Source organism: Pseudomonas sp. BE134 (assembly GCF_031456105.1).
Taxonomy (GTDB): domain Bacteria; phylum Pseudomonadota; class Gammaproteobacteria; order Pseudomonadales; family Pseudomonadaceae; genus Aquipseudomonas.
On the sequence record NZ_JAVDUA010000012.1, the window covers coordinates 1 to 56764 of the forward strand.

At 59.8% G+C, this 56764-nt stretch carries 49 protein-coding genes and 2 pseudogenes; 30 read left to right on the top strand and 21 right to left on the bottom strand.

The features are described 5' to 3' along the window. Window positions 1–196 precede the first annotated feature (196 nt). From rluB to J2Y56_RS11910, 5 genes are all read right to left on the bottom strand, one after another. Entirely contained in the window at window positions 197–1480 is a 1284-nt protein-coding gene (rluB, locus tag J2Y56_RS11890; protein WP_007944402.1) for a 23S rRNA pseudouridine(2605) synthase RluB, read from the bottom strand. A gap of 249 nt (window positions 1481–1729) precedes the next feature. Next, complete coding sequence (gene scpB, locus J2Y56_RS11895; protein ID WP_310350322.1) at window positions 1730–2707, bottom strand: SMC-Scp complex subunit ScpB; 978 nt, start codon at window positions 2705–2707, stop codon at window positions 1730–1732. Between the two features lie 11 nt (window positions 2708–2718). After that, window positions 2719–3540, bottom strand: coding sequence for a ScpA family protein (locus J2Y56_RS11900; protein WP_310350325.1), 822 nt, complete (start codon window positions 3538–3540; stop codon window positions 2719–2721). Further along, window positions 3541–4170: an L-threonylcarbamoyladenylate synthase gene (locus J2Y56_RS11905; RefSeq protein ID WP_033049013.1), complete on the bottom strand. Its 630-nt coding sequence runs from the start codon at window positions 4168–4170 to the stop codon at window positions 3541–3543. A gap of 13 nt (window positions 4171–4183) precedes the next feature. Further along, entirely contained in the window at window positions 4184–5047 is an 864-nt protein-coding gene (locus J2Y56_RS11910; protein WP_310350328.1) for a PHP domain-containing protein, read from the bottom strand. A gap of 87 nt (window positions 5048–5134) precedes the next feature. Here J2Y56_RS11910 and J2Y56_RS11915 point away from each other — a divergent pair, with 87 nt between their 5' ends. From J2Y56_RS11915 to J2Y56_RS11940, 6 genes are all read left to right on the top strand, one after another. Then, window positions 5135–5731, top strand: coding sequence for a septation protein A (locus J2Y56_RS11915; RefSeq protein WP_033049005.1), 597 nt, complete (start codon window positions 5135–5137; stop codon window positions 5729–5731). A 1-nt stretch (window position 5732) separates the two neighbouring features. Then, a complete protein-coding gene (locus J2Y56_RS11920) occupies window positions 5733–6032 on the top strand; it encodes a YciI family protein (protein ID WP_007944409.1) in 300 nt (99 codons plus the stop codon). A gap of 122 nt (window positions 6033–6154) precedes the next feature. After that, complete coding sequence (locus tag J2Y56_RS11925; protein WP_310350332.1) at window positions 6155–6568, top strand: translation initiation factor 2; 414 nt, start codon at window positions 6155–6157, stop codon at window positions 6566–6568. A gap of 7 nt (window positions 6569–6575) precedes the next feature. Continuing rightward, complete coding sequence (locus J2Y56_RS11930; protein WP_007944411.1) at window positions 6576–7253, top strand: response regulator transcription factor; 678 nt, start codon at window positions 6576–6578, stop codon at window positions 7251–7253. A 317-nt stretch (window positions 7254–7570) separates the two neighbouring features. Next, entirely contained in the window at window positions 7571–8008 is a 438-nt protein-coding gene (locus tag J2Y56_RS11935) for a Spy/CpxP family protein refolding chaperone (protein WP_007948561.1), read from the top strand. Window positions 8009–8185: 177 nt separating this feature from the next. Next, complete coding sequence (locus tag J2Y56_RS11940; RefSeq protein WP_310350335.1) at window positions 8186–9526, top strand: HAMP domain-containing sensor histidine kinase; 1341 nt, start codon at window positions 8186–8188, stop codon at window positions 9524–9526. A gap of 43 nt (window positions 9527–9569) precedes the next feature. On the opposite strand, the gene J2Y56_RS11945 is transcribed toward J2Y56_RS11940, so the two are convergent. Then, window positions 9570–10133 carry a nitroreductase family protein gene (locus J2Y56_RS11945; RefSeq protein ID WP_310350337.1) on the bottom strand — a complete coding sequence of 188 codons (564 nt, stop codon included), beginning with the start codon at window positions 10131–10133 and terminating at the stop codon, window positions 9570–9572. Between the two features lie 120 nt (window positions 10134–10253). Between J2Y56_RS11945 and J2Y56_RS11950 the strand changes: the two genes are divergently transcribed. After that, entirely contained in the window at window positions 10254–11708 is a 1455-nt protein-coding gene (locus tag J2Y56_RS11950; RefSeq protein ID WP_007948564.1) for a TrkH family potassium uptake protein, read from the top strand. On the opposite strand, the gene J2Y56_RS11955 is transcribed toward J2Y56_RS11950, so the two are convergent. Beyond that, window positions 11665–12726 carry an AraC family transcriptional regulator gene (locus J2Y56_RS11955; protein WP_081502831.1) on the bottom strand — a complete coding sequence of 354 codons (1062 nt, stop codon included), beginning with the start codon at window positions 12724–12726 and terminating at the stop codon, window positions 11665–11667. The two genes, J2Y56_RS11950 and J2Y56_RS11955, sit on opposite strands and share 44 nt — an antisense overlap. Before the next feature lie 165 nt (window positions 12727–12891). Here J2Y56_RS11955 and J2Y56_RS11960 point away from each other — a divergent pair, with 165 nt between their 5' ends. Both J2Y56_RS11960 and J2Y56_RS11965 read left to right on the top strand, forming a co-directional pair. Beyond that, window positions 12892–13203 (top strand): DUF962 domain-containing protein, encoded by a 312-nt coding sequence (locus J2Y56_RS11960; RefSeq protein WP_007948566.1) that lies wholly within the window; start codon window positions 12892–12894, stop codon window positions 13201–13203. A gap of 27 nt (window positions 13204–13230) precedes the next feature. Beyond that, window positions 13231–13821 (top strand): HD domain-containing protein, encoded by a 591-nt coding sequence (locus tag J2Y56_RS11965; protein ID WP_007948567.1) that lies wholly within the window; start codon window positions 13231–13233, stop codon window positions 13819–13821. 133 nt (window positions 13822–13954) lie between these two features. Here J2Y56_RS11965 and J2Y56_RS11970 read toward each other — a convergent pair whose 3' ends face one another. Continuing rightward, entirely contained in the window at window positions 13955–14770 is an 816-nt protein-coding gene (locus J2Y56_RS11970) for a UDP-2,3-diacylglucosamine diphosphatase (RefSeq protein WP_310350343.1), read from the bottom strand. 129 nt (window positions 14771–14899) lie between these two features. Between J2Y56_RS11970 and J2Y56_RS11975 the strand changes: the two genes are divergently transcribed. Together J2Y56_RS11975 and J2Y56_RS11980 are read left to right on the top strand one after the other, a co-directional pair. Further along, the gene (locus tag J2Y56_RS11975) at window positions 14900–15658 is read left to right on the top strand and encodes an AraC family transcriptional regulator (protein WP_007948569.1); all 759 of its coding nucleotides are present in this window, start codon (window positions 14900–14902) and stop codon (window positions 15656–15658) included. Between the two features lie 224 nt (window positions 15659–15882). Next, the gene (locus tag J2Y56_RS11980) at window positions 15883–16776 is read left to right on the top strand and encodes a DMT family transporter (protein WP_310350345.1); all 894 of its coding nucleotides are present in this window, start codon (window positions 15883–15885) and stop codon (window positions 16774–16776) included. On the opposite strand, the gene J2Y56_RS11985 is transcribed toward J2Y56_RS11980, so the two are convergent. From J2Y56_RS11985 to recQ, 4 genes are all read right to left on the bottom strand, one after another. Next, a complete protein-coding gene (locus tag J2Y56_RS11985) occupies window positions 16770–17057 on the bottom strand; it encodes a SelT/SelW/SelH family protein (protein ID WP_007948573.1) in 288 nt (95 codons plus the stop codon). The two genes, J2Y56_RS11980 and J2Y56_RS11985, sit on opposite strands and share 7 nt — an antisense overlap. Continuing rightward, a complete protein-coding gene (locus J2Y56_RS11990) occupies window positions 17054–18295 on the bottom strand; it encodes a hypothetical protein (RefSeq protein WP_310350348.1) in 1242 nt (413 codons plus the stop codon). The genes J2Y56_RS11985 and J2Y56_RS11990 overlap by 4 nt, the downstream gene beginning before the upstream one ends. A gap of 126 nt (window positions 18296–18421) precedes the next feature. Continuing rightward, entirely contained in the window at window positions 18422–18856 is a 435-nt protein-coding gene (locus tag J2Y56_RS11995) for a MarR family transcriptional regulator (RefSeq protein ID WP_150781148.1), read from the bottom strand. A 119-nt stretch (window positions 18857–18975) separates the two neighbouring features. Then, complete coding sequence (gene recQ, locus J2Y56_RS12000; protein WP_007948577.1) at window positions 18976–21102, bottom strand: DNA helicase RecQ; 2127 nt, start codon at window positions 21100–21102, stop codon at window positions 18976–18978. 346 nt (window positions 21103–21448) lie between these two features. Between recQ and J2Y56_RS12005 the strand changes: the two genes are divergently transcribed. The 5 genes from J2Y56_RS12005 to J2Y56_RS12025 all read left to right on the top strand — a co-directional run bounded on the left by J2Y56_RS12005 (window position 21449) and on the right by J2Y56_RS12025 (window position 25784). After that, a complete protein-coding gene (locus tag J2Y56_RS12005; protein ID WP_007948578.1) occupies window positions 21449–22036 on the top strand; it encodes a YecA family protein in 588 nt (195 codons plus the stop codon). 10 nt (window positions 22037–22046) lie between these two features. Then, window positions 22047–22442, top strand: a complete 396-nt coding sequence (locus tag J2Y56_RS12010) for a YbaN family protein (protein WP_310350353.1) — start codon at window positions 22047–22049, stop codon at window positions 22440–22442. A gap of 68 nt (window positions 22443–22510) precedes the next feature. After that, window positions 22511–23218 (top strand): cysteine protease LapG, encoded by a 708-nt coding sequence (gene lapG, locus J2Y56_RS12015; RefSeq protein ID WP_310350356.1) that lies wholly within the window; start codon window positions 22511–22513, stop codon window positions 23216–23218. Between the two features lie 22 nt (window positions 23219–23240). Further along, entirely contained in the window at window positions 23241–25181 is a 1941-nt protein-coding gene (gene lapD / locus J2Y56_RS12020) for a cyclic di-GMP receptor LapD (RefSeq protein ID WP_310350357.1), read from the top strand. A 387-nt stretch (window positions 25182–25568) separates the two neighbouring features. Continuing rightward, window positions 25569–25784, top strand: coding sequence for a DUF6124 family protein (locus J2Y56_RS12025; protein ID WP_310350360.1), 216 nt, complete (start codon window positions 25569–25571; stop codon window positions 25782–25784). 583 nt (window positions 25785–26367) lie between these two features. Here the strand turns inward: J2Y56_RS12025 and J2Y56_RS12030 are convergent. Then, the gene (locus J2Y56_RS12030; protein WP_310350362.1) at window positions 26368–35004 is read right to left on the bottom strand and encodes a retention module-containing protein; all 8637 of its coding nucleotides are present in this window, start codon (window positions 35002–35004) and stop codon (window positions 26368–26370) included. Window positions 35005–35597: 593 nt separating this feature from the next. Here J2Y56_RS12030 and J2Y56_RS12035 point away from each other — a divergent pair. Genes J2Y56_RS12035 through J2Y56_RS12045 form a run of 3 tightly spaced genes read left to right on the top strand, consistent with a single transcriptional unit; the run spans window position 35598 to window position 40510 of the window. After that, a complete protein-coding gene (locus J2Y56_RS12035) occupies window positions 35598–36956 on the top strand; it encodes a TolC family outer membrane protein (protein WP_310350365.1) in 1359 nt (452 codons plus the stop codon). Window positions 36957–36974: 18 nt separating this feature from the next. Beyond that, the gene (locus J2Y56_RS12040) at window positions 36975–39134 is read left to right on the top strand and encodes a type I secretion system permease/ATPase (RefSeq protein ID WP_310350368.1); all 2160 of its coding nucleotides are present in this window, start codon (window positions 36975–36977) and stop codon (window positions 39132–39134) included. 8 nt (window positions 39135–39142) lie between these two features. After that, the gene (locus J2Y56_RS12045; protein WP_007945993.1) at window positions 39143–40510 is read left to right on the top strand and encodes an HlyD family type I secretion periplasmic adaptor subunit; all 1368 of its coding nucleotides are present in this window, start codon (window positions 39143–39145) and stop codon (window positions 40508–40510) included. A gap of 113 nt (window positions 40511–40623) precedes the next feature. Here J2Y56_RS12045 and J2Y56_RS12050 read toward each other — a convergent pair whose 3' ends face one another. Further along, window positions 40624–41217 carry a DTW domain-containing protein gene (locus J2Y56_RS12050; RefSeq protein WP_310335983.1) on the bottom strand — a complete coding sequence of 198 codons (594 nt, stop codon included), beginning with the start codon at window positions 41215–41217 and terminating at the stop codon, window positions 40624–40626. Between the two features lie 3 nt (window positions 41218–41220). After that, complete coding sequence (locus tag J2Y56_RS12055; RefSeq protein WP_007945995.1) at window positions 41221–42114, bottom strand: LysR family transcriptional regulator; 894 nt, start codon at window positions 42112–42114, stop codon at window positions 41221–41223. A 324-nt stretch (window positions 42115–42438) separates the two neighbouring features. On the opposite strand from J2Y56_RS12055, the gene speB reads away from it, so the two are divergent. The 4 genes from speB (at window position 42439) to J2Y56_RS12075 (ending at window position 46149) form a co-directional block, all read left to right on the top strand. Next, a complete protein-coding gene (gene speB, locus J2Y56_RS12060; protein WP_150778981.1) occupies window positions 42439–43389 on the top strand; it encodes an agmatinase in 951 nt (316 codons plus the stop codon). Window positions 43390–43604: 215 nt separating this feature from the next. After that, window positions 43605–44984, top strand: coding sequence for a sodium:solute symporter (locus tag J2Y56_RS12065; RefSeq protein ID WP_310350371.1), 1380 nt, complete (start codon window positions 43605–43607; stop codon window positions 44982–44984). Between the two features lie 136 nt (window positions 44985–45120). Further along, a complete protein-coding gene (locus J2Y56_RS12070; protein WP_310350374.1) occupies window positions 45121–45846 on the top strand; it encodes an MBL fold metallo-hydrolase in 726 nt (241 codons plus the stop codon). A gap of 51 nt (window positions 45847–45897) precedes the next feature. Beyond that, the gene (locus J2Y56_RS12075) at window positions 45898–46149 is read left to right on the top strand and encodes an acyl carrier protein (RefSeq protein WP_150778984.1); all 252 of its coding nucleotides are present in this window, start codon (window positions 45898–45900) and stop codon (window positions 46147–46149) included. Window positions 46150–46366: 217 nt separating this feature from the next. Here the strand turns inward: J2Y56_RS12075 and J2Y56_RS12080 are convergent, their stop codons facing one another. Then, a complete protein-coding gene (locus J2Y56_RS12080; RefSeq protein ID WP_310350378.1) occupies window positions 46367–46495 on the bottom strand; it encodes a PA1414 family protein in 129 nt (42 codons plus the stop codon). A 139-nt stretch (window positions 46496–46634) separates the two neighbouring features. Beyond that, window positions 46635–47198, bottom strand: a pseudogene (locus J2Y56_RS12085) (LysR substrate-binding domain-containing protein); the annotation flags it as partial. Between J2Y56_RS12085 and J2Y56_RS12090 the strand changes: the two are divergent. Further along, window positions 47174–47494 (top strand): annotated as a pseudogene (locus tag J2Y56_RS12090) (YbfB/YjiJ family MFS transporter); the annotation flags it as partial. The pseudogenes J2Y56_RS12085 and J2Y56_RS12090 overlap by 25 nt on opposite strands. Here the strand turns inward: J2Y56_RS12090 and J2Y56_RS12095 are convergent. Both J2Y56_RS12095 and J2Y56_RS12100 read right to left on the bottom strand, forming a co-directional pair. Continuing rightward, on the bottom strand, window positions 47439–48371 hold the full coding sequence (locus tag J2Y56_RS12095) for a DMT family transporter (RefSeq protein WP_150778985.1): 933 nt from the start codon (window positions 48369–48371) through the stop codon (window positions 47439–47441). The pseudogene J2Y56_RS12090 and the gene J2Y56_RS12095 overlap by 56 nt on opposite strands. A 279-nt stretch (window positions 48372–48650) precedes the next feature. Continuing rightward, a complete protein-coding gene (locus J2Y56_RS12100) occupies window positions 48651–49487 on the bottom strand; it encodes a S1 RNA-binding domain-containing protein (protein WP_007946006.1) in 837 nt (278 codons plus the stop codon). Window positions 49488–49838: 351 nt separating this feature from the next. Between J2Y56_RS12100 and J2Y56_RS12105 the strand changes: the two genes are divergently transcribed. The 3 genes from J2Y56_RS12105 to J2Y56_RS12115 all read left to right on the top strand — a co-directional run bounded on the left by J2Y56_RS12105 (window position 49839) and on the right by J2Y56_RS12115 (window position 51893). Then, entirely contained in the window at window positions 49839–50027 is a 189-nt protein-coding gene (locus J2Y56_RS12105) for a hypothetical protein (protein ID WP_017337097.1), read from the top strand. Between the two features lie 221 nt (window positions 50028–50248). Then, a complete protein-coding gene (locus J2Y56_RS12110) occupies window positions 50249–50965 on the top strand; it encodes a TorF family putative porin (RefSeq protein ID WP_310335991.1) in 717 nt (238 codons plus the stop codon). Between the two features lie 64 nt (window positions 50966–51029). Then, on the top strand, window positions 51030–51893 hold the full coding sequence (locus J2Y56_RS12115; protein WP_310350380.1) for a DUF6279 family lipoprotein: 864 nt from the start codon (window positions 51030–51032) through the stop codon (window positions 51891–51893). A 130-nt stretch (window positions 51894–52023) separates the two neighbouring features. Here the strand turns inward: J2Y56_RS12115 and J2Y56_RS12120 are convergent, their stop codons facing one another. Next, window positions 52024–52413, bottom strand: a complete 390-nt coding sequence (locus J2Y56_RS12120) for a hypothetical protein (protein WP_007946010.1) — start codon at window positions 52411–52413, stop codon at window positions 52024–52026. 178 nt (window positions 52414–52591) lie between these two features. Here J2Y56_RS12120 and J2Y56_RS12125 point away from each other — a divergent pair, with 178 nt between their 5' ends. Together J2Y56_RS12125 and J2Y56_RS12130 are read left to right on the top strand one after the other, a co-directional pair. Next, window positions 52592–53326, top strand: a complete 735-nt coding sequence (locus J2Y56_RS12125) for a thioredoxin family protein (protein WP_150778990.1) — start codon at window positions 52592–52594, stop codon at window positions 53324–53326. Window positions 53327–53515: 189 nt separating this feature from the next. After that, window positions 53516–53791 (top strand): hypothetical protein, encoded by a 276-nt coding sequence (locus J2Y56_RS12130; protein WP_310335995.1) that lies wholly within the window; start codon window positions 53516–53518, stop codon window positions 53789–53791. Between the two features lie 64 nt (window positions 53792–53855). On the opposite strand, the gene J2Y56_RS12135 is transcribed toward J2Y56_RS12130, so the two are convergent. Beyond that, window positions 53856–55202, bottom strand: a complete 1347-nt coding sequence (locus J2Y56_RS12135; protein ID WP_310350384.1) for a DEAD/DEAH box helicase — start codon at window positions 55200–55202, stop codon at window positions 53856–53858. Between the two features lie 192 nt (window positions 55203–55394). On the opposite strand from J2Y56_RS12135, the gene J2Y56_RS12140 reads away from it, so the two are divergent. After that, complete coding sequence (locus J2Y56_RS12140) at window positions 55395–56687, top strand: mechanosensitive ion channel family protein (protein WP_310350386.1); 1293 nt, start codon at window positions 55395–55397, stop codon at window positions 56685–56687. Window positions 56688–56764: the final 77 nt, after the last annotated feature.

Below are 56764 nucleotides of genomic sequence, written 5' to 3' on the forward strand. Positions count from 1 at the left end.
ACAACCCCACTCAGACGCCGGATAGATGAAAGCAAGCCAAACACGGCATCAAAAACAGTATTGCAGAAAAGGGGGTAACCATAGATGTGGGAGCGAGCCTGCTCGCGATGACGCCCGACCATTCACCACAACACTTAAAGCCAGACAAAAAAAAAGCCACCCCGAAGGATGGCGTTTTTTATGCAGCGCCTACCGATTACTCAGGCTTGCGACGACCAAAGCCCGGACGCTGGCCCGAACCGGCTGGTGCACCACGGCGCTTGCCCGATGGCGCGTCCTTGTCGACCAGGACGATGCCTGGGCGTTTCTTCGGCGCTGGCTTGGCCGGGCGCTTGGTGTCGGCAGGACGGTCTGCTACTGGCGTACCGCGACCCGACTCACCACGACCCGCCGGAGCGCGATCGCTGCGACCGCCGCTTGGCGCACCACGGCCTTCGCCGCGCTCGGTGCGACCATTGGCTGGACGTGGCGTGCGTGGACCGCGCTCGCCATCAGCACGAGGTGCTGCTGGTTTGCGGGCTGGACGCTCGCCTTCGATATGCGGTTCACGGGAATCACGCGGAGCAACAGATGGCTGGCCACCGGCTGCTGGACGCAACGTACGCACACGCTCGGTCTTGCCCATCGGACGCGACGATTTACGCTGCATGCGATCGAGCTTGTCTTTGCTCTTGGCGTTCATCTGCGGCATCGCTACCGGCGTCAGGCCAACTTCAGCACTCAGAATGTCTACTTCGTACTGGCTCATTTCGCGCCAGCGGCCCATCGGCAGGTCGGAGTTGAGGAATACCGGACCGAAACGCACGCGCTTCAAACGGCTGACCACCAGGCCCTGGGATTCCCACAGACGACGAACTTCGCGGTTACGACCTTCCATCACCACGCAGTGGTACCAGTGGTTGAAACCTTCGCCGCCTGGCGCCTGCTTGATGTCGGTGAACTTGGCCGGGCCGTCTTCAAGGACGACGCCTGCTTTCAGACGCTCGATCATCTCGTCGTCCACTTCGCCACGTACACGTACCGCGTATTCACGGTCCATTTCGTAGGAAGGGTGCATCAGGCGGTTGGCCAGTTCACCGTCGGTGGTGAACATCAGCAGACCAGTGGTGTTGATGTCCAGACGGCCGATATTGATCCAGCGACCTTCTTTCGGGCGCGGCATCTTGTCGAAAACGGTCGGACGGCCTTCCGGGTCGACACGGGTGCAGATTTCACCGTCGGGCTTGTTGTACATGATCACGCGGCGTACCGACTCGGCGGCTTCTTCGCGCTTGATCACCTTGCCATCAATGGTGATGGCGTCGTGCATGTCGACACGCTGACCGAGCGTGGCGTCTTTGCCATTGACCTTGATGCGGCCGTGGCTGATCCAGGCTTCTACGTCACGGCGCGAGCCGACGCCGATACGGGCGAGGACTTTCTGCAGTTTTTCGCCTGCCGGGCCGATTTCCTGGTCGTCTTTCTGGTCGTTGATACTCATCTGGGCACCTCCCGGTGTGGTCTGTTCAGGCTGCCCTGAATTGAGCGTCCTGAAGCGATGTAAAACTGTGCGCTAGGGCGAAGGGATCGCCAAAGGGTCGCGAATCATACGCTCATGCGGGCGATTTCGCATCAGAGACTAGTTGATGAATGCAGAGTTACCTGTTTTTCCGCCGACCGGTGGCGTTCGGCTTGATTCAAAACATCACCCCCCGCTCCCACAGGGATCTCTATTGTTTGAGGGACTGCGTCAGTCATCGAACTCGCGGCGTTCGGCTTCAATGGCTTCAGCGAGCGCCCGGGCTTCGGCTTCTTCGTCGCTTAACTCGGGCTCGGGCTCGGGCTCGGGTTTCGGTTGTTCAAGCGCCGCGACGGCGGCCAGGAGTTTTTCGCGAGCCTCGGCGACACCCAGCACGTCGTCTTCCAGCTCTGGCTCCGGCTCTGCTTCGACGGTGGCTTCGGGCTCGACCTGAAGTTCGCTGTCGATCTCAGGCTCAACCGCAGGTATGTCGCCATCGCGCAGCAAATCATCGAAGTCAGTCTTGAGCCCCTCCTCCATGGTGTCCAGCTCCAGCAACAGCGTGTGGAAACTGGTTTCTTCCTTCGGCTCTTCCGGTTCGGCGCTGGCGTCTGCCAATGCCTGCAGGCTGGCCGGCACGGGGGCGTCGTCGAAGTCGAGCACCGGGTCCGGTTCCAGCTCGCGCAGCTCGGCCAGCGGCGGCAGATCGTCGAGGTTCTTCAGGTTGAAGTGATCGAGAAACGCCTTGGTGGTCGCGAACATCGCCGGTTTGCCGGGCACATCGCGGTAGCCCACGATGCGGATCCACTCACGTTCCATCAGCGTCTTGACGATCTGACTGTTGACCGCCACGCCCCGCACATCTTCGATCTCGCCCCGGGTGATCGGCTGGCGATAGGCGATCAGCGCAATGGTTTCGAGCATGGCGCGGGAATAGCGCTGCGGCCGCTCTTCCCACAAACGCCCGACCCACGGCGAGAACTTTTCGCGGATTTGCAGACGGTAGCCGGAGGCCACTTCCTTCAGCTCAAAAGCTCGACCGTCACAGGACTTGGCCAAAATCGTCAGCGCTTTCTTGAAGACCGGCGGCTCCGGCCGCTCCCCTTCTTCGAACAGTTCGAACAGGCGTTCAAGCGATTGCGGTTTTCCCGAGGCCAACAGAAAGGCTTCAAGCAGTGGCGCCAGCTCGCGGGGTTCAGTCAGGTTCATGATTCAACTCGTTATTCGGCTCGGGCCCGCACGTGGATCGCTGCGAACGGCTCATTCTGCACCAGCTCGACCAAGGATTCCTTGACCAGTTCGAGGATCGCCATAAAGGTCACCACCACCCCGAGTCGTCCTTCTTCAGCGGTGAACAGCTCGACAAAGGGCACGAAACCGCCACCCTTGAGCCGCTCCAGCACACCGCTCATGCGTTCACGGGTGGACAGCGCCTCGCGGCTGACCTGGTGGCTTTCGAACATGTCGCCCCGGCGCAGGACCTCGGCCATGGACAACAGCAATTCCGATAGACGCACGTCCGGCAACAGTTTGCGCGCCCGGGCTTCCGGCGCATCCAGCTTGGGCACCACCACGTCGCGACCGACGCGGCTCAAACCATCGATGCCTTCGGCAGCCGCCTTGAAGCGCTCGTATTCCTGCAAGCGGCGGATCAGCTCGGCGCGGGGGTCGTCTTCTTCATCTTCAATGGTTTCGGCACGCGGCAGCAGCATCCGCGATTTGATCTCGGCCAGCATCGCGGCCATCACCAGGTACTCGGCGGCCAGTTCCAGGCGCACCGACTGCATCAACTCGACATAGCCCATGTACTGGCGAGTGATTTCCGCCACCGGGATGTCGAGGATGTTGATGTTCTGTTTGCGGATCAGGTACAGCAACAGGTCGAGCGGGCCTTCGAAAGCTTCGAGAAACACCTCAAGTGCATCCGGCGGGATGTACAGGTCCAGCGGCATTTCGAGGACCGCCTGGCCATACACCATCGCGAAGGGCAGCTCTTGCTGGGCTCCGGCCTGACTGTCGACAACGGGTTCTACTGCTGACATCTACGCCTCGGCCATGAACGGCGAAGGATCGCCGCAACCGACACGGATCACTTCCGGCTCGCCGTCGGCGAGGTTGATCACAGTCGACGCCTTGATCCCGCCGAAACCGCCGTCAATGATCAGGTCGACCTGATGTTCAAGCAATTGACGCATTTCGTAAGGGTCGGTCAACGGGTCGATGTCGCCGGGCATGATCAGGGTCACGCTCATCAGCGGTTCGCCCAGCTGTTCCAGCAGCGCCAGCGCAATCGGATGGCTCGGGACACGCAGGCCGATGGTGCGTTTTTTCGGGTGCAGCAACAGCCGCGGGACTTCGCGGGTGGCGTTGAGAATGAAGGTGTACGGCCCCGGCAGGTGCGCCTTGAGCAAGCGGAACGTGCCGGTATCGATCTTGGCGAACAGCCCCAGTTGCGACAGGTCGCTGCAAATCAGTGTGAAGTTGTGTTTGTCATCCAGCCCGCGCAAACGGCGCACGCGATCCACGGCATTCTTGTCGCCGATCTGGCAACCAATGGCATAGGACGAGTCTGTGGGATACACCACCACTCCGCCGCTGCGAATGATCTCGACGGCCTGTTTGATCAGGCGTGCTTGTGGGTTTTCCGGATGAATCTGGAAAAATTGACTCACATTTTCTACCTGTTCAGACGGCGGCAATAATTGGGTCATGTTTGAAACGACACCACAGTGGTGGCAGATCCTCCGGGAGCGGGCGGTATTCACCGATCTCAGACCAGCCTCCAGGGCCATGAAAATCACTGCCGGCGCTGACCAGCAGACCGAACTCACGAGCAAGAATAGCCAGGCTGCCCACTTGTTCGGCAGGCTGATGGCCATTGACCACCTCAATCGCGTGGCCTCCGGCTTGAATATAGTCAGAAATCAGGCGACGACGCTTGCTGCGAGTGAAATCGTAGTGCCAGGGATGCGCCAGGCTGACCCAGGCCTTGGCGGCACGCAAGGTTTCGACGGTCTCTTCCAGAGTCGGCCAGTGTTGCTTGACGTCGCCCAGCTTGCCGGCGCCCAACCATTTGCGGAACGCTTCGGCGCGGTCCTTTACATGCCCTTCCCGCACCATCCAGTCGGCGAAGTGCGGGCGGGCCGGTGCGTTGCCGCTGTCACCCAGTTGCTGCTGCATGGCCCGGGCACCGTCCAGCGCGCCCGGCATGCCCTTCAATGCCAGCTTGCGGCTTATTTCTTCGGATCGTAGCCAACGGCCATCGTGCAGTTTGGCGATCGCCTCGACCAACGGCGGCGCCGTTACATCAAACCCGTATCCCAATACATGAATGGTCGCGCCGCCCCAGGTGCAGGACAATTCGACGCCATTGACCAGTTGCATCCCCAGCGCGGTCGCGGCTGTGCGGGCCTCATCAAGGCCCTCAAGGGTGTCGTGGTCGGTCAAGGCCAGGACTCGCACGCCTTTCTCGAACGCACGCGCAACCAGAACCGCAGGCGCCAGGGCGCCATCGGAGGCCGTGCTATGGCAGTGCAAATCAACATTCACAGGACTTTGTTACCTCAAATCAGCTGGCGCTATCGCGCGCCCATATGTTTGTTATTATGCCGCCACATCCTGCTTCTGGCTGCCACTGTGAAACAATTCATCGATTTCATCCCGCTTTTGCTGTTTTTCATCGTCTTCAAACTCGATCCACGGGTCGTTGACATCGCCGGTCACGAGGTGACTGTAGGCGGAATCTACAGCGCCACCGCAATGTTGATCATCAGTTCCCTGGTGGTTTACGGCACGCTGTTCATCAAGCAGCGCAAGCTGGAGAAGAGCCAGTGGCTGACCCTCATCGCCTGCCTGGTCTTCGGTAGCCTGACGCTGGCGTTCCACAGCGAAACCTTCCTGAAGTGGAAAGCGCCCGTGGTGAACTGGTTGTTTGCCCTGGCATTCATTGGCAGCCATTTCATCGGTGACAGCCTGTTGATCAAGCGCATCATGGGCCACGCGCTGACCCTGCCGGAGCCGGTCTGGACGCGCCTGAACATCGCCTGGATCGCGTTTTTCCTGTTTTGCGGTGCCGCCAACCTGTTCGTCGCGTTCACCTACCAGGAATACTGGGTCGACTTCAAAGTCTTCGGCAGCCTGGGCATGACGCTGCTGTTCCTGATTGCTCAGGGCATTTACTTGTCCCGCCACATGCACGACGCCGATACCACTACGCCAAAAACCGAGGACTGACATGCTTTACGCAATCATTGCCACAGACGTCGCCAACTCCCTGGAAGCCCGACTGGCCGCGCGCCCTGCCCATCTTGAGCGCCTGCAAGTGCTCAAGGGCGAAGGCCGCATTGTTTTGGCCGGTCCACACCCGGCAGTCGACAGCAATGATCCGGGCGCCGCGGGTTTCACCGGCAGCCTGATCGTCGCCGAATTCGATTCCCTGAACGCTGCACAAGCCTGGGCCGACGCTGATCCGTACATCGCCGCAGGCGTCTACGCCAACGTTCTGGTCAAGCCCTTCAAGCAAGTCCTGCCGTAACTTCCCCCCAAAAATGCCCCCGCGCGGTGAACCTTGTCGGTTCATCGCGCTCTCAATCGCTCATTATTCTCGTTTGCCTGCCGACAACCTGCCCAATTACTCGATTGGAATCAGGAGTCGCGATGCGCAAGGGTCCGTTGTGTCTGTTGTTGGTGACGTTGTCGATGGTGGCCCCGGCTCACGGTGAAGATAACGCCGAGGGCGGTAATTCGACGCCGCTGTCGCTGAGCGCCGGCACCCAGATTGCCGAGTTGCAGCAGCGCTTGAGGGTAAGCGAACAGCAACGAGAAGAACTGAACAAACAATTGCAAAATACCGATGGCGAACGCGAAAGCGCTCAACTGGGCCGGTTGCGCCAAGAGAATCAGCGCCTCAAGCTGCAACTCAAGGAAACGCAGACCAGCAACCCGCTGCCACGCCTGCTGACCGATCAGCAGCAGTGGTTTGTCATTGGAGCAGGAGTTGCGCTATCGGCCCTGCTGTGCGGTATCTTCGCCAGTGGTGCCACCAGAAAACGTCGGCAATGGCTAAATTGAGTGATTCATGAGCGAGCTGTTACTAATTGATGATGACCAGGAGCTATGCGAGCTCCTGAGCAGTTGGTTGAGCCAGGAAGGTTTTCAGGTCCGTGCTTGCCACGATGGCCTGAGTGCCCGTCGCGCGCTGGCCGAAACCTCCCCGGCCGCCGTGGTGCTGGACGTGATGCTGCCGGACGGCAGTGGCCTGGAGTTGCTCAAGCAATTGCGCAACGATCACCCGGATTTGCCGGTACTGATGCTGTCGGCGCGCGGCGAACCACTGGACCGCATCCTCGGCCTGGAACTTGGCGCGGACGATTACCTGGCCAAACCCTGCGACCCACGGGAACTGACAGCCCGTCTGCGCGCAGTGTTGCGCCGCAGCCACCCGGCGGCGGTGTCCAGCCACATGGAGCTGGGCGATTTGTGTTTCAGCCCGGTGCGCGGCGTGGTCAGCATCGATGAACAGGAATTCACCCTCACCGTCTCCGAAAGCCGTTTGCTTGAAGCCCTGCTCAAGCAGCCCGGCGAGCCACTGGACAAACAGGAACTGGCGCAAATTGCCCTCGGCCGCAAGTTGACCCTGTACGACCGCAGCCTGGACATGCACGTCAGCAACCTGCGCAAAAAAATCGGCCCGCACCCCGACGGCCGCCCACGCATCGTGGCCCTGCGTAGCCGTGGTTACTACTACAGCCTCTGAATCACACACGATCCGTTGTGTAGCAGCTGACGAGCACCGCGAGGCTGCGTTCAGCTGCGAAGCAGTCGTGAAATCAGGCACTGCGGTTTTTCACGTAAACCGCGCGCTCTGGGTTTACGACGGCTGCGCCGCCGAACGCAGCCTCGCAGGCTCGGCAGCTGCTACGCGGGTCATGTTTTGTCAGATTAATCGGTTTTGTCAGGTCGGCGAGAAACCGTCTTTACCCAAGCTTTACGCTCCGCTGACCGCCGCTGACCTTGATCTGCGTATTCTGTACTCATCCGGAACGTACCGGGAACGAGACAAGGAGATTCACCATGCGCAAGACTCTAATCGCTCTGATGTTCGCCGCCGCCCTGCCGACCGTTGCCATGGCCATGCCTGAAGGTAGCGGCCCGATGGACGGCTCGCACCACGGCGGTCAGATGCACGGCATGCACGGCAAAGGCCCGTACAGCCAACTGGACCTGAGCCGCGAACAGCGCGAGCAGATCCGCAAGATCATGGGCGAACAGATGCACGAGCGTAAGCAACTGGTCGACAAGTACCTGGAGAAACTCTCGCCAGCCGACCAGAAAGCCATGAAGGACGAAATGTCCGCCAACCACAAAAAAGCAGAGGCCGACGTGCGTGCCCTGCTGAAACCGGATCAACAGAAGCAATTCGACGAGATCCAGAAGAAAAAGGCTGAGCGTCGCGCCGAATGGGCCGAGTTCAAGGCCTGGAAAGCGCAACAACCGCAAAAAGCGCAATAATGCGCTAACCCCGGACCCAACGGCTCAACCCCGTTGGGTCTGATGCCACTCAGTTCAATTGTGGGAGCGAGCCTGCTCGCGATGAGGGAGTGTCAATCGACATCATTGTTGAATGACCCACCGCTATCGCGAGCAGGCTCACTCCCACATGGATTTGTGTTTGCGTGAGGATTTTCTGTGCGTTCATTGTTCTGGCGAATTCTGGCCAGCTTCTGGCTGGCCATTGCTCTGGTGGCGGGGCTCTCCATTCTGCTTGGGCACATGCTCAACCAGGATGCGTGGATTCTCAGCCGCCATCCGGGCCTCAATACCCTGCCCGAACAGTGGACGCAAACCTACGAATCCCAAGGTGAAGAGGCCGCCCAGGACATTCTGGAACAGCGCAAACGTCAATATCACATTGACGTTCAGGTGTTGAACGAAAGCGGCGACCCGGTGGTGCGTGGCACCTTCCCTCGTCGCGCGGCGGCGTTTGAAGCCCGGCAGAACAACGATGATCGGCGCCTGCCATGGCGTCGTTTGACGGCGGAATACACCAGCGAAAAAACCGGCGACACCTACCTGCTGATTTATCGCATCCCGCACCCTGAACTGGATTCATGGCACCGCGAAAGTCTGCTGTGGCCATTGAGTGCGCTGGGCATTGCCTTGGTGGTGCTGACCTTGTTCAGCCTGTTCGTCACGTTGTCGATCACCCGCCCGCTCAGCCGTTTGCGCGGTGCCGTGCATGATCTGGGACAAACCACTTACCAGCAGAACAGCCTGGTGAAACTGGCCAACCGTCGCGATGAGTTTGGTGTGCTGGCCAATGACTTCAACCGCATGGGCTCGCGCCTGCAAAGCCTGATCGGCAGTCAGCGGCAATTGCTTCGCGACGTGTCGCATGAGTTGCGCTCCCCGCTCGCCCGACTGCGCATTGCACTGGCGTTGGCGGAACGGGCCACCCCTGAGGAACGGGAAAAACTCTGGCCGCGCCTGACCCGCGAATGTGACCGGCTGGAAGCGTTGATCAGCGAAATCCTCGTGCTGGCGCGGGTCGATGCCGACAACGCCAGCGCCGAAGAGGTCGACCTCAACGCGTTGCTGAATACGCTGCAGAAGGACGCACAACTCGGTTCACCCGAGCAAAACGTGCGCCTTGAGGCAGAACCGCAACTGAACCTCAAAGGCTGGCCGACGATGATCGAGCGTGCCGTCGACAATCTGCTGCGCAACGCTCAGCGCTTTAACCCGGTTGGGCAGTCGATCGAAATGCAGGCCGTGCGTCAGGGTGAGCGCATTGTGGTCAGCGTGCGCGACCATGGGCCAGGCGTAAACGCCGAGCATTTGAACCAGTTGGGCGAACCCTTCTATCGAGCACCAGGGCAAACAGCGGCCGGGCATGGCTTGGGCCTGGCGATTGCGCGCCGCGCGGCGGAACGACATGGCGGGAGCCTGGTGCTGGCCAATCATCCGCAGGGCGGGTTTGTGGCCAGTCTGGAATTGCCGCTGGTGCCGGGGGCCATCGTCCAACCCTGATCCCCTGTAGAGATCGTTCCCACGCTCCGCGTGGGAACGATCCTTACGCCGCAGCCCAGGCGCTGACAAATTCGGCAAGGTCGACTTTCTCGGCCACGCGCGGTTCTTTCTGCGGTGTGCCGAGGTACAGAAACGCAATCACCTCTTCCCCCTCTGCCAACCCCAGCCCTTTGGTCACATGCGCCGAGTAGGCCAAGTCACCGGTGCGCCACACCGCACCAATCCCTTGCGCATACGCCGCCAGCAAAATCCCGTGTGCCGCACAGCCCGCGGCCAGAAGTTGCTCGGATTTCGGGTATTTGACGTGCTCCTGCACCCGCGCAATCACCACCACCACCAATGGCGCACGCAGCGGGCCGTTACGCGCCTTGTCCAGCGCCGCTTGCGACACCTCGCTGTCTTGCAGCTTTGCCGCTTCGGCCAGCAACTCGCCCATTTGCTCGCGCGCCGCGCCCTCGACCGTCAGAAAGCGCCAAGGCTGCAAATGGCCATGGTCCGGGGCGCGCATCGCCGCGCCAAACAGCACTTCGCGCTGCGCCGCAGTCGGTGCCGGATCGATGAGTCGGGGAACGGAAACACGGTTGAGCAAAGCGTCGAGAGCCTGCATCGGCCACCTCCAGAAAAAATGTTTGGCTATTCTATCTGCAAGTGCGCAAGCGGCGTCGGTTTACATGCCCTGCCCCGCAGGTAGAATGGCGCCCCTCCCACAACAGCCCGAGCGGACTTCATGGCGTTGCCGACCTTACGGATTATCGGTTTTATCATCGGCATCTTCCTGATCACACTGGCGATCGCCATGACCGTGCCCATGGCGACCCTGGTGATTTTCGACCGCACCCACGAGCTACCTTCGTTCCTGTGGTCGAGCATGATTACCTTTGTCGCAGGCCTGGCGATGGTTATCCCTGGTCGCCCCGAACACATACACCTGCGTCCACGGGACATGTACCTGTTGACCGTCAGCAGTTGGCTGGTGGTCTGCCTCTTCGCCGCGCTGCCGTTTTTACTGGCTCAGCACGTCAGTTTCACCGACTCGATCTTTGAAAGCATGTCCGGCATCACCGCCACCGGTGCCACGGTACTCAGCGGCCTGGACAGCATGTCCCCCGGCATTTTGATGTGGCGTTCGCTGTTGCACTGGCTCGGCGGCATCGGTTTTATCGGCATGGCGGTCGCGATCCTGCCGCTGCTGCGTATCGGTGGCATGCGCCTGTTTCAGACCGAGTCCTCGGACCGTTCCGAGAAAGTCATGCCCCGTTCGCACATGGTGGCGCGTTTGATCGTGGCGGCGTACGTCGGCATCACCATTCTCGGAAGCCTGGCGTTCTGGTGGGCCGGGATGAGCCTGTTTGATTCGATCAACCACGCGATGTCAGCCATCTCCACCGGCGGCTTTTCCACTTCTGACCAATCGCTGGCCAAATGGACGCAACCGGCGGTGCACTGGGTGGCGATTGTCATCATGATTCTGGGCAGCCTGCCCTTTACCCTGTACGTCGCGACCTTGCGCGGCAATCGTCGGGCATTGATCAAGGATCAGCAGGTTCAAGGGATGCTCGGCATGTTGCTGGTGACCTGGCTGGTGCTCGGCACCTGGTACTGGTGGACCACCCAACTGCATTGGCTCGAAGCCTTGCGGCATGTGGCGTTTAACGTGACATCGGTAGTCACGACCACCGGTTTTGCGCTGGGGGATTACAGCCTGTGGGGCAACTTCTCGCTGATGCTGTTCTTTTACCTGGGCTTTGTCGGCGGCTGCTCTGGCTCGACGGCCGGCGGGATCAAGATATTCCGCTTCCAGGTCGCCTATATCCTTCTCAAGGCCAACCTTAACCAATTGATTCACCCGCGCGCGGTGATCAAGCAGAAGTACAACGGTCACCGTCTCGACGAAGAAATCGTGCGTTCGATCCTGACCTTTTCGTTCTTCTTCGCCATCACCATCTGCGTCATCGCGTTGCTGCTCTCACTGCTCGGCGTGGACTGGATGACCGCCCTGACCGGTGCGGCCAGTACTGTGTCCGGTGTCGGGCCGGGGTTGGGTCCGACCATCGGGCCGGCGGGTAACTTCTCGTCGTTGCCGGACGCCGCCAAGTGGATTCTGTCGTGCGGCATGCTGCTGGGCCGACTGGAAATCATTACGGTGTTTGTTCTGTGCATTCCTGCTTTCTGGCGACATTGACCTGCGCCGCCGCTTCTGTGATGTGTGCCCGGTACTCACCAGGGGTGGCATTGAACCAGCGGCGGAACGCGCGGAAGAAGTTGCTCGGGTCGGCGAACCCCAGCAGGTAGGCAATTTCCAGCAGGGTCATGGTGGGCTGGGCCAGGTATTGCTCGGCCAATTCGCGCCGTGTGTCATCGAGCAACGTCTGAAAACTGGTGCCCTCTTCCTGCAAGCGTCGCTGCAAGGTGCGTTGCGACAGGTGCAGCGTCTGCGCCACGGTATCGCGTTTGGGTTCGCCCTGAGGCAGCAGACGGCACAGCACCTGGCGCGCCTTGTGCGTCACGCGGGTTTCGGAGAACCGCGCCAGGTACTCGCCGGCAAACCGGTCATGCAACAGCGCCATCGCCTCGTTGGCAGTGGGCAGTGGCGCTTCCATGTCGGCACGTTCGAAAATCAATGCGTCGTAAGGTGCGTTGAACATCAATGGCGCATGAAAGGCTTGTTTATAGGGTTCGAGGTCCGCGGGCTCATCGCCCTGCACCAACACCTTGCGTGGTTGCAAGGTACGCCCGGTCAACCAGCTGCACAACGCCAGCGCACAGGCCATTGAAGCTTCAGCGCTTTGCCGGGTCGGCGGCAGATGGTCGCCGTGGACCGTCAGAATCAGCCCATAGCCCTCATCCAGCAGGCGGAAACTCAGGTCAGCACTTTCGGCAATGATCCGCTGATAGCGCACCAGCCGCTGAAAGCCTTCGGCCAGTGTCTGGCTGGACATCAATGCGTAACCCGCTACATGAAAGGAGGCCGGTCGCACCACCTTGCCCATGTTCAGGCCGATTGCCGGGTTGCCGGACAGCTCGACCGCGCGCTGCCACAGTCGCGTCATGGAATCTTGCGGGAAGCGCGCATCCGGATCATCCAGTGATGCGTAGTCAAGCCCTAGCTGTTTGAATAGAGCCCGGCAATCCAGGCCGTCCATCTCCAGGGCTTTGACAATTCCCATCGCCCAGCTTGCAGAAGTCGTTCGTTCGCTCATGGCGTTTGCTTATTGTTCTCAATGAGCCGTCTGAGGCGGCTGGTTTCCAAAGGATACTAATGTGGCGCCCATTGTCACTGGCTGATGCCAATGATCACTCTAGACTCAAATAAGCTACCCGACTAACAACTTGCAATCAGAACAATAAGCACAGAGATCGCAGTCGTGGAAAATATCAAACGTTTCAACAGCTTCGCTGAGTTCTACCCGTATTACCTCAGTGAACACAGCAACAGCACTTGCCGACGATTGCACTTTATCGGCACGACGCTGGTCATCTTCATTTTGGCCCTGAGCATCGGCAAAGGCGCTTGGCTGATGTTATGGACCCTTCCGCTGGCGGGTTACAGCTTCGCCTGGGTCGGGCATTTTTTCTTTGAGAAGAATCGACCTGCGACCTTCCAACATCCTCTCTATAGCCTGCTCAGCGATTTTGTCATGTACCGCGACATGATTCTGGGCCGCGTGCCGTTTTAAGCGCCGTTAACAACAAGAGAATAGCCGATGAGTGCCAACGCCCGTTTCACCCACATGAAGGATGGCACACAGGAAGACTGGGCGATCATCGCCGCCGACTTCAGTGCCTATGCGAAACAATTGCCGGCTCGGATTGTGGCGCACCTGAAGTTGCTGGAGGGCGATTTTGGTGGTTTTCCGGTGGACCGTCTCACCCACTCCCTGCAAACCGCCAGCCGCGCCTGGCGTGATGGCCGTGATGAGGAATATGTGGTCTGCGCGCTGCTGCATGACATCGGCGACACGTTGGGTTCCTACAATCATCCGGACATTGCGGCGGCGATTCTCAAGCCATTTGTCAGCGTCGACAATCTTTGGATGGTGGAGAAACACGGGATTTTCCAGGGCTATTACTTTTTCCATCATCTGGGCATGGATCGGCATCTGCGCGAGCAGTTCAGCGAGCATCCGCAGTATCAGGCGACCATCGAGTTTTGCGCCAGGTACGATGCAGCGGCGTTTGACCCCGCATATGAGACCCTGCCGCTGAGCTTCTTTGAGCCGATGATGGAACGGTTGTTTGCGCAACCGAAGAACTCGATCTACAAGGCGGCGATGGAAGAACATTCACCTGCCTGATAGATCCAGCGGGACCGCTGCGCGGTCCATCGCGAGCAGGCTCGCTCACAGTTGACCGCATTTCTCAAGGCGGACTCGGTCCAATGTGGGAATGAGCCTGCTCGCGATGGGGCCAGCCCGATCAACACAAATTTCAAGCAGGCTCGGCAACCTTCAGCCCCCTCAACCCCGCCCCCCGCGCCTGCGCATCCGCCAGGCGATACAGCTCGATCGTCCCGTCCCAATGCTCGATCAGCGCCGTGCACGACTCCACCCAATCCCCGCAATTGAGGTAATCCACCCCACCGACCTTACGAATCTCGGCATGGTGAATATGCCCGCACACCACGCCATGCAACTCGCGCTTCACGCATTCGTGAGCAATGGCATCCTCGAAATCGCTGATGAAGCTGACGGCGGTTTTCACCTTGTGCTTGAGGTACGCCGACAACGACCAATAGCCGTAGCCGTAACGGGAACGCCAGTGGTTGAGCCAGCGGTTGAGGGTCAGGGTGAATTCATAGGCCGAGTCGCCCAGAAAGGCCAGCCAGCGGTGATACCGGGTGATGACATCGAACTGATCGCCATGGATCACCAGCAGATGACGACCATCGGCGGTCACGTGCACGGCTTCGTCGACCAATTGAATGTTGCCCAGAATCAGCCTGGAATAGCGGCGCAAGAATTCGTCGTGATTGCCGGTGATGTAGATGACTTCAGTGCCGCGCTTGCTCATGGTCAGCAGACGCCGGATCACGTTGGTGTGCGCCTGGGGCCAGTACATGCCGCCGCGCAGTTTCCAGCCATCGATGATGTCGCCGACCAGGTAAATCCTGTCCGCGTGGTAGCCCTTGAGAAACTGCGACAAGTGCTCGGCCTGGCAATCTCGAGTACCCAGGTGCACATCAGAAATCCACAAAGTCCGCACACGTTGCTTGCGACTGGGTTTGGCGAGCTCGGCGCTGGTCATGGGCAACCCTCTGCGATGGTTTTTCCAAGCGTGCGCCGGCCGGGTGAATTGACCATGACAGTGTTGAGTCATTCCTGTGACAACCATGAGCCGGTGTAGACTGGCCGGACCTTGCCCTGGAGAGCGGTGATGCGACCGATCCTCACACTACGCCAATACACCGATGACTTGATCATCCACAGCCACGACCACGCCCAACTGGTGTTTGGCTTGTCGGGTGCGCTGGATTTTGAAGTCGACGGGCATGGCAGTCAGGTGGTGCAGCAGAGTTTTGTGGTGGTGCCGTCCGGTTTCCATCACGCCTGCGGCAGCAGCAATGGCAGCCGTTGCCTGGTGCTGGATGTGCCAAGCGACCAATGGGTTTCACAGTCGCTTGGCGAGCATGCCGAGGCCAGTCGCCGCCTGCTCGATAACGCCGGGCGCTTGCCGCTGGATGCCGGGCAAAGCCAATTGGTCAGTTGGCTGGCGAGCAGTCAGGTCAATGATCCGTTGATCGCGCAACAAGGCGCGGTGCTGTTATTGGCCAGCCTCAATAACGCCAGGCCGGCCAGCATCGGGGGGCGGCGCCTGCCGTATGCGGCTTTGAATGCGCACATCGATCAGCACGCGGCTTATCCGCTGCAAGTGGCGGACCTGGCCGGTATCGCCGGGTTGTCCAGTGCCCGTCTTCACGCACGGTTTGTCGCCGAATGCGGACAGACACCAATGGACTATATCCGCAGTCGGCGGCTGCATATCGCGGTGGGATTGCTGCGTGATTCGCCATTGCCCATCGGCGAGATTGCCAGCCGGGTCGGTTACAGCTCCCAGAGTGCCTTTGCCGCAGCGGTGTTGCGCGAGTTTGGCGTATCCCCCGGCAAACTGCGGCGCGAGGCTGGCGACAAATGAGGCGAGTCTGACGACAGACACAGCGAGACTTGCGCGATTAAATGTAGCAGCTGGCGAAGCCTGCGCCCGACTGCGCAGCGGTCGTAAAACCTGCACACGCGGTGCGTCAGGTAAATCGCATCTGTCCCGATTGCGACCGCTTCGCAGTCGGACGCAGGCTTCGCCAGCTGCTACAAGTCGGCGAATTCTGTCGGTTTGGATTTTTACGTTTATCAAGGATTGCAATGACTCCCCGTACCGCCCTTGGCGCCCTGCATATCGGCGCATTGATGTTTGGCCTGACCGGCGTATTCGGCAAACTCGCCGCCGCATCCCCCGCTGTCATCGTTTTTGGCCGTGCCGCGTTTGCGGTGCTGGCACTGGCGGTGTTTGCGCGCTTCGCCAGCAACACCCGTTGGCGCACGCTTGAAGCCGTGGACTGGCGCCGCTTGCTGCTCGGCGGCTTGCTGCTGGCCGGGCACTGGGTGAGTTTCTTTATTGCGGTGAAGGTGGCGGGTGTGGCAATTGCAACCCTGGGCTTTGCCAGCTTCCCGGCGTTTACCGTAATCCTCGAAGGGCTGATCTTCCGCGAGCGGATTCGCGCCAATGAAATCCTGCTGGTCGTATTGGTCAGTGTCGGGCTGGTGCTGGTCACGCCCGACTTCGATCTGGCGAGTGGCGCCACCACGGGCCTGCTCTGGGCCGTCGGCTCCGGGTTGTTGTTTGCCCTGCTGTCGCTGACCAACCGGGCGAGCTCCGGACGAATCCCGCCAGTGCAGGCCGCGCTGTGTCAAAACGTAGTGGTCGCGTTGTGCCTGCTGCCCGTGGCGGCACCGCAGTTGAGCGACGTGCGCGGCCTCGACTGGCTGTGGATCGGTCTGCTCGGCGTGTTCTGCACCGGCGTCGCACACAGTCTGTTCGTCGCCAGTCTGGCGGTGATCAAGGCTCGCACTGCTGCAGTGGTGTTCGCCCTCGAACCGGTTTACGGGATCACTGTGGCCTGGCTGTTGTTCAATGAAAACCCGACGCTGCGGATGCTGATCGGCGGCGCGCTGATCATCGTCGCCATTGTGGCCTCCAGCAGGCTGTCGGGGGGTTCAAGCAAAAAGACCGTGGCGGCAGAAGCGGCGTCTCACTGAGTGCGGTCGTTGTGGCCCAGGTCGCGGTCCGGATCGATCTGATCGCGGACCCGCTGCTTGAGCACTTTGGCCTCGGGGAAACCGCCATCGGCCTTGCGCTCCCAGAGCTGCACGCCTTCACAGAAAATATGGAACACCCCACCGGTGCCGGGCACCAGCGACACCTTGCCCAAGTCGTCACCAAAGGTGCTGAGCAGTTCCTGGGCCAACCAGGCCGCACGTAACAGCCATTGGCATTGAGTGCAGTAGGTGATGACTATTTCCGGTTTGTGCGCGGTCATGTTGGCTCCTTCAGTTTCAGGTTAAGCGGTTCAAGTTCCAGGGATTGGCCGGTATTACTGAATTCGTCGAGGTAGCTGTCATCCAGTGAGGGCGAACTGTCGAAAGGGTTGACCAGGTCCCAACTTGAATCCATCGACGCATCATCCAGCTTCAAGTGGTACTCGTCGTTAGACACCGGGTCCACTGGCATGACTATCAAAGGTGGCGCACTGTTCAGTTTCGGGTGGCTGGCGCGGTAGTCCTGAAGTTTCAGGGAGGCGAGCCCGGCGTCTTGCAGGCTGTTTTCCGGCGATGCAAAAACGGGATGAAACATCGGCTCCGGCGGTGATGGCAAATCGGGGGAAGCCTCGGGCAATGCATCCTCCTCGCGTCGATGCTTGCGACGGAATAACAGGAGTGCCAAAGCCACCAGCCCCAGCAGCCCCAGCAGCCCAGCCATCAACAATCCATTAGTGGCTTGCGGCTCCTCGACAACGGCAGCGACGGGTACCGCAGGCTCGGTGGCCGCTGAATTGAGTTCAGCCAATCGGGTCTGCAGTTCGGTCACCTGCTTTTTCTGACCGGCGATCTGCTCGTCCTGAGCAGTAAACTTTGCATTCAACTCATACACGGTCTTTTGCAGTTGCTGGTTTTGCAGCACGCTGGCGGCCAATTGTTCGGCGACAACGGGATCGCTCACAGGGACCGCAGGTTGAACCGCGACCGGCGTCGAGGCGGGCTCCTTGATGGAATTTGATGACACCTTGGCCGGCTGGATGTCCGCGAAGGCAGAGGGCTGAGCTTCGACGACCGGCTCATCAGCGACGGGATCGACCGCCTCCGGGTCCGGTGGATCAATCAGGACCGTGTATTCGCGCAGCAAACGCCCGTTGGGCTGATTGAGCTGCACCACGAAATCCAGAAAAGGCTCCTTGACCGCTTTGCTGGAGGTCACCCGGATCACACCTCGGTCGCCGCGCAGGACAGGTGTGAACTTCAGATTGTTGAGGAACAACACCCGCTCGACGCCGGCACGGCCGAACTCATCGGCTGTCGCCAGGCTGACGGACAACTCGCCCTCCTCCAGGCCACCGACATCCACCAGGGCGATGTCGGCGCTCAGCGGCTGATTCAGCGCAGAGTGAAGTGTGATCTCACCCAATCCCAACGCGGGCGCCAATGCCGAGTACGTGAGAGCGCCACCGACCAAAAGCAACCTGGCACCACCCTGCAAAACCAATCGCCAACTCTCAAACATGAGCATCCCTTAACGACAGAACCCACCTGTGCGTGTTCGCACGTCCGTTACGAACACGATATTGCCAAGTAGTTCTTTATAGTCTGCCCAACGGGAGATCCGGGAAGTCCGGCGAGTGGTTATACCTCAAGATTTTTCAAGGTTGGCCAGAATGTGCCCGTGAACCCGCATACACACCTGTAGATCCGCTTCATCAACGCCAGCGAACAGTTCGCGGCGCAGTTGCGTGGCAATGGTTTCAATTTGTTCGATCAGGGGAAGGGCCGGCGTGCAGAGGACAATTTTTTTGGCCCGGCGATCCTCAAGCACAGCTTGACGCTGGACCAGGCCTTGGGACTCCAGGCTATCGAGCAAACGGGCCAGGGTCGGACCTTCGACACCCACGCTTTGTGCCAGCTCACGTTGAGTGGGGGCTTCATCGAAACGTGCCAGGTGCAGCAGCACCAGCCAGCGTGCCTGGGACAGTCCCAGGCCAGCGAGACGACGGTCCAGTTCGGCACGCCAGCCACGGGACATATGGGCCAGTTGCATGCCAAAGCGGTGTTGATCGGTTAACGGCATAAAACACTCATGATCAGACTGAAAATAGTAAAACCTAATTATTAGTCAGCTAAGCATGACCGTACGCTTGAGGCAAGACTCGGTCTTTAGTGAATCGTTACATCAACCTACAAGACCGCTTAAACCTCAAACTCCGATTGCAGGGCGGCACGCACGCAATACAAAACGCCTTCCGGCACGCGCCCGGCAAACAGCGCCGCAATCTCCGACACCGCTGGCAATTCACCCTCACCGTCGAGAAACGCATCCTGGACTTCGCCCATCAATTCTTCAGGCAGATCCAGTGCCTGCTCCAGCGACAGCTGCTGTTTGCCAATCGCTTCGGCGAGCATGGTGTAGACGTTCTTTTCCGAGCATTGCAGTTGACCGGCGATTTGCAGCGGCGTCATGCCGGCACGGGCCAGGGTGATCAGTTCGTGACGCACGTCAGCCACGACTTTCGGCGCCTCGACCTGACCGCCGAGCACTTCGAGGAAGGCCTCGCCGTAACGTTCGAGCTTGCGCGCGCCAACACCGCTGACGGTAGCCATTTGCGACAACGAGGTCGGCTGGCTGCGGAGCATTTCCAGAAGCGTCGAGTCGGGGAAGATGACATACGGCGGCACGCCATGTTCTTCGGCCAGTTTGCGCCGCAAGGCACGTAGCGCCTCCCACTGCTCGCGTTCTTCGCCCCGCACCAGTTGGCTCGCCTGACTCTTGCTGCTTTTGGCGGTGGTTTGCGGCTTGAGGTCGCGGCGCAGCTCCAGGGTCACTTCACCCTTGAGCAGCGGCCGGCAGGTGTCACTCAGGCGCAGACCGCCGTAGCCTTCGAGGTCGATGTCGGCCAGGCCACGGGCAACCAGCTGTCGGAACAGGGAGCGCCATTCACTCTCGCCCATGGCTTTGCCGACACCAAACACTGACAAATGCTGATGACCAAAGCTGCGGACCTTTTCGTTGTCCTTGCCCAGCAACACGTCCACAAGATGCCCGACGCCGTAGCGCTGGCCGGTGCGGTAGATCGCCGAAAGTGCCTGCCGGGCCGGCTCGGTGGCGTCCCAGGTCTGCACGCCATCGACGCAGTTGTCGCAATGACCGCACGGCTCGGGCATGTCTTCGTCGAAATAGGCCAGCAGTGTCTGGCGACGGCAGCGGGTTTCTTCGCAGAGCGAGAGCATCGCGTCCAGCTTGTGCTGTTCCAGGCGCTTGTGACGCTCATCGCCTTCGGAGTTCTGCAACATTTGCTTGAGCATCACCACGTCTTGCAGGCCGTAAGCCATCCAGGCATCTGCCGGCAGGCCGTCACGACCGCCGCGACCGGTTTCCTGGTAGTACGCCTCCAGGGATTTCGGCAAATCGAGGTGAGCGACAAACCGCACGTTGGGCTTGTCGATGCCCATGCCGAAGGCCACGGTGGCGACCATGATCAGGCCTTCCTCGTTGAGGAAGCGCTTCTGGTGGTGGGCCCTGGTTTCGTTGGGCAAACCAGCGTGATACGGCAGCGCCGGGAAGCCTTGCTCGCTGAGGAATACCGCGACTTCGTCGACTTTCTTGCGTGACAGGCAGTAAACGATGCCGGCATCGCTGCGCCGCTCGGCCAGGAACGCCAGCAACTGTTTGCGTGGCTGCTCCTTGGGCACGATGCGATAGAAAATGTTCGGGCGATCGAAGCTCGACAGAAAGCGTTCGGCGTCCTGTAGATGCAGACGGTCGACGATTTCTTCGCGGGTGCGTTTGTCGGCGGTGGCGGTCAGGGCGATGCGCGGGACGTTGGGGAACAATTCCGCCAGCTGCCCCAGTTGCAGGTATTCGCGACGGAAGTCATGCCCCCATTGGGACACGCAGTGCGCTTCGTCGATGGCGAACAGGGCAATTTCAAGGCTTTGCAGGAAAGCCAGCATGCGCGGCTGGACCAGACGCTCGGGCGCCAGGTAGAGCATTTTCACTTCGCCGCGCTTGATGCGGGCCGCCAGGTCGCGCTGTTGTTCGGCGCTCAGCGTGGAGTTCAATGCCGCAGCCGCGACGCCCAGCTCTTCGAGGGTGGCGACCTGGTCGTCCATCAGCGCGATCAGCGGCGACACCACCACCGCCAGGCCTTCGCGCAGTAGCGCCGGTACCTGGAAGCACAAGGATTTACCGCCACCGGTAGGCATCAGCACCAGGGCATCGCCGCCACTGGCCACGCGCTCAATGATTGCACCCTGACGGCCACGAAAACTGTCGTAGCCGAAGATGTCCTTGAGGACGCGTTGAGCCTGTTCGAGCATAAAAACTCCAAAAATCACAAAAACATCCCTGCAAGGCTGGTTCAGAACCACGCACGCTGCACCGACAAATCGTAAGCGCGCATTGCATGAGGCTGCACATTTCAGCCGCGTCGCCAGCAGGGCATCACAAAACGCGCGAGTATACCCGAGCGCTCCCTTGCACAGGGCACCGCTGATAAGACACATGAACCCAATGCAATGCAGAACCCTGTGGGAGCGGGCTTGCTCCCACAGGGAATGTGGTGTTCTGTATTCCTGCGAGGGCGCAAATATGCCGTGCGGCTGGCCTGAGCGCTCAAGAAGGCCTAGAATTCCCGCATCGAACATTCCCCAAGGTAGCCCTTTAATGTCCTTCGCTGAGCAACTAACCCGTTTGCAAGTCTTCCTCGACGCCGACGAACTGCATGACGAGGCGCTGGACTACGTGGCCGCCCACGGCTATCTCACCGCGCTGTCGATCTGTTCCGAAACCGTTCCTGACCGTGAATGGATCGACGCCCTCTTCGCCGAAGAGCCGCACTACGCTGACGACACCGAGCGTGAAGCGATCGAATCCACCCTGCTGGCCCTCAAGGCTCACATCGCCCGCCAACTGGCGTCCGACGAAGAGTTCGAGCTGCCATGCGAGCTCGACCTGGGCGACGAGCCGGATGATTCCGACCTGCGCGGCTGGTGCATCGGTTTCATGGAAGGCGTGTTCCTGCGTGAAGCCGCGTGGTTCGAAACCGCCGAAGACGAAGTCAGCGAAATGCTGTTGCCGATCATGGTCGGTTCGGGTCTGTTCGACGAGCAGCCTGAGTTCGAAGACATCGCCAAAGATGCCAACCTGATGGACGACATGATCGTGCAGATCCCGGAAGCCCTGACCGCGCTGTACCTGCTGTGCCAGGCACCAGACGAAAAACCGGCGATCCTCAAGCCACGTCACCACTAAGGTTTTGCCTATGGACAACCCCATAGGCAACCGCTCCCTGATGTTGCGTTACGTGCTGCTGGCCATCGGCTGGCTGAGCGTAGCGCTGGGGGTGATCGGGATCTTCCTGCCGGTATTGCCCACCACCCCCTTCCTGCTGCTCGCCGCCGCGTGCTTTGCCCGCAGTTCGCCACGTTTCTATCAGTGGCTGGTGGGACATCCACGGCTGGGTCCATGGATTCGCGACTATCTCGACGGCAACGGCATCCCGCTCAAAGGCAAGGTCTACGCCATCGGATTGATGTGGGCGAGCATCCTGCTCTCCTGCTATCTGGTGCCTTTGCCGTGGGCGCGCGGGTTCATGCTGACCAGTGCTGTGCTGGTAACGATCTATATCCTCAAGCAAAAAACCCTGCACAAATCCTGACTCGACAATTTGTCCGCTCCCGCTGAAAACACCGCCTAGACTTCAGACATCTTCACGCGAGTTGCCACATGTCCCGTCGTCCGCGTAGTCCAGGATGGTCAACGCTCCGACTTCGGCTCGGCAGATGGCTGCTGCTGGCCGGTTTTCTGTTGGCGGGACTGGGCAGCGTCCTGGCTGACTGGGACTTTACGCAGATCCTGCAAACCGCCGAAAAACGCTATGGCCCTCTCGGCCCCGCCAAGGGAAGAATCGAGGCCTGGAGTCAAATGCTCAAAAGCGAACTCAAGCAGCCCGAGCGCGAGCAACTGAATGCGGTCAATCGTTTCTTCAATCAGCAGCTGAATTTTCAGGATGACACGCGCATCTGGCGTCAGACCGATTACTGGGCCACGCCAGAAGAATCGCTGATCAAGGGCGCCGGCGACTGTGAGGACTACGCGCTGGCAAAGTATTTCAGCCTGCGCTATCTCGGGATTCCCAGCGAGAAACTGCGCATCACCTACGTCAAGGCCCTGGCCCAAAACCAGGCGCACATGGTGTTGACCTTCTATAGCAGCCCCACGGCCGAACCGTTGGTGCTGGATAACCTGATCAGTGAGATCCGTCCCGCGTCCCAACGCAAAGACCTGCTGCCGGTGTACGCCTTCAACGCCGAAGGCTTGTACTTGCCGGGGGCTAACGGCGGCAAACGCAGCAGCGACTCAAAAAAGCTGTCACGCTGGCAAGACGTGTTGAAAAAGATGCAAGCCGAAGGGTTCGCCGTGGGCGAAGGCTAGTTGCCACCGCAAGGAGCGTTTTATGTCACTGCGCAAACAGTTGTTTCTCGCCATTTGCCTGTTCCTGCTGGTGGCTTTCAGCGGCAGCTTTTTTGTCAGCCTGGAAAGCTCCCGTGAACAGACGCTCGGCCAGTTGCGCTCCCACGCCCAAGACGCCGCCACCGCGCTCGGTTTGTCGCTGACTGCACAAATCGACGACCCGGCCATGATCGAGCTGATGGTCAGTTCGATTTACGACAGCGGTTATTTCAGCAGTATTCGCGTCATCAGCATTGTCGATGAACAGGTGCTGGTGGAACGCAGTGCCCCCGCGAAAATCAAAGGCATTCCACGCTGGTTCGTCAGGCTCGTCAACCTGAGCCCAGAGGGTGGTGACGCGCTGATCATGCGCGGCTGGGACCAGGTGGCGCGGGTCGAAGTGATGAGCAACCCGCAATTTGCCCTGGCCAAACTATGGGACAGCACAGTGGGCAGCCTGATCTGGTTGCTGATCTGCGGATTCCTCAGCGCGGTATTTGGCGGTTGGCTGTTACGCCGGCAATTGCGCCCGCTCGACAAAATGGTCAAACAGGCCGAAGCCATCAGCAAACGCGAGTTCCTGAGCCTGCCGAAACTGCCGCGCACCCCGGAATTGAGGCGCGTGGTGCTGGCGATGAACCAGATGGTCGAAAAGCTTAAAACGCTGTTCGCCGAAGAAGCCTCGCGCAGTGAAAAACTGCGTGCCGAGTCTTATCAGGACAGCCTCACCGGCCTGGCTAACCGGCGCTTGCTGGATGAGCAACTGGCGGATCACCTGCTGATCGGCGAACAGAGCAGCGCTGGCCATTTGCTGATGCTGCGGATCAACGACCTGGTCGGCCTCAACCAGCGCCTGGGTGGTCAGCGCACTGATGCGCTGATCAGTGCGGTTGGCGAGCTGCTCAAGCGCCTGACGCAACCGCCGGAACGGCGCACCTGGCTGGCGGCGCGCAATCGCGGCGGTGAGTTCAGCCTGCTGACACCGGGTCTGGACGCCGTCGATGCCGCACGCCTGGCCTCGGAAATCAGCGCCACCCTGGAAAACCTGCGCCTGACCGATGCCAGCGATTGCATGCCGGTGGCGCACTTGGGCATCGTCGCCTATCACCCCGGCGAACCGGCCAGCGATGTACTGTTGCGCCTCGATCAGGCCCTGACGCAAGCCCGGCAACACCCCGAGCGACCGTGGGTCTGTCTGGCCGATACCGACACCGCAACCAACCACACCCAACATGACTGGCGCAGCTGGATCGACGACGCCCTGACCCACGGCAAACTGCGGCTGTATTTCCAACCCGTCGTGCAATGCGCCGACACCAGCCAGGTGCTGCACCACAAAGTCCTCGCGCGCCTGCTCGACCCGAGTGGAGAAGCGATTGCCGCCGGGCATTTCCTGCCATGGATCGAGCGTCTCGGCTGGTCCGCGCGGTTCGACCTCGCGATGCTCGAAGCGACCCTCGACTACCTGGTCCTCAATCGTTGGCCCTTGGCGCTGAGCCTGTCCGGCAACACCCTGCGCGACCCGGCACAGCTGCGAGAAATCATCGACTTGCTCGACTCACTGCCAGACCTGGCACCGCTGCTGACCCTGGAAATCGACGAACGCCAACTGCCGCCCCCCGACGAACTACAGCGCCTGAGCCACAGCCTGCTCGACACGGGTTACCGCATTGGCTTGCAGCATTTCGGCGGCAGCTTCAGCCAGATCGGCAATCTGACGCAACTGGGGTTGGCCTATCTGAAAATCGATGGTGCGTACATCCGCAGCATTGATGTTCAGCCAGACAAGCGGCTGTTTATTGATGCGATCTTCCGGGCGACCAACAGCATTGATCTGCCGCTGATTGCGGAGATGGTGGAGACGCAAGGGGAACTGGAGGTGATTCAGGAATTGGGGTTGTTTGGGGTGATGGGCAGGTTGATTGGACCACCTGAGCCGATGTAGCTGGACGCGATTATCGAGCAGTAAACAACGCTGTTTAAAAGACACCTCTAGACACTCACTCAGGCTACACATCCTTGCGCCGCTGCCTACGACTGCGCCAGAATCCGCCGGCTTGTGCGCCTTGGGCCGGGTCTCTATCGTTTCCGGGTCGCTGACAAATCAGCGATCGGGTTTCGCAGCCCGGGTCAATCAAGGCGCATAGCGCCACCGTTTCCTATCAGTTGGCGCTTTTTTTCGTCTACTGCATTGAGTTATGGCGGCTGTGCGCGGGAGATCTTCGGATCTGCCGGGTTCCTTGATTCCCGGTCTGCGAACCTGCGTACAGCTGCCACCCTCCCCTCGTTTCGCAGCGAGCCGTGACAGCTCCATTAATCAAGGAGCTTTACCATGTTCAAAATCACACCCAACCCACCCGAAACCGATGACGAAACCTTGCTGGTCAATGCCTGTGAGTCATTGGCGTCAGCAAGTGTCATGTTGAGCGATTTCGCGGGGCAGCTGAACGGCCCGCAGCGCCACACCCTCCTCGGCATTCAACAGAACGTCATGCTGGGTGAACTGGCGGTGAACCGGATGCTGGATAACGTTGATCCGCAGGGCTGATGCGCTGAGTCCTGCGTGGTTTGGTAGCGAGGGCTGACCGTAGAATTTTGTGGTGCCTGGCCTGGCCTCTTCGCGGGCAAGCCCTAATACCGATCAGTTAAGCAATTTCTGCGGTAACGCAATTGTTGTAGCAGCTGGCGAAGCCTGCGTTCGGCTGCGAAGCAGTCGTAATACCTGAGTTTGCGGTCTTCCTGAAACACCGCATCGTCTGATTTCACGACTGCTGCGCAGCCGAACGCAGGCTTCGCCAGCTGCTACGGTTCGTGTTATCGCTTAACTGATCGGCATTAGGGCAAGCCCGCTCCCACAGGGTATTTGTGTCGTTCACAAATTTTGTGTTAAAAACCAAAACCTGTGGGAGCGGGCTTGCTCCGGCCGGCGATCCGACGCAAGCGATCTAACAGTCGATAGATCGTTCCCACGCTCCGCGTGGGCATGCCTCCCCGGACGCTCCGCGTCCGCTTTTGGGACGCAGAGCGTCCCTTGCTGCATTCCCACGCAGAGTGGTGGGAACGATCACTCGGAAAAAAAACCCGCCATTCCTTACCCAGGAATGGCGGGTTTTGTCTTTTCAGCCTTCAGGTCACACGGTATCCACCTTCAACGAATGGTCGTTCAACATGCCGTTGATGATGGTCGCCGTATCATGCCCACCTGCCACCACCCCACCTGCCCCCGGCGTCACGCCGTAATGATCGGCCAGGTCAACGCCCGCCAGGTCGATGGTCTGGTTCGGCGTGGCGCCGGCCATGGCGCTGACGTCGATGCTGGTCAGTACCGAGGCGCCGCTGCCGACGACTGTGAAGTGCAGGTAGTCATCCAGTGACGCCGTGGTGCCGTTTTCACCTTGCAGCAGTTGCGACAAATCAAGTTTGTCGGTGCCTGGGGTGAAGTCGGTGACGACGTCGTGGCCGCTGTTGCCTTTGAGCCACTGGAAGGTGTCGGCCCCTGCCCCGCCGGTGAGGGTGTTGTTGCCCAGACCGCCGATCAGGAAGTCGTCACCACCGCCACCGTTAAGGGTGTCGTTACCCAAACCGCCGTCGATGACGTTGCTGTTGTTGTCGCCCGTGAGGGTGTCGTTGAAGTTGGAGCCGGTCAGTTTTTCGATCCCGGTGAGGGTGTCGGTACCGGCCCCTAGAGTGTTTTGCGCTCCGGTGAGGCCGAGGTTGACCGTGACCCCGGCGGTGGCGTGGGCGTAGTTCGCGGTGTCAATGCCGGTGCCGCCGTCGAGCAGGTCGTTACCGGCGCCGCTGAACAGCAAGTCTTCGCCGGCACCGCCATGCAGCTCGTTGTTGCCGGAGCCGGCGGTAAGCACATCGTTGCCGTCGCCGGCATTGATGACGTTGTTGCCGGTACCGGCCACCATGACGTCATCGCCCGATGTGCCGGTGAGGGTGTGGCCATCCTGGTAGCTGATGGTCACTGCCGCAGTGTCGCTGCCGCCGTGGTTGTCGTTGGCGGTGTAGGTGCCGTGGGCGTCCGGTGTGAAGTCATGGGCATCCGCGTAGTTGACGGTCATGGTCAACTGGTAGTTCTCGGCTCCTTTGGCGTTGCCGCCAGTGGTGTTTTCGATGTTGGTGATGCGGATCTGGTAGGTCTCATCGGCCGTCGCGGCGATCCCGTCGACCGGAATACCGAAGAAGTTCACACCATTGAGGGAATACTCCATGGTGATGTGCCCGGCCGCCAGAGTGTGCGCCAAGTTGAGGGTTTCACCCTCTTTCAGCTTCACGGTGATGAGGTCTACATCATTGGTGTTATTGGTTGTCACCTGTCCCAGAGATCCGTTGATCACCAGTAGCGCTGTCATCGCGGCGGCATCGGCCTTAAAGGAACTGCGCACGTCCGCCAGGGAGTTACTGTTAGTGAAGTTGATTGGGGCACCGGTGCCGGTGAAGCCCGCACCTTTGGCCACCCAACCGGTACTGAAGTTAGTGGGCGAGGCGGTCAGCGGACCCTTGTCGGCATCGGTGTCGTTGGCCAGCAGCAATTCGCCTGGCACCACGATATTGCCCGACAGCACGTTGGTGATGATGTGGTCATCGAACGCCACCGGTGCCGCGTTCGGAATGACTTTGACGGTCAGCGTGGAGCTGGCCAAGTCGCCGTCGTTGTCGCTGACGGTGAAGCCGATGTTTTCGGTGAGGACCACGGCTGTGGATTTCTGCGAGGTGTAGTTGTACTCGCCGGTATCGAGGTTCACCACCAGGGTGCCGCCATTGTTGGTGGCGATGCTGATGCTGTTGTTCACCGTGTTGAACGTGCCGTGGTTAATGCCACTGAAGCCCAGCGAACCCTGGCCGCCCAAGCCTTTTGGGTCGTAGGTGTAGGTGGTGCCGTCGACCGTGAGGGTTTTGATGAAGCCGCCATCGGCGCCGAACGTACCGCCCTCCAGCAATGTACCGGTGACCGGCGCACCGACCACGGTGCCCGAGAGTACCGAGTTGAGCTGGTTGAGATCGGTCACCACGACCGCGTTGGTGTTGGTGTGGGTACTGCCGTCATAGGCCAGCGCATCGAGGTTGGCGTTGCTCACGCCGCTGCCCAGACCGATGGCGTAGTTTTTGATGCCGTTGGCGTCGAGGAAGGCTTTGAGTGCGGCCTCGTCCGCCGCACCTGTTTCCTGGCCGCTGGTCGGTTTGCCATCAGAGAAGAAGTAGCCGACGTTCTGGGCACCGGTCAGTTTTCCGGAGGTATTGAACGCCGTCTGCAGGGTGGCCACAGCCGCATCGTAGTTGGTGCCGCCGCCCGCAGTCAGGCCGGTAAGGATCGACTTCGCGGTCGCCACGTCGACCCACACCGATGTTCTGTCGGTGGCACTGCTGCTGAAGGTGACGAGTTGCACTTTCACATCGCCAAGGTCGTCGTATTTGTCGAGCAAGGCGCTGATGGCCTGTTTGGCCAACGCCAGCCGCGACAAGCCTGGCACGCCGGAGGCATCAGCCATACTGCCGGAAATGTCGAGCACGATCAGCAAGTTGGAGTCGATTTCCACCGCTGTCACCGAGCGATCCGATGCCCCTGCTTTCGGCACGTCGTCGACAATGTTGACGACAATGGTGCTGGTGGTGCTGTTGCCCAAGGCGTCGGTGGCTTTGTAGGTGAAGCTTTCGCTCAGGGTGTTTGGGCCGTCGTTGGTGTTCGGCGACGTTTTCGGCGCCGAGGTCAGGGTGTAGGTGTACGTGCCGTCGGCGTTGAGCTGAAGCTGTCCGTAATTGCCCGTAGCACTGCCAACCAGGCTGTAGGTATACGCGCCGCTGCCTCCGGAGACCGAACCGACCAGCGTCCCGGTGGCGGTTTCCCCGGTGTTGCCCGGGTCGCTGCCGGTGACGGTGCCCGCTGCCAGATCCTGACCTCCCTGGTTCAGGTCGAGGGCTTTTTCGTAGACCGTCACGTCCCGGTCAATCCCGGCTGTCAGGCTATTGTCGGTGACGTTGATGGTGATCGTGGTGGTGCTTTCATCGCCATCGGAATCGCGAATGGTGTAGGTGAACGTGTCCGTGGCGCCCGCAGCGCCCACCGAGTTCGGGTTGCTGTGGTACACGGCATTGCCGGCGGCATCCAGGGTCAGGTAACCGTAGGCGCCTGCGATGTTGTTGCCGAGCCCGCCGACCGCCGGGGTCGCCGTATTGCTGCCGGCACGTACGCCAATCACCGCCCCACTGACAGCCGGGCCATCAGCACCCAGCACGTCGTTGCCCAGAACGCTGATGTTGACCGTTGCGCCTTCCAGCGCACTGGCGGTATTCGGCGCTGCGGTGGGCAGGTCATCGATGATGTTGACGTTGATCTGACCCGACGCCGTGCTGCCATCGCTGTCTGTCGCGACCACATCGAAATTCTCGGTGAAGCTGTTGGCACCGGCGGCGGTTGGATGGGCTTCGTTATCCACCAAGGTGTAGCGGTAGCTGATCACACCGGTGGTCGAGTCGTAGCCAGTGATGGTCAGCTTGTTGCCCAGCGCGGTGACGATTGTTTGCGGGAACCCCGCCGTCACACCACCGGCCACCACGTGAATGCCCCCCACATCGAGGGTTTGCAGGCCATCGAGCGCGGTCACGGTGAGGGTGCCGTCCTTCGTCAGTGCCGGGGTGTTCGGGTTGGTGCCGTCACTGAGGTTTTTCTCGTAGACGGTCAGTTCTCCGCCATAGACGTTGAGGCCGTTGAGGGTCACCGGATCGTCGTTGTTGTGGATTTTCAGCACCAGGTTGGCGGTACTGACGTCGCCGTCGGCATCGGTGAGGGTGTAGGTAAAGGTTTCCGTGCCATTGCCGCCGCCGTGCAGGTTTTTGAAGTCTGCATCATTGGGGTTCAGCGTGTAGGTGTAAGTGCCATCGGCATTGAGCGCCAGTGTGCCGTATGTGCCGTTGAGCGTAGCGGGTGTGATCGGCCCGGCATTCGGCCCGGTCGCCACGCGATCTGCGCCTTGAATGTCGTTGTCCAGGACATTGCCGGTGAGGGTCAACGCACTTTCCGTCACGAGGGTCAGGTTCGTGTCATTCACGGCTTTTGGCACGTCATCGACAATGCTCACCACAATGGTGCTGGTGGTGCTGTTGCCAAGCGAATCGGTGGCCTGGTAGGTGAAGCTTTCGGTCAGCGTATTCGCGCCGTTATTGGCATGCGGCGTGGTGGTCGCCGGTGATGTCAGGGTGTAGGTGTAAGTGCCGTTGGGGTTGAGCTGGATCTGACCGTAGCTTCCCGTAGCGCTGCTCACCAGGGTGTAGGTGATCGCGCCCGTCGCGCCGGTGACCGAGCCAACCAATGTGCCCTTGGCGGTTTCGCCGGTACTGGTCGGATCGCTGCCGATGACGCTGCCTGCGGCCAGGTCCTGCCCGTCCTTGGTCAGGTCCAGGGCTTTTTCGTAGACCGTCACATCGGTATCACGGACCGCCAGGATGCAGCTGTTCGACACGTCGATGGTGATGGTGGTGGTGCTTTCATCGCCGTCGGCATCGCGCACGGTGTAGGTGAAAACGTCGGTCGCGCCTGGACCATTCACCGCATTGGGATTGCTGTGGTACACGGCGTTGCCGTTGGCAGCCAGCGTCAGATAACCGTAGGTGCCGTTGATGTTCGAGCCCAGGCCACCGATGGCCGAGGTCGAGGTGTCGCTGCCGGCGCGCACGCCGACCACTGCGCCACTGAGTGCCGGGCCGTCGGCGCCGCCGATGTCGTTATCCAGCACGTTACCCGAGGCGGTTGCGCCTTCCGCTACCGACTTGTAGTCCGAGTGGGCGGTCGGCAGGTCGTCGATGATGTTGACGTTGATCTGGTTGGTCGCGGTGCTGCCGTCGGTGTCTGTCGCCACTACATTGAAGTTTTCGGTGACGCTGTTGGCGCCGTTGGCGGTTGCGTGGGTTTCCTTATCCACCAGGGTGTAGCTGTAGCTGACAACGCCGGTGGTGGCGTTGAACCCGGTGATGGTCAACGTGCTGCCCAAAGGCGTGACGATCGATTGCGGGAAGCCCGCCGCCACGCCACCGGCCACCACATGGATGCCACCGACATCGAGGGTTTGCAGGCCATCGAGCGCGGTCACGGTGAAGGTGCCGTTCTTCGTCAGGGCCGGGATGTTCGGGTTGCTGCCGTCGCCGAGGTTTTTTTCGTAGACGGTCAGTTCGCCGCCGTAAACATCGAGCCCTTTGAGGATCACCGGGTCATCGTTGTTGTGGATGTTCAGCACCAGGTTGGCGGTGCTGGTATCACCGTCGGCATCGGTAATGGTGTAGGCGAAGGTGTCCGTGCCATTGCCATCGCCGTGCAACGCTTTGAAATCGGCATCGCTGGTGTTCAGGGTGTAGGTGTAAGTGCCGTTGGCGTTCAACACCAACGTGCCATAAGTCCCGTTGAAGGTACCGGGGGTGATCGGGCCGGCGTTTTCCCCAAGGGTCACGCGGTCGGCGCCTTGCACGTCGTTGGTCAGCACGTTGCCGTTCAGCGTCAGCAGGGTTTCCGATGCGGTGCCGCCGCTGTCGTTCACCGCTTGAGGCAGGTCGTCGATGATGTTGACGTCGAGTGTGCCGGTGGCGGTGGTGCCGTTGTCGTCGACCACGGTCACGGCAAATTGCTCAGGCAGCGAGTTGGCGTCGTTGCCGGCGGGGTGGGCTTCGTTGTCGGCCAGGGTGTAGCTGTAACTCACCACGCCCGTGATGGCGTTGAACCCGGTGATGGTCAGCGTGCTGCCCAGCGGAGTCTCGACAGATTGCGGGAACCCGGCTGCCACACCGTTGGTGACGACCGCGATGCCGCCGACAGTCAGCGTAGTCACGCCGTCCAAAGCGGTGATGGTGAAAGTGCCGCTTTGGGTCAGCGCCGGGGTGTTCGGGTTGCTGCCGTCGCCGAGGTTTTTCTCGTAGACGGTCAGTTCGCCGCCGTAGACGTTGAGGCCATCGAGGGTGACCGGGTCATCGTTGTTGTGGATTTGCAGCACCAGGTTGGCGGTGCTGATATCGCCGTCGGCATCGGTAATGGTGTAGGCGAAGGTTTCCGTGCTGTCGCCACCGCCGTGCAACGCTTTGAAATCGGCATCGCTGGTGTTCAGGGTGTAGGTGTAGGTGCCGTTGGCGTTCAAAACCAGGGTGCCGTAAGTCCCGTTGAAGGTACCGGGGGTGATCGGGCCGGCGTTTTCCCCAAGGGTCACGCGGTCGGCGCCTTGCACGTCGTTGCTCAGCACATTGCCGTTCAGCGTCAGCAGGGTTTCCGATGCGGTGCCGCCGCTGTCGTCCACGCCTTGAGGCAGGTCATCGATGATGTTGACGTCGAGCGTGCCGGTGGCGGTGGTGCCGTTGTCGTCGACCACGGTCACGGCAAATTGCTCAGGCAGCGAGTTGGCGTCGTTGCCGGCGGGGTGGGCTTCGTTGTCGGCCAGGGTGTAGCTGTAACTCACCACGCCCGTGATGGCGTTGAACCCGGTGATGGTCAGCGTGCTGCCCAGCGGAGTCTCGACAGATTGCGGGAACCCGGCTGCCACACCGTTGGTGACGACCGCGATGCCGCCGACAGTCAGCGTAGTCACGCCGTCCAAAGCGGTGATGGTGAAGGTGCCGGTCTGAGTCAGCGCCGGGATGTTCGGGTTGCTGCCGTCGCCGAGGTTTTTCTCGAAAACGGTGAGTTCGCCACCGCTGGCGTTGAGGCCGTCAATCGTGACAGGGTCATCGTTGTTGTGGATTTGCAGCACCAGATTCGCGGTGCTGGTGTCGCCGTCGGCATCGGTGATGGTGTAGGCGAAGGTTTCCGTGCCGTTGCCACCGCCGTGCAACGCTTTGAAATCGGCATCGCTGGTGTTCAGGGTGTAGGTGTAGGTGCCGTTGGCGTTCAACACCAAGGTGCCGTAAGTCCCGTTGAACGTACCGGGAGTGATCGGACCGGCATTTTCCCCGACGGTCACACGGTCGGCGCCTTGCACGTCGTTGGTCAGGACGTTGCCATTGAGGGTCAGCAGGGTTTCCGACGCAGTATTGCCGTTGCTGTCGTTCACGGCTTGCGGCAGGTCGTCGACGATGTTGACGTCGAGTGTGCCATTGGCGGTGGTGCCGTTGTCGTCGACCACGGTGACGGCGAACTGCTCCGGCAACGTGTTCGTGCCGTTGCCGGTGGGGTGGGTTTCGTTGTCGGCCAGGGTGTAGCTGTAACTGACGACGCCGGTGGTGGCGTTGAACCCGGTGATGGTCAGCGTGCTGCCCAGCGGTGTGACAACCGACTGAGGAAAACCAGCGGCTACGCCACCCACCACCACGTTGATGCCACCGACGCTCAGGGTCTGCACGCCATCGAGGGCGGTGATGGTGAAGGTGCCGCTTTGGGTCAGTGCCGAAGCATCCGGGCTGCTGCCGTCGCCGAGATTTATTTCGGAGACGGTCAGTTCGCCACCGTTGACGTTGAGGCCGTCGAGGGTGACCGGGTCATCGTTGTTGTGGATTTGCAGCACCAGATTCGCGGTGCTGGTGTCGCCATCAGCGTCCGTCAGCGTGTAGGGAAAGGTTTCCGTGGCGCTGCCACCGCCGTGCAGGGCTTTGAAATCGGCATCGCTGGTGTTCAGGGTGTAGGTGTAAGTGCCGTTGGGATTGAGCACCAGGGTGCCGTAGGTCCCGGTGAAGGTGCCGCCAATAACCGGGCCACTGTTGGGCCCGACAGGAATGCGGTCTGCACCCTGCGTGTCGTTCGGCAACACGCTGCTGGTCAGGGTCAACAGGGTTTCCGATGCGGTATTGGCGTTGCTGTCATCGACCGCTAGGGGCACGTCGTCAGTGATATTGACATCCAGCGTGCCAGTGACGGTGTCACCGTTGCTGTCGCTGGCCACCACAGTGAGCTGCTCGATAAAAGGGGTCGCGCCGTCGCCCGCTGGATGCAGGACGCTTCCATTGAGCGTAAAGCTGTAGCTCACCACGCCAGTGACCGGGTCATACGTGATGGTCAGGGTGTTGCCCTGTGGGCTGGTGATCGACTGGGGAACGCCCGCGGCCACGCCACCGGTGATGACGTTGATGCCGCCAATGCTCAGGCTGTTCAGCCCGTCCAGCGCCGACACACTGAACGTGCCGCTCTGAGTCAACGCGACCGGATTACTCGCCGAACCGCCAGGCAAATTGGCTTCGCTGAAGGTCAACTCACCGCCCGCTACCGACAGGCCGCCGAACGTAATCGGGTTGTTGACGGGCGTTGGAGGGGGCACCACCACGGCAGGAGTGCCGTCGTCGTTCTGGATATCTGCGTTGTGCCGCTCTTCGGGAAATTCCGGGATGCCGCCAAACCCTGCCGTCGGAAAGCCAATCGTTGGATCGACACGCCCGCCCACTTCTTCCAGCATGACAAAACTGTGGCCGCCGCCCGCCACACCATTGCCCCCCGGGGTTGAGCCAGGCCCTGCCGCTGTGGCTTCAGCCGTCTGCGTCGGGTCAGCGCCCGCCGCGATAGCTTTTTGCAGTTGTTCGACATCGGTCAGCTGCACTTCGCTCGGCGTCACCGCCTCCGAGGTGCCAACGTGTGGTATCTGATGCGCAAGTAGCTGCGGCGTCATTTGCTGGTTACTGCCACGCCCGAGGGTCAGTTCCTCGCCATTTTCCAGGCGAACCGCCACCGCGCCTTCGGCCCCGGTGACCAGCTCATCACCGGCGAACAATCGATCGCCCTCGACCAACGCGCGCCGGGTGCCATCGCTCGCAACCGCGAACACCTGACCAATGACCTTACTGACGATACCGATGAGCGTAGCCATGTGCACTTCCTCCGCTGCCAACAAGCTGTCGGCATCCTGTTTTTTTCGAAGAAGTGCCCAGGGTTTAAAAAGGTAACTGCGCGGATCGTCTGCAGGGCGGGTTTATTTGAGTAAGCCGCTGCCCTGGCGATGTGCTCGCCCAGTGTGTCACTCAACCGGAGCGTCGGCGGCAGTGCGATAAAACCCTCTGCAATCAAAGGCTTCGGGGCACACTTGCGTCGCAACTCACTTGATGAACGATGCGTAACAGTCCCGAAACAATCAAGTGACAAAAAACCGTCACCAAAAAACCGTTACGCTGCCCTCCCCTCTAGCACTTCCAAGTCCTTTGTCGATAATTGGATTGAACTTTTCAAAAAAACCTCTGCAAGCCCCTAAAGCTGACAATTCAAAGGTTTTCGGATGAAACAATGTGCTGGATTTTGCTGACGGCATAAGTTTTTTTTGGCATAAGTATTATGAAAAAACTTTCTTAGCTATTCTCTAGAATGTTCTTAGCTCTGTTGTTACAAGGGTGAAACGATTTTACCTATAAATGCCGTCAAATAATTGACGACTAATAAGCACCATCAGGAATTCAGGGAGATACACCCATGCGCGTTCTGACCCCCCTTTGCAGCGCGGTTCTGCTGGCCATTGCCTGCAATTCCAGCGCTCAAGCCATGTCGTTGACCGAGGCAATCCAAAGCACCATTGCAACCCATCCGGAACTGGCCTCGCGCGTGGACTCGCGCCTGTCTGCGGATGAGCAGGTGAAAGTTGCCAAAGGGGGCTTCTATCCATCAGTTGATCTGAGTTCCTCCTACGGTCGCGGGTACAGCGATAACACCAACACCCGGGCGTTCGGTAACCACCACACCGAAATCCTCAACTACACCACGTCGGAACTGCGCTTGCGGCAGATGCTGTTCGACGGTTTCAACACCTCGAACGAAGTTGCACGCACCAAAGGCGTGGTCAATTCCCGTGCCTATTACGCACAAGGCACCGCCCAGGACCTGGCCCTGCGCACCATCGAGGTGTACCTCGAAGTGCTCAAGCACCGCGAACTGGTGACCCTGGCCAAGAACAACCTGCAAGCCCACTTGCGCGTCAATGACCAGATCGGCCTGCGCACCCAGCGTGGCGTCGGCAGCACCGCCGACTCTGATCAATCCAGCGCACGCCGGGCACTGGCGCAAAACAACCTCGACACCGCTGAAGTCAACCTGGCGGACGCCGAGTCGAACTTTTTCAGCGTCGTAGGGCGCCTGCCCGATGAGCTTGAAACACCGCCATCGACCCGCGGTGAATTGCCCGCCACTTTGCCGGATGCCCAGCAGAGCATGGTGGCCAACAACCCGTACCTGAAATCCGCCCAAGCTGACGTGCAATCGGCCGAGAGCCAGTACGAAGTCGCCAAATCGCCGTTCTACCCACGCTTCGACGCCGAAGCCGCAGTGGGCGCGAACAACAACGTGCAGGGCGATGAAGGCCACGACAACGAGTGGCGCGTGGGTGTGGTGATGAACTACAACCTGTTCCGCGGTGGCAGTGACAAGGCGCGCCTGGCTTCCGATGCGCACCTGATCAATCAATCGATGGACATCCGCAACAACGCCCTGCGCCAGCTCAACGAGAACATGAACCTGGCCTGGAACGCCATGGTCAATGCGAAGAAACAAACCCCGACCGCGCGTGAATACGCCGAAACCAGTAAACGCGTGCGCATTGCGTATCAGGACCAGTTCGGCCTGGGTCAGCGCTCACTGCTCGACTTGCTCGACAGTGAAAACGAGCTCTACAACGCCAACCGTCGCTACACCGAAGTGCGCTACACCGAGGAATATTCGATGTACCGCGTACTGGCCGGCATGGGTGAGTTGCTGAGCAAGCAACGGGTGGTGTTGCCCGCCGATGCCATCGCCTCCTCTGAAGTGAAAAGCGAAGCCCGTTTGCCTGAAATGAAGTAGCTCACTGGAGCGATCAATGTGACCAGCATGGAAACCGGCAACACCGGTGTCGATCCGCGCCTAAGCTTCGATGACCCGCTTCTGGATGGTCTGTTGATCCTCTGCAAACTCCACGGCGCGACTGTCAGCCGCGCCAGCCTGAGTGCAGGGCTCCCCCTGAACAAACAACGCTTGAGCCTGGACCTGCTGCCGCGTGCAGCGGCCCGGGCCAGCTTGCAGGCGCGTGTACTGCGCCGCGAGCTGGGGGATATTTCCGCCCTCAACCTGCCTGTAATGTTAATCCTCAACAACGGCCGCACGGCCGTCCTGCGACGCTTCGGCTATGATGGTCAGGTGCTGATCCTGCCCAGCGAAGCCGACGGCGGAGAACAATGGGTCAGCAAAGAAGAGCTGGCCGAAAATTACAGTGGCCAGGCCTTGTTTGCCCGGCCACGCCATGAACTCGAAGACTTGCGCTCGCCCCTGGTGCCGCGGGTGGAAGCCTGGTTTCGCGACACCCTGAAACTGTCCAAATGGCTGTACAGCGATGCGATTCTGGCGAGCTTTTTGATCAACCTGCTCGGGTTGATGGTGCCGCTGTTCGTGATGCAGACCTACGATCGCGTGGTTCCGAACCAGGCCACCTCGACCTTGTGGGTGCTGTCGATCGGCTTGCTGATCGGCACCGGTTTCGAACTGGTGCTGCGGGTCGTGCGCGCGCACTTGCTGGACACCGCCGGGAAGAAAACCGACGTAATCCTGTCGGCGACCTTGTTCGAGCGCATCACCGGCATGTCGATGAAAGCCCGTCCGGCGACCATCGGCGGTTTTGCCCAAAGCATTCATGACTTCCAGGGCCTGCGGGAGTTTCTCACCGCCGTCACCTTGACGAGTCTGATCGACCTGCCTTTCGCCGTGTTGATGCTGGTAGTGATCGGCTTGCTCGGCGGCTGGCTGGTGGTGATTCCGTTGATGGCGTTTCCGATCACGATCATCTTCGCGATGGTGATCCAGGTGCGCCTGCGCGACACCGTGCAAAAAAGCCTGAGCCTGGGCGCCGAACGCCAGGCCTTGCTGATCGAAACCCTCGGTGGCCTGGAAACCCTCAAGGCCTGTAGCGCCGAGAGCGAGCGCCAGCACAAATGGGAGAGCACCCACGGCGCCCTGACACGCCTCGACAGCCACGCGCGCAACCTCTCGGCGGTAGCCACCAACGGGACCCTGTTCATCCAGCAGTTTTCCGGCATGGCGACCATCGTCGCCGGGGTCTACAGCATCATCGCCGGCAACCTCAGCGTGGGTGCGCTGGTGGCGACTTACATGCTCGGTAGCCGCGTGCTCGCGCCACTGGGGCAGATTGCCGGTTTGATCACCCGCTACCAGCAAGCGCAGCTGACCATGAAAAGTACCGATGCGCTCATGGGCCTGCCGCAGGAACGTGACGCGAAACAGCGGCCGCTGGAGCGCACACAACTGCAAGGCGCGCTCGAAGTCAGCGGCGTGACCTTCCACTACAACGGCCAGAACGCGCCGGCATTGGCCAACGTCAGCTTCAGCATGAAGCCCGGTGAACGCATCGGCATCATCGGTCGCAGTGGTTCGGGCAAAAGCACCCTGGGACGACTGCTCATGGGGTTCTATGCGCCGGAAGAAGGCCAGTTGCTGCTCGACGGCCTGGACCTGCGGCAACTGGATGTCGCGGACCTGCGCCAACAGATCGGTTACGTCGCCCATGACTTGCCGCTGCTGGCCGGCAGCCTGCGCGACAACCTGACCCTGGGCGCCCGCTACATCAGCGACTCACGGATGCTCGAAGTCGCCGAACTGACCGGCGTCACTGAATTGGCGCGCCAGCACCCTCAGGGTTTCGACCGACCTGTAGGCGAGCGCGGGCAGTTGCTGTCTGGAGGGCAACGTCAGGCGGTATTGCTGGCTCGGGCCTTGTTGCTCGACCCGCCGATCATGCTGCTCGACGAACCGACCAGCGCCATGGACAACAGCAGCGAAGACATTCTGCGGCAAAAACTCCACGGCTGGGTCCAGGGCAAAACCCTGCTGCTGGTCACTCACCGCACCTCGATGCTCAGCCTGGTGGATCGACTGGTGGTGCTGGATAACGGGCGGATCGTCGCCGACGGGCCGAAGGAAGCGGTCATCGATGCACTGCGCAAGGGCCGTGTCGGCTCTGCGGCTGTCTAGGAGCGACCATGGCCCGTTCATCATCTGACACACCAAAGGACCGGGGCTATTTCGGCAGTTTCGGTAAAACCGCCGAGAGTGAATTCATGCCGGAAACGGCCGGCGCCTCACTGCAGGATTCCCCCCGCTGGTCGCGGATCACCGTGTGGCTGGCGGCGGGGCTGATTATCAGCGCGGTGGTATGGGCCAAGTTTGCGGTGTTGCAGGAAGTCACCACGGGCGAAGGCAAGGCGATTCCATCGAGCAAGGTCCAGGTGATTCAGAACCTGGAGGGCGGCATCGTCACCGAGATCTTCGTTCGCGAAGGGCAAATGGTGAACAAGGGCGATACGTTGCTACGCCTGGATGACACGCGGTTTCTGTCGAACAAGGGGGAGAGCGAAGCGGATCGTTATGCCTTGACGGCGCAGGTTGAACGGCTGTCGGCCGAAGCGGAAGGACGCCCCTTCAAGCTGTCAGAAGAAGTGATCGCCAAGGCACCGCAAGTGGCCGAGGACGAGCGCTCGCTGTACGAACAACGCCAGCGTCGACTCGCCAGTGAGCAACGCACATTGAGCGAACAACTTCGGCAAAAAACCCAGGAACTGGCGGAATTCCGTTCCAAACAAGGACAGTTCAGCTCCAGCCTGGCGCTACTTCAACAAGAGATGAACATGTCCACGCCACTGGTGAGTACCGGGGCGGTTTCACCGGTGGAAATCCTGCGCCTCAAACGCAGCGCGGTGGAGATACGCGGCTCGCTGAATGCGACGACGCTGGCGATTCCCCGGGCAGAAGCGGCGATCAACGAGATCAAAAGCAAGATCGACGAGTCGGAACAAACTTTCCGTTCGGAGGCGGCGAAAGAGCTGAATGAGAAACGCACCGACCTGTCGAAAATAACGGCATCGAGTATCGCCATCGATGACCGCGTGACGCGCACGACGGTGGTGTCGCCGGTTCACGGCATTATCAAAGTACTGAAGGTCAACACCATCGGCGGCGTGGTTCAGCCCGGCAGCGACATGGTGGAAATCGTGCCACTGGAAGACAACTTGCTGATCGAGGCCAAGGTGCGGCCGCAGGACGTGGCGTTCCTGCATCCGGGGCAGAAAGCGATGGTCAAGTTCAGTGCGTATGACTATACGATTTATGGCGGGCTGAGCGCCAAACTCGAATTGATCGGCGCCGACACCATTACCGATGACAAGGGCAACAGCTTCTATCTGATTCAGGTTCGCACGGATAAAAACCACCTGGGCGGGGATGTGAAACCGTTGCTGATCATTCCGGGGATGGTTGCCACGGTGGACATCATCACCGGTGAGAAAAGTGTGCTGGATTACCTGCTCAAACCGGTGTTGAAAGCCCGGACCGAGGCGATGCGCGAACGCTAACCAATGATCGTTCTCACGCTCCGCGTGGGAACGCATCCTGTGACGCTCTGCGTCATGCATGATAGGGACGCAGAGCGTCCCGGGCGGCATTCCCACGCGGAGCGTGGGAACGATCATTGCCCGTGATTTTTAAAATAGGTCTCCTCCCCCATCGCCGCAATCTGCCCCTCGATCAACGCCTCGAACGGTTTCAGCAACGGCTCAAAGGTGCTCGGCGCTTCTAGCACCTGCAACGCCTGCACAATCGCCTCCACCGTCGACAACGACCCTGGCCCCGGTGCTTTGCGCAGTCGGTATCGCGACACCCCGCCGTCCGCCAAGGTCACCCGTGGCAGCGCGGCCAACAGTGGATTGAGGTGCAGCATCTTGCGCGCCTTGCGCCAGGTGCCGTCCGGGACGACCAGCAATAGCGGCCCCTCAATTGCCGTGTACGTTTTCATCGGTTGCGCGCCCTCGCCTGGAAACAACAACCGTGCCTGATACCCCGGTTGATTCAACAGCGCCGGCAAATCCTCAAACACCTCACCGACGATCAACTCGGCATTCTTCAAGCCCAACGCTGCCAACCGCGCGGTATTCAATGCGTGATTCACTTCGCTCGGATGTTGCAACAACAACACCCGAGTGCGGCTATCGAGGCTCGGGATCAGCGGGCACAAGCAATGGGTTTGCGGGCGCAGGCAACGGGGACACTGGATTCTGGACATGGATCAAGCCTGATTCAGTTGTGCTTTGAGCAAATCGCGAAAGGTCTGGATCAGCGGTTCGCGACTGCGACCACGGCGAACGATCATCGAGAACGGCGCCTGATAACCAAAGGTCGCTGGCAGCAATACACGCAAATCGCCCTTGTCCGCCCAGGCCTGCGCATAGTGCTCCGGCAGGTAACCGATGTAGGCACCGGACAGCACAAGAATCAGCTGCGCCTCCATGCTTTCCACCGTCGCCGCGCTGTGTTTGAAACCGTGACGCGCCAATTCCGCCTGACTCCAGTAACCCCGGCCAACCATCCGTTGCTGGGTGATGACTTGCTCAGGGATACGCCGCTCGGTGAACAGCGGATGCCGGCTGCTGCAATACAGCCAGTGCTGTTCGCGGTAAAGCGGCATGTAAACCAGACCGCTCATGCGTGTGGAGAACGCACCGATGGCCAGGTCCAGGCGATTATCCTGCACGCCGAGTTGCAGTTCGTACGGACTCATTACCGAAAGGTGCAAATGCACCGCCGGGTGTTCCTGGCTGTAGGCGCCGATGGCTTCGGCGAAGGGCAAGGCCTTGTCGCTGACGGTTGAGTCGATCACGCCAAGGTTCAGCGTGCCACGCAGTTCGCCCTTGAGCGCTGCGGCGTATTGCTCGAAGCCTTCGAGCTCGCCCAACAGACGCAAGGTTTCCTGATGAAACAGCTCGCCCTTGCTGGTCAGGCTGAAACCACCCCGACCGCGATGACAGAGCACCAGGCCGAGGGCCGCTTCAAGCTGGCTCATGTAGGTGCTGATGGCCGATGTCGAGAGGTTGAGTTCTTGCTGGGCGTTGGCAAACCCTTGATGACGGACCACGCTGACGAAGATGCGCAATAGTTTCAGGTCGGGTAAAGCGTTGGCCATGGAAATGCTCCGGTCTCGGGGTAACGCGTTAGATCGTTCCCACGCTCTGCGTGGGAATGCAGCCCGTGACGCTCTGCGTCACATGCACCAAAAAGTGGGACGCGGAGCGTCCGTGGATGCATTCCCACGCAGAGCATGGGAACGATCATGCTGAGAAGTCTATCGCTGCGCGAACTATTAGTTTAGAAAAATCTGAACTAAGTATTTGCCCGTAGCGATTCTTCCCGGCCACTACATTTCGCAGAATCGGCTCCTAACGGTGCCTGTGTCCGTCCGGACCTGTGCAACCCACATAAATAAAACAACGACGATGAGGCCCTACCCGTGGACAAGATTCTTCACCAACCACTGGGCGGCAATGAAATGCCGCGCTTCGGCGGCATCGCCACCATGATGCGACTCCCCCATTTAGATACCGCTGCCGGCCTGGACGCTGCCTTCATTGGCGTGCCACTGGACATCGGCACCTCGCTGCGCCCCGGTACCCGTTTCGGACCTCGCGAAATCCGCGCTGAATCGGTGATGATCCGCCCGTACAACATGGCGACCGGCGCTGCTCCGTTCGATTCGCTGTCGGTGGCTGACATCGGCGACGTGGCGATCAATACGTTCAACCTGCTGGACGCGGTACGGATCATCGAAGAGTCCTACCACAAAATCCTCGAACACGATGTGATCCCCCTGACTCTCGGCGGCGACCACACCATTACCCTGCCGATCCTGCGCGCCATCCATAAAAAGCACGGCAAGATCGGCTTGGTGCACATTGATGCGCACGCTGATGTGAACGATCACATGTTTGGCGAGAAAATCGCCCACGGCACCACCTTCCGCCGCGCCGTCGAAGAAGGCCTGCTGGATTGCGACCGCGTGGTGCAAATCGGCCTGCGCGCTCAGGGCTACACCGCTGACGACTTCAACTGGAGCCGTAATCAGGGCTTCCGTGTCGTTCAGGCCGAAGAGTGCTGGCACAAATCCCTGGCCCCGTTGATGGCCGAAGTTCGCGAGAAAGTCGGTGGTGGTCCGGTGTACCTGAGTTTCGACATCGACGGCATTGACCCGGCCTGGGCGCCTGGCACCGGCACCCCGGAAATCGGCGGTCTGACGACCATTCAAGCAATTGAAATCGTTCGCGGCTGCCAAGGCCTCGACCTGGTCGGTTGCGATCTGGTAGAAGTCTCGCCCGCTTACGACACCACCGGCAACACCTCGCTGCTGGCCGCCAACCTGCTGTACGAAATGCTCTGCGTACTGCCGGGTGTGGTCCACCGCTGAGGATGGATTCACTCGCTAAACCGGCGTAGCGACAAGCCACCTGATTCAACGCAATACCTGTGGTCAACACACTACCTGTGGGAGCGGGCTTGCCCGCGATGAACGATAACGCGGTCTGCCTGACAGATCGCGGCGCTCCCATCGCGGGCAAGCCACGCTCTCACAGCGATTGATTTTCGCCTCACCATAAAAAAAACAATTGGAGACACGCCGTCATGGCTTTGGATTTATTCGTCGTACTCATCTACGCCGCCGCGATGCTGATACTCGGCTACTACGGCATGCGCAAGGCCAAGACCAACGAAGACTTTTTGGTCGCCGGTCGTAACCTCGGTCCGAGCCTGTACATGGGCACCATGGCCGCCACCGTGCTGGGCGGCGCGTCCACCGTCGGCACCGTACGCCTGGGCTACGTCCATGGCATTTCCGGTTTCTGGCTCTGCGCGGCCCTCGGCTGCGGGATCGTGGCGCTGAACCTGCTCCTCGCCAAACCGCTGCTGAAACTGAAGATCTATACCGTTACCCAAGTGCTGGAAAAACGCTACAACCCGATGGCCCGCTCCGCGAGCGCGGCGATCATGCTGGCGTATGCGCTGATGATCGGCGTGACCTCGATCCTGGCCATCGGCACCGTACTGCAAGTGCTGTTCGACCTGCCGTTCTGGGTCTCGGTATTGGTCGGCGGCGGTGTGGTGGTGATTTACTCCGCGATCGGCGGCATGTGGTCCCTGACCCTGACCGACATCGTCCAGTTCGTGATCAAGACCGTCGGCCTGATGTTCATCCTGTTGCCCATCTGCCTGTACCGCGTCGGCGGCTGGGATGAGTTGGTGTTGAAACTGCCGGCAACCGCCTTCAGCTTCACCACGATTGGCTGGGACACCATCATCACCTACTTCATGATCTACTTCTTCGGGATCCTGATCGGCCAGGACATCTGGCAGCGTGTGTTCACCGTCAAGACCGCCAAAGTGGCACAGGTCGCCGGTACGTTCGCAGGCTTCTACTGCATCCTCTACGGACTGGCCTGCGCCCTGATCGGCATGGCCGCTCACGTGCTGATCCCGGACCTGGACAACGTCAACAACGCCTTCGCCGCCATCGTCAAACTGTCCCTGCCGGACGGTATTCGTGGCCTGGTGATCGCCGCTGCCCTGGCCGCCATGATGTCCACCGCCAGTGCAGGCCTGCTCGCCGCTGCCACCACCCTGACCGAAGATATGCTGCCGAAACTGCGTGGTGGTAAACAGTCGAGCCTGCGCGTCAACCGCCTGTTCACCCTGTTGACCGGCATCGTCGTACTGGGCATCGCTCTGGTCGTGAATGACGTGATCAGCGCCCTGACCCTGGCGTACAACCTGCTGGTGGGCGGCATGCTGATCCCGCTGATGGGGGCGATTTTCTGGAAACGCGCCACCACCGCCGGCGCGATCACCAGCATGAGCATGGGCTTTGCCACTGCGCTGGTGTTCATGTTCAAGGACGGTCTGGATGCCAATACCCCTATCTATTACAGCCTCGGTGTCGGTCTGCTGAGCTTCGTGCTGGTCAGCCTGATGTCCCGTCGCCCGGCAGCCCAGGCCAGCGCCGCCTAAGCTCAACATAACAACTGGTGCTTTCTTCGGCGGGTGTGGCACGGGCGCGTCCTCCCTTATTTCATGCGCCGCGTTGAAACAAGGGAGGACACGCCCACTTGCCACACCCGTTTTTTTCGTCTGGAGAAAAGTGTTTATGAAGATTGTCAGCCGCGATCTGTGGTTCGCGGTGAAACAGCTCAGCGACGGCATTCGCCTGATTCACGAGCCCTACATCCGGCCTTTCTATCGCTGCAACCTCTGGCACATACAGGGTCGCGACAAGGATTTGCTGTTGGACAGTGGTTCCGGGCTGGTCAGCCTGCGCGAGCAATTGCCATGGATCACCGAACGGCCGCTGATGGCGGTGGCGAGTCATTGCCATTTCGACCACATCGCCGGGCATCACGAATTCCCTGAACGACTGGTGCACCCCGCTGAGGCGGACATCCTCGCCGCACCGGACGGCAACAACGATTTGAGCAAAGCCTTTGTCGGTGACGACATGTTCGAGGCTCATCCTGACTGCCCGTTGTGCTACGCCGAATACCGGGTCAAGGCAGCGCCCGCCACGGGCATGATTGAAGAAGGCGATGTGCTGGACCTGGGCGACCGCGTACTGCAAGTGTTGCACACACCGGGGCATTCACCGGGAGGCATCAGCCTATACGAAGCGGCGACCGAGACGCTGTTCAGTGGCGACATCATCTACGACGGCCCGCTGGTCGAAGACGCCTATCACTCCAACCTCGACGACTACGCCCGCAACCTGCAACGCCTGCGCGAGTTGCCTGTGCACACGGTGCATGGCGGGCATTTCGGCAGTTTTTCGGGGGAGCATTTGCGCACGATGATTGACGAGTGGCAGCGCTCACACGGCTGAGGCCTGCTGTACTCAATCGCAGGGACAACCAGTCGCCCTCGAAGAACAACCATGAAAAGAGCCGCCGTTCGCCTCACCGTCCACCAGTTCATCAGTCGCGTGCTGGACGGTCGGGATGACTTCAGCGACGACGCCAGCCTGGCGGAGTTGGGATTGGATAAAGAAGACATCGAAGAGCTGATCTTCCATCTGGAGGATGAGCTGGGGGTGACGGCGTTTACGGCGGAGGAAGACCGGCTGCTCAAGACCGCCAGGACGGCGAATGATTTGAGCCGGTTTTTGATTGAGATCGGGCGGCACTGAATATGCCCGATCTCTGGCATCTGCCTGATCTGTAGCAGCTGCCGAGCACTGCGAGGCTGCGTTCGGGGCCGTCCACATTATTCGGACGGAGCCGTCGGTGACATCAGATTTTGCCGTGTGTCAGGTAGACGCAGCATGTAGGGATTTACGGCTGCTGTGCAGCCGAACGCTGCCTCGCGGTGCTCGACAGCTGCTAGATGTGCTACATGCGGCGCGACTACCGGCGGCGTTGCTGGCGTCGGCGCTGCTCCTCGTCCGTACGAATAGGCACAGGTTGCAGAGGCGGTTCGATCAAACCGAGTGCAACACCCAGATCGTGCAGCCAGTTTTGGATTTTCTCTTTCATGGTGCCCCCTTCAGGGTAGTGCCGGGCGACCGGAATTCTGAGGTCGCTTCGCACTGATAATAGTCCGAAGTCCTACGTAATGCTCATCAAAAGACGCAATGATCTGTTACTGAATTGAACAAAATGCCTGACCGGTCGTTCAAGCAATCGCCCGGGCCTGAACCGGTGCCGTCGGATAGACCGTCTGCTGCTGCTCGATCCACGCGTTCAAGTTGGCCCCGATCATGCCCTTGCGCCACATCAGCCACGTCGTCGCACTGTCAAATGGTTCCGCCAAAGGGTGCACCGCCACGTTCTCGCGGCCCGGCAGACTGGCAAGCATTGACTCCGACATCAGCGCCACGCCCGAGCCTGCAATCACACAGGCGAGCATGCCCGGATAGGATTCGATCTCCATCGCCCGGCCCATCGCAGCATGGTCATGCGCGAACCAGGCCCCCAGGCGCATCCGGTAGGAACAACCCTGGAGAAAGGTAAACACCGATCGCCCTTCTACATCCAGCGCACTGCGCACTGGCGGGTGATCGGCCTCAGTGATCAGCACCAGCCGTTCGTCGCACAACGGCACGCCGTCCAGCCCCGCGAACTCCAGCGGGCCGTCCACCAGCGCCGCATCCAGTCGACCGCTGAGCAGGCCTTCAAGCAGTTCGCCGCTGGGCCCCGATTGCACTTGCAGGTTTACCGCCGGGTAACGGCGGTGATACCCCGGGCCCCATTGCCGTCACGTCGGATCATCAGGGCATCGTTCGATTGAGTGTGATCTATGGCTTGTACGGTCTGGGTTACATCATCCCCGCCACGTTTCTCTCGCAAAAGGCCAACGCGCAGTTTCACGGGCAATGGCTGGCCACCCTGAGCAGCCATTTCAGTGGCGGCTTGCAGCCCGCCTTGATCGTTGCCGGCAGCGGATTGCTTATCGCCGGGAGCTTGTTGCTGCGTCCGGTCAGGACTGCCCGAGGGCTTTGCGCAAACGACGGCGCACCCACTGTTCAGCGCTGACGAACGTGATGCCGAGCAGCACCAGCACGGCGCCGATAACAAAGTTGAGGCTCAGTTCTTCACCCAGCAACACCACCCCGAACGTGACGCCGAACAGTGGCGTCATGAACGAGAACACCGCCAGGTTCGCCGCCAGATAACGGCGCAATAGCCAGAACCAGGTCAGGTAACTGAAGAACGACACCACCAACCCCTGGAATAGCACGCTGGTCACTGCCACTGCGGTCAGGCTGACGTGAGTGATCTGGCCGCTGAGTATTGCGATCAGCACCAGGCCAACAAAGCCGACGATCAGTTGATAAAACAGCGTGAGCGTCACCGGCGCTTCCGACAGCCGCGAGGCGCGCACCACCACCGTGGTTGCGCCCCAGGCAGCGCCGGCCAGTACGCCCAGCGCATCGCCCAGCAACATGCGCTGATCGAGATTGTCCCAGGACACGCCACCGGCAAACGCGATGGCGATCCCGACGAAAGCGAGAAATATCCCCAGCCACTGCAAAGGCCTTAAGCGCTCACTCGGCAGCAACCAATGCACGCCCAACGCGGTAAAAATCGGTGCGGTGTAAAGGAACACCGACATGTGCGCCGCCGTGGTCAGTTGCAAGCCTTCGGAGATAAAGAAAAACTCCAGACCAAACAGCGCACCGGCCAGCAAGCCGCCGCGCCACGTGGCGCCGACCTGATCCCAGCCGCCTTTCCAGCAGATCAGCAATCCTACGAGCAATGCGGAAATGCCCGACCGCCCCACCGCCTGCATGACCGGCGCGATGTCGGGCGCCGCCCACTTGATGATCACCTGCTGCACGCCCCAGATCAGGCATAGCCCAATCATCACTTGCAGGGCAAATCCGTCGGCGCTACGCCGGCTGGCGCTCACCGTGACACCTCGACAACACAATCCATGGCAGAAACTCGGCAGAATAAAAACAAAACGCAACAATCCGTAGCTGCTGGCGAAGCCTGCCTCCGTCTCTGCAGCTGTCGAGCCCCAGCGAGGCTGCGTCCGGCTGCGCAGCAGTCGTAAAAAACATGCAACGCGGTGTTTCAGAAAGTCCGCGTGTACTGGGTTTAAGACTACTTCGCAGCCGGACGCAGCCTCGCTGGGGCTCGACAGCTGCTACAGCGCGTGCGTTGGCTTGAATGACCGGTTGCGAAGTCAGCTTAGTTCGATGCGATCCGCGTGAATGACGATCTGGCCATTCTTGTACAGCGCGCCAATAGCCTTCTTGAAGTTGCCCTTGCTGACGCCAAACATGCTGGTGATCACTGTCGGGTCGCTCTTGTCGCTGACCGGCAGGCTGCCGTTGTTTTCACGCAACTTGGCCAGGATCTTCGAGTTGAGGCTGGTGGCGGCTTCTTCGCCTACGGGTTGCAGGCTCAGGCTGATCTTGCCGTCGGTGCGGACTTCTTTGATAAAGCCCTTCTCTTCTTTGCCGGCACGCATGAACTTGAAGATTTCGTTCTTGTGGATCAGGCCCCAGTGCTTGTTGTTGACGATGGCCTTGAAGCCCATGTCGGTCGCTTCGGCTACCAGCAAATCCACTTCCTGGCCAGGGGTGTAGCTGGCCGGGGTCTTGTCCAGGTAGCGATCCAGGCGCGCGGTCGCGGTGATACGACGGGTATGCTTGTCGAGGTAGACATGCACGACCACATACTCACCGGCGGTCATCTGGCGTTTTTCTTCGGAGTACGGCAGCAGCAGGTCCTTCGGCAGACCCCAGTCCAGGAACACGCCGATGCTGTTGACTTCAACAACTTTCAAACTGGCGAATTCACCGACCTGAACTTTCGGCTTTTCGGTAGTTGCGATGAGTTTGTCATCGCTGTCCAGATAAATAAAAACGTTGAGCCAGTCTTCATCTTCGCTGGGAATATCTTTGGGGATATAACGATTAGGCAACAGGATTTCGCCATCCGCCCCACCGTCCAGATATAAACCGAAGTTAGTGTGTTTAACCACTTGCAAACTGTTGTAACGCCCGACTAAAGCCATTTCAAATACCCTCATTACGTGGGCGCATTCTACCCGGTTTTGCGGGCAACGTTCGCTGGCCGGCCCGGTGGTGAAAGAAAATACTCTGCAAGCCCTGATTTTCCTGGGGATCGGCTCCGGGGACCTCGCCACTCGTCAGCCCGACGTGGTGAATTCTTCACCTGCCAGCCCATTCATGAGCGGGCTCTTTTCATCAACGTTCTTAGTTAAAACAGCGGGTTAGATACATATTTCAGACAATGATCCGAGATAAATCCCAGCCCGGCGACGTGTGTTTTGAGGGGATATTAGCCAAGCAATTGTCAAGTATTTCCTGTACGATGCCTGGCCAAGTTAATTTTCTACAGGTTAATGGCCGCCATGCGTGTAAAAGCATCCAACAGCAAAGCAAAGCCAGCTCCAGCCGTTGAAACCAGCGAATCGATCAACAACCAGATCGCTGCGTTCCTCAAGTCCGGTGGTGAAATCCAGCAAATTGCCAAAGGCGTCAGCGGCCAGACGTTCGGCCCGTCCAAGCAGATCACTTTGGGCAAGAAGTAACATCCCCCGAAGATCCGCCGCGTCAACTGGTCCATAAGCGCTTTGAGCTTCGAAGCGCTTGGACTGGAACCCTCCCGCAACACCCCGACAAACTCATCAATCATTCAAAAATCGACGAACGGCCTTCGCTGCCGAGCATTCGCCGGTATGCTTGCACACGTCTAGAACAAGCGTTTCAGCAGGTTTTTCGTTCCTGCTCCTCGCTGTCAATGGAGTGACGCATGCTCAAGCCCTTTCTCATAGTGCTCTGCACATTGCTGGCATGTCCGGTCGCCAACGCGCAAATTTTCCAGCGCGAACTGGGCGACTTCGACCTCAAGCTTGGCACTACAGCCAGTCGCAGCATGGCCCAAGGGCTGGTCAAGCCTTCCAGTTCCGGTTCTTTCCATGGTGGCCTCGACCTGACCCACGACAGTGGCTTCTACGTGGGCCAATGGGCTCCCAGCATGGGGTTGAGTCCGGGCAAGAATCTTGAAGTGGATTCCTACGTGGGATTTAAACAACCTTTCGATCAAACCCTCGGGTACGAAGTAGGCATGATCCACTACAGCTATCCGAAAGTGGACACCCTCGACAGCCAGGAACTATTCGGCGGCCTGACCCTGCTCGGCAGCCGTTTTGGCGCCGCCGTCAGCAACGACCCGGACAAACTGAACCGGACACTGTTTGCCAACCTCAGTGGCAATCAACCGTTCGGTATCGGGATCAGCATGAAGTACACCACCCACCAGCTCTACACACCGGTATCGGTAGACGATGGGTATATCGGCAGTTTTACCGATTGGTCGGTGCAACTTTCCCGGCCATTCATGGGCATCGATCTGGACCTGATCTACAGTGATTCAAGTCTCAGTGGCAATAATTGCTCGGCCTATTCCGGTCACAACAGCCAATGCGACGGGCTGGTCACGCTCAAGGCTGAACACACGTTTTATTGAACAGCTGAACTGCCGGGTTCATCCTGCGTTCACATGAGAACCTACGCTTAGCAAGGATCTGCCCATGTCGCGCTGGTTAATTCGTTTCGCCGCTCTGATAATCCTGAGCCTCGCCCTCGGCGCGTGCAGCCGAGTGGGCCTGGCCTACCGCAACCTCGACGTGATCATTCCGTGGACGCTCAACGACTATCTGGACATGAGCGGCGAGCAGAAAGGCTGGTTCAACGAACGTCTCAAGGAACATCTGGACTGGCATTGCACCACGCAATTGCCGGTCTACCTGGACTGGCTCGACCGCTTGCAAACCATGGTCGAAACCAACCAGGTGACCGATGCCGCGTTACAAGCCCGCACACGGGAAGCCAAAGCCGCCATCGCCCAGACCGCCCGGGAAATCACCCCGTCGGCCGTCGAGTTGTTGCAGGGGCTGGATGACAAGCAAGTCGCGGAAATGAATGATGCCTTCGCCAAGGACCTGCGAAAACGGCAGGCGGAATACCTCAAACCGTCCCTCGATCAGCAGATCAAACAGCGCGCCGAACGCATGGATAAACGTCTGGTTGACTGGCTGGGCCCGCTGAGCCCCGCCCAGCAACAACGGGTGGTCACCTGGTCAAAGGCCTTGGGTGATCAGAACACGCAATGGATCGCCAACCGCGCGCACTGGCAGACGCAATTCAGCGCGGCCGTTGCCCAGCGTCATAGTCCGGATTTCCCACGGCGAATCGAGACACTTCTGGTTAATCGCGAGAGTTTGTGGACACTGGCCTATCGCCAGGCCTACGCCAACACCGAGGCTCAGGCTCGCAGTTTGATCGTGGACCTGATGGCCGAAAGTACGCCGGCCCAGCGTCAGCAGTTGTTAAAGAAAATCGAAGGGGTGCGCAAAGACTTCAACGAGCTGAAGTGCCTGAAGTCAGCCAAATAAAGCTAATCCCTAACACATCTCCCTGTGGGAGCGGGCTTGCTCGCGAAGGCGGAGTGTCAGACAACGATGATGTTGACTGACACTCCACCTTCGCGGGCAAGCCCGCTCCCACATTGGTTTGGGGTGTACTTCAGGCAATCTGCGCTCTCGACGCCACTTCATCAAACGTCACTTCATCCAGCGCATCCTCCTGCTCATCCAGCACCTGCCGCGGATGATCATTACCAGGAATGCTGCTGTCGATCAGGCTCAATAAACTGGAGCCGCGCAGTGTCAAAATGTAATTCGAACCGGTGCCCCCCTGCTCCTCGGGCCGAGGCTCAATGTAGCCTCGCTGCAGCAGCAACTTTTCGTACTCGCCGGCCACTGCTTTCAGGTGATCGAGGTTTTCCGTCTGCTCACCTTCCGCTGTTTTTTCCGCCACGTACTGCTCGGCATAGGGCCGTGGCGTGAAGCTGCTGGCACCGTTTTGTACTTCGTGCAGCAAGCGTTCAATCAAATCCCAGTTATAAGTCGTCATCCTGATTCAGCCTCCAGACCGCGTGATTGAGAGAGCCTTCTCAGGTTGTGACCGAAACCGGGCGCAGCCGTTCAGCCGTGGTTTTGGACACCACCGACCGGCGGTATGTCGAATCTGGCGCAGGCCAAACGACTAGGCTGTGTAAGTCATCTCCCAGCCTCCCGCAGGAGCAATGCCAATGAACATTCAGAATCATCCCGTGGTGTCCCGCGAAGATTGGCTCGCCGCGCGCAAGCAACATCTGGCTCACGAAAAGGCATTCACCAAGGAACGAGACAAACTCAGCGCCGAACGCCGCGCCCTGCCCTGGGTGAAAATCGACAAGGACTACCACTTTCAAGGTCCCCACGGCGAACTGAAACTCGCCGACCTGTTTGGCGGCCGCAGCCAATTGGTCATCTACCACTTCATGTTCGCCGAAGGATGGGACGAAGGCTGCCCGGGCTGCTCGTTCCTCTCTGATCACATCGACGGCGCCAACCAACACCTGGCGAACCATGACATCGCCGTCGTGGCGGTTTCCCACGCACCGTTCGCCGAATTCCAGGCCTTCAAGCGGCGCATGGGCTGGAAGTTCGACTGGTTTTCATCAGAAGGCTGCGACTTTAACTACGACTTTGGCGTGACAGCCCGAGCCGAAGACGTCGCCGCTGGCAAAGCCACTTACAACTACGAAAAAACCGACGGCGCCGAAGAGGAACTCCCCGGCCTCAGCGTGTTTTATCGCAACGAAGCCGGCGACATCTTCCATACCTATTCCACCTATGCACGAGGCCTGGACATGCTGGTCGGCGCCTACAACTATCTCGACCTCACGCCCAAGGGTCGCAATGAGGAGGAAATCATGGAGTGGGTAAGGCATCACGATCGTTATGAAGAGAAAGCTGCGGCCAGTTGCTGCCATGGGGGGTAGCCTTCAGAGACCGAGTCGCGGCCATCGCAGGTAAGCCAGCTCCCACATTGGATCTGTGTCGAATACATAATTTCCAAATACCACACACCCAATGTGGGAGCGAACGTCCTCCGTCCAACCCCACTGAACTTTTTCTGCGCTTCAACCCTCAACCGGTTAACCCGCCTTAACCGGAACTGAGGCTCACCTATGAAAACCTTGCTAAAGATCACCCTCGCCGCCACCCTCGCCTGCGCCCTCCCCGTTTGGGCCTGCACCCCCGAGGAAGCCACCGCCAAGCGCGAGCAATTGGCTCAGGAGGTGGCCAGGCTCACCGAGCAGAATCCGGCCAAAGCCAAAGAGATCAACGCCGAGTTGCAAAAGATGGATCTGGGCACGGCCAGCAAGGACTTGCCGGACAAGTGCCAGTTGATCGATCAGCGGTTGAAAGAGTTGGGGGCGGCGGACAAGAAAGCCGAAAGCTGACCGCAAATCCCGCACATAAAAAAACCGGACATCCGTCCGGTTTTTTTGGGGTCACGACAACGGCTTATTCAGCCGCCGGCGCTTCCGGCTTGCGACGCTTGAGCGGCGCCATGCCGTCTTTGCTGACCAGCGACAGGGCGTCGGTCTTCGGGCGGTTGGCGATTTTGCGTTTGGTCGGTGCCTTGGCGCCGGTTTTCTTCTTGTCGCCTTTGGCGTCGACCTTTTTCTTCTTCACGCCAACGGCTTTACCCGAGGCCTTGACCTTTTTCGGTCCGCCGTAGGTGCCTTTGACTTCCTTGATGGTACGGCGCTCGAAGCTCTGCTTGAGGTAGCGCTCGATGCTCGACATCAGGTTCCAGTCGCCGTGGCAGATCAGCGAGATGGCCAGGCCTTCGTTACCGGCGCGGCCGGTGCGACCGATACGGTGAACGTATTCGTCGCCGCTGCGTGGCATGTCGAAGTTGATCACCAGGTCCAGGCCATCCACGTCCAGGCCGCGTGCGGCGACGTCGGTGGCGACGAGGATTTTCACGCCGCCCTGCTTCAGGCGGTCGATGGCCAGCTTGCGGTCTTTCTGGTCTTTGTCGCCGTGCAGCACGAATGCTTTGTATTCCTGCGCCACCAGGCGACCGTAGATGCGGTCGGCCATGGCCCGGGTGTTGGTGAAAACGATGGCCTTCTGATAGGTCTCGTTGGCCAGCAACCAGTTGAGGATCTGCTCTTTGTGCACGTTGTGGTCAGCGGTGATGATCTGCTGACGGGTGGTCGCGTTCAGGTCACTGACGTTGTTGACCTGCAGGTGCTCAGGGTTGTTCAACACCTTGGCCACCATGTCGCGCAGACCCGAACCACCGGTGGTGGCAGAGAACAGCATGGTCTGCTGGCGGTTGGTGCATTCAGCCACCAGACGCTGTACGTCGTCGGCAAAGCCCATGTCGAGCATGCGGTCGGCTTCGTCGAGCACCAGCACTTCAACTTCTTTCAAGTCGAGGTTGCCAGCGTTCAGTTGCTCGATCATCCGCCCCGGCGTGCCGATCAGGATGTCCGGCACCTTGCGCAGCATGGCGGCCTGGACCTTGAAGTCTTCACCGCCAGTGATCAGACCAGACTTGATGAAAGTGAACTGCGCGAAGCGCTCGACTTCCTTGATGGTCTGCTGAGCCAGCTCGCGGGTCGGCAGCAGGATCAGGGTCTTGATGCTGACGCGGACTTTCGCCGGGCCGATCAGACGGTGGAGGATCGGCAAAACGAAAGCAGCGGTTTTGCCGCTACCGGTTTGCGCTGTCACCCGCAGGTCACGCCCTTGGAGCGCCAGCGGAATAGCCGCTGCTTGCACTGGCGTTGGCTCGACAAATTTAAGCTCGGCCACGGCTTTGAGCAGGCGTTCGTGCAGGGCGAATTGGGAAAACACGGGTGCTACCTCGAAGAAATACAAAAAAACAGCTGCATAGGGTAACGGTTTCGAGCGCTCAGGCCGAGTTTCTTTACGAAAACGACGATAAACAGTGGCTTTTTGTTGCCTGATTTGTCTTCAAACGTCATCCAAACCGACTTAAATGCTCTAATCGCTCGATCGCGTCCTTCAGGAGAATCGTTTTAGCCCATGGATATCAAACAGCTCTGGCTCAACATTCAAGACCTCTGGGGCACCCTCGATCAGAATCCGCTCCTGCATTCAAGCCTGGCGCTGATGCTGTTGCTGGTGATTGCGCTGGTCCTCGGACGAGTGGCGCGTTACCTCATGCTTCACGCGACCAAAATGCTCGGCCGCCAACCGGCCCTGCACTGGATCAATGATTTTCGGCACAACAAGGTCTTCCATCGCCTGGCGCAGATGACGCCCTCGCTGGTGATCCAGTTCGGCTTGCGCCTGGTGCCGGAGCTGAGCAAGACCAGCCTGAACTTCCTCGGCAATGTGGCGCTGGCGTTCACCATCCTGTTCCTGCTGCTGGCGTTCAGCGCCCTGCTCAGCGCCTTGCTGGACATCTATGCCCGTACCGAACACGCCCGCACCCGCTCGATCAAAGGCTACGTGCAACTGACGAAATTGGTCTTGTATGTGCTGGGGGCGATCATCATCGTCGCCACCCTGATCGACCGCTCGCCACTGTTGCTGCTGTCGGGTCTGGGCGCCATGTCGGCGGTGATCATATTGGTCTACAAAGACACCCTGCTGTCGTTCGTTGCCAGCGTGCAACTGACCAGTAACGACATGCTGCGGGTGGGCGACTGGATCGAAGTGCCGCAAGTCGGCGCTGACGGTGATGTGGTCGACATCACGCTGCATACGGTGAAAGGATTCGATAAAACCATCGTCTCGATCCCGACCTGGCGTTTGATGTCCGAGTCGTTCAAGAACTGGCGCGGCATGCAGCAATCCGGCGGTAGACGGATCAAGCGTAGCCTGTTCATCGACGCCAGCGGCGTGCGTTTTATCCGTGATGACGAAGAGCAGAAGTTGTCGCAGGTGCATCTGCTGACCGATTACATCGGTCGCAAGCAGGCCGAACTCAAAGCCTGGAACGAAGCGCAGGGCAATGTGGCGGCCATGTCGGCCAACCGTCGGCGTATGACCAACATCGGCACCTTCCGCGCCTATGCATTGGCGTATTTGAAGAGTCACCCTGAGATTCAACCCGGCATGACCTGCATGGTCCGCCAGATGCAGACCACCGCGCAGGGCATTCCGCTGGAAATCTACTGCTTCACCAGCACCACGGCGTGGGCGGATTACGAGCGGATTCAGGGGGATATTTTTGATTACTTGCTGGCGGTGCTGCCGGAGTTTGGGTTGAGTCTTTATCAGCAGCCGAGTGGTGGGGATTTGCGGGCCGGGTTGTTGCCGGCGATGCTCGGCGCAAGCCACATTCCCGAAGCCGAAAAACACATCATGTAGCACCACTAAAACCTTGTGGGAGCGAGCCTGCTCGCGATAGCGGTCTGACAGTCACATTCATATCGACTGACACTCCG

Excerpts from the sequence above, each read along its gene's own strand:
- rluB (WP_007944402.1), bottom strand. The coding sequence starts at position 1,480 with ATGAGTATCAACGACCAGAAAGACGACCAGGAAATCGGCCCGGCAGGC.
- scpB (WP_310350322.1), bottom strand. The coding sequence starts at position 2,707 with ATGAACCTGACTGAACCCCGCGAGCTGGCGCCACTGCTTGAAGCCTTT.
- J2Y56_RS11900 (WP_310350325.1), bottom strand. The coding sequence starts at position 3,540 with ATGTCAGCAGTAGAACCCGTTGTCGACAGTCAGGCCGGAGCCCAGCAA.
- J2Y56_RS11920 (WP_007944409.1), top strand. The coding sequence starts at position 5,733 with ATGCTTTACGCAATCATTGCCACAGACGTCGCCAACTCCCTGGAAGCC.
- J2Y56_RS11925 (WP_310350332.1), top strand. The coding sequence starts at position 6,155 with ATGCGCAAGGGTCCGTTGTGTCTGTTGTTGGTGACGTTGTCGATGGTG.
- J2Y56_RS11930 (WP_007944411.1), top strand. The coding sequence starts at position 6,576 with ATGAGCGAGCTGTTACTAATTGATGATGACCAGGAGCTATGCGAGCTC.
- J2Y56_RS11935 (WP_007948561.1), top strand. The coding sequence starts at position 7,571 with ATGCGCAAGACTCTAATCGCTCTGATGTTCGCCGCCGCCCTGCCGACC.
- J2Y56_RS11945 (WP_310350337.1), bottom strand. The coding sequence starts at position 10,133 with ATGCAGGCTCTCGACGCTTTGCTCAACCGTGTTTCCGTTCCCCGACTC.
- J2Y56_RS11950 (WP_007948564.1), top strand. The coding sequence starts at position 10,254 with ATGGCGTTGCCGACCTTACGGATTATCGGTTTTATCATCGGCATCTTC.
- J2Y56_RS11955 (WP_081502831.1), bottom strand. The coding sequence starts at position 12,726 with ATGAGCGAACGAACGACTTCTGCAAGCTGGGCGATGGGAATTGTCAAA.
- J2Y56_RS11965 (WP_007948567.1), top strand. The coding sequence starts at position 13,231 with ATGAGTGCCAACGCCCGTTTCACCCACATGAAGGATGGCACACAGGAA.
- J2Y56_RS11970 (WP_310350343.1), bottom strand. The coding sequence starts at position 14,770 with ATGACCAGCGCCGAGCTCGCCAAACCCAGTCGCAAGCAACGTGTGCGG.
- J2Y56_RS11975 (WP_007948569.1), top strand. The coding sequence starts at position 14,900 with ATGCGACCGATCCTCACACTACGCCAATACACCGATGACTTGATCATC.
- J2Y56_RS11980 (WP_310350345.1), top strand. The coding sequence starts at position 15,883 with ATGACTCCCCGTACCGCCCTTGGCGCCCTGCATATCGGCGCATTGATG.
- J2Y56_RS11985 (WP_007948573.1), bottom strand. The coding sequence starts at position 17,057 with ATGACCGCGCACAAACCGGAAATAGTCATCACCTACTGCACTCAATGC.
- J2Y56_RS11990 (WP_310350348.1), bottom strand. The coding sequence starts at position 18,295 with ATGTTTGAGAGTTGGCGATTGGTTTTGCAGGGTGGTGCCAGGTTGCTT.
- J2Y56_RS11995 (WP_150781148.1), bottom strand. The coding sequence starts at position 18,856 with ATGCCGTTAACCGATCAACACCGCTTTGGCATGCAACTGGCCCATATG.
- recQ (WP_007948577.1), bottom strand. The coding sequence starts at position 21,102 with ATGCTCGAACAGGCTCAACGCGTCCTCAAGGACATCTTCGGCTACGAC.
- J2Y56_RS12005 (WP_007948578.1), top strand. The coding sequence starts at position 21,449 with ATGTCCTTCGCTGAGCAACTAACCCGTTTGCAAGTCTTCCTCGACGCC.
- J2Y56_RS12010 (WP_310350353.1), top strand. The coding sequence starts at position 22,047 with ATGGACAACCCCATAGGCAACCGCTCCCTGATGTTGCGTTACGTGCTG.
- lapG (WP_310350356.1), top strand. The coding sequence starts at position 22,511 with ATGTCCCGTCGTCCGCGTAGTCCAGGATGGTCAACGCTCCGACTTCGG.
- lapD (WP_310350357.1), top strand. The coding sequence starts at position 23,241 with ATGTCACTGCGCAAACAGTTGTTTCTCGCCATTTGCCTGTTCCTGCTG.
- J2Y56_RS12025 (WP_310350360.1), top strand. The coding sequence starts at position 25,569 with ATGTTCAAAATCACACCCAACCCACCCGAAACCGATGACGAAACCTTG.
- J2Y56_RS12030 (WP_310350362.1), bottom strand. The coding sequence starts at position 35,004 with ATGGCTACGCTCATCGGTATCGTCAGTAAGGTCATTGGTCAGGTGTTC.
- J2Y56_RS12035 (WP_310350365.1), top strand. The coding sequence starts at position 35,598 with ATGCGCGTTCTGACCCCCCTTTGCAGCGCGGTTCTGCTGGCCATTGCC.
- J2Y56_RS12045 (WP_007945993.1), top strand. The coding sequence starts at position 39,143 with ATGGCCCGTTCATCATCTGACACACCAAAGGACCGGGGCTATTTCGGC.
- J2Y56_RS12050 (WP_310335983.1), bottom strand. The coding sequence starts at position 41,217 with ATGTCCAGAATCCAGTGTCCCCGTTGCCTGCGCCCGCAAACCCATTGC.
- J2Y56_RS12055 (WP_007945995.1), bottom strand. The coding sequence starts at position 42,114 with ATGGCCAACGCTTTACCCGACCTGAAACTATTGCGCATCTTCGTCAGC.
- J2Y56_RS12065 (WP_310350371.1), top strand. The coding sequence starts at position 43,605 with ATGGCTTTGGATTTATTCGTCGTACTCATCTACGCCGCCGCGATGCTG.
- J2Y56_RS12070 (WP_310350374.1), top strand. The coding sequence starts at position 45,121 with ATGAAGATTGTCAGCCGCGATCTGTGGTTCGCGGTGAAACAGCTCAGC.
- J2Y56_RS12075 (WP_150778984.1), top strand. The coding sequence starts at position 45,898 with ATGAAAAGAGCCGCCGTTCGCCTCACCGTCCACCAGTTCATCAGTCGC.
- J2Y56_RS12080 (WP_310350378.1), bottom strand. The coding sequence starts at position 46,495 with ATGAAAGAGAAAATCCAAAACTGGCTGCACGATCTGGGTGTTGCACTC.
- J2Y56_RS12100 (WP_007946006.1), bottom strand. The coding sequence starts at position 49,487 with ATGGCTTTAGTCGGGCGTTACAACAGTTTGCAAGTGGTTAAACACACT.
- J2Y56_RS12105 (WP_017337097.1), top strand. The coding sequence starts at position 49,839 with ATGGCCGCCATGCGTGTAAAAGCATCCAACAGCAAAGCAAAGCCAGCT.
- J2Y56_RS12110 (WP_310335991.1), top strand. The coding sequence starts at position 50,249 with ATGCTCAAGCCCTTTCTCATAGTGCTCTGCACATTGCTGGCATGTCCG.
- J2Y56_RS12115 (WP_310350380.1), top strand. The coding sequence starts at position 51,030 with ATGTCGCGCTGGTTAATTCGTTTCGCCGCTCTGATAATCCTGAGCCTC.
- J2Y56_RS12120 (WP_007946010.1), bottom strand. The coding sequence starts at position 52,413 with ATGACGACTTATAACTGGGATTTGATTGAACGCTTGCTGCACGAAGTA.
- J2Y56_RS12125 (WP_150778990.1), top strand. The coding sequence starts at position 52,592 with ATGAACATTCAGAATCATCCCGTGGTGTCCCGCGAAGATTGGCTCGCC.
- J2Y56_RS12130 (WP_310335995.1), top strand. The coding sequence starts at position 53,516 with ATGAAAACCTTGCTAAAGATCACCCTCGCCGCCACCCTCGCCTGCGCC.
- J2Y56_RS12140 (WP_310350386.1), top strand. The coding sequence starts at position 55,395 with ATGGATATCAAACAGCTCTGGCTCAACATTCAAGACCTCTGGGGCACC.